At 37.9% G+C, this 57,671-nt stretch carries 53 protein-coding genes and 1 riboswitch (2 of these 54 cut by a window edge); of the genes, 32 read left to right on the forward strand and 21 right to left on the reverse strand.

Translation table 11 applies throughout. The features are described 5' to 3' along the window. Together SOM16_RS02650 and SOM16_RS02655 are read left to right on the forward strand one after the other, a co-directional pair. Positions 1-979 carry the 3' end of a S9 family peptidase gene (locus tag SOM16_RS02650; protein WP_320462433.1) on the forward strand. Its footprint begins 1,163 nt before the window's first position, so only the last 979 of its 2,142 coding nucleotides appear in the window; its start codon lies beyond the left edge, outside the window; the stop codon is at positions 977-979. Between the two features lie 98 nt (positions 980-1,077). Further along, positions 1,078-1,755, forward strand: a complete 678-nt coding sequence (locus SOM16_RS02655) for an epimerase (protein ID WP_320462434.1) — start codon at positions 1,078-1,080, stop codon at positions 1,753-1,755. A gap of 53 nt (positions 1,756-1,808) precedes the next feature. On the opposite strand, the gene SOM16_RS02660 is transcribed toward SOM16_RS02655, so the two are convergent. Then, the gene (locus SOM16_RS02660; RefSeq protein ID WP_320462435.1) at positions 1,809-1,988 is read right to left on the reverse strand and encodes a hypothetical protein; all 180 of its coding nucleotides are present in this window, start codon (positions 1,986-1,988) and stop codon (positions 1,809-1,811) included. Positions 1,989-2,256: 268 nt separating this feature from the next. Between SOM16_RS02660 and SOM16_RS02665 the strand changes: the two genes are divergently transcribed. Both SOM16_RS02665 and SOM16_RS02670 read left to right on the forward strand, forming a co-directional pair. Continuing rightward, positions 2,257-3,921: a glycoside hydrolase family 3 protein gene (locus SOM16_RS02665; protein WP_414692245.1), complete on the forward strand. Its 1,665-nt coding sequence runs from the start codon at positions 2,257-2,259 to the stop codon at positions 3,919-3,921. A gap of 228 nt (positions 3,922-4,149) precedes the next feature. Next, positions 4,150-4,350: a hypothetical protein gene (locus SOM16_RS02670; protein ID WP_320462437.1), complete on the forward strand. Its 201-nt coding sequence runs from the start codon at positions 4,150-4,152 to the stop codon at positions 4,348-4,350. A 72-nt stretch (positions 4,351-4,422) separates the two neighbouring features. Here SOM16_RS02670 and SOM16_RS02675 read toward each other — a convergent pair whose 3' ends face one another. Beyond that, a complete protein-coding gene (locus SOM16_RS02675; RefSeq protein ID WP_320462438.1) occupies positions 4,423-4,956 on the reverse strand; it encodes a thioredoxin family protein in 534 nt (177 codons plus the stop codon). Positions 4,957-5,064: 108 nt separating this feature from the next. Between SOM16_RS02675 and SOM16_RS02680 the strand changes: the two genes are divergently transcribed. The 5 genes from SOM16_RS02680 to SOM16_RS02700 all read left to right on the forward strand — a co-directional run bounded on the left by SOM16_RS02680 (position 5,065) and on the right by SOM16_RS02700 (position 13,513). Further along, positions 5,065-5,721 (forward strand): TatD family hydrolase, encoded by a 657-nt coding sequence (locus tag SOM16_RS02680; RefSeq protein ID WP_320462439.1) that lies wholly within the window; start codon positions 5,065-5,067, stop codon positions 5,719-5,721. Positions 5,722-5,798: 77 nt separating this feature from the next. Then, complete coding sequence (locus SOM16_RS02685) at positions 5,799-6,587, forward strand: tRNA threonylcarbamoyladenosine dehydratase (RefSeq protein WP_320462440.1); 789 nt, start codon at positions 5,799-5,801, stop codon at positions 6,585-6,587. Between the two features lie 73 nt (positions 6,588-6,660). Continuing rightward, positions 6,661-7,170 carry an endonuclease domain-containing protein gene (locus SOM16_RS02690; RefSeq protein WP_320462441.1) on the forward strand — a complete coding sequence of 170 codons (510 nt, stop codon included), beginning with the start codon at positions 6,661-6,663 and terminating at the stop codon, positions 7,168-7,170. Positions 7,171-7,435: 265 nt separating this feature from the next. After that, complete coding sequence (locus SOM16_RS02695) at positions 7,436-10,654, forward strand: UvrD-helicase domain-containing protein (protein WP_320462442.1); 3,219 nt, start codon at positions 7,436-7,438, stop codon at positions 10,652-10,654. Next, complete coding sequence (locus SOM16_RS02700) at positions 10,655-13,513, forward strand: PD-(D/E)XK nuclease family protein (RefSeq protein WP_320462443.1); 2,859 nt, start codon at positions 10,655-10,657, stop codon at positions 13,511-13,513. It begins immediately after the preceding gene. A 68-nt stretch (positions 13,514-13,581) separates the two neighbouring features. Here SOM16_RS02700 and SOM16_RS02705 read toward each other — a convergent pair whose 3' ends face one another. Further along, positions 13,582-14,070 carry a hypothetical protein gene (locus tag SOM16_RS02705; RefSeq protein WP_320462444.1) on the reverse strand — a complete coding sequence of 163 codons (489 nt, stop codon included), beginning with the start codon at positions 14,068-14,070 and terminating at the stop codon, positions 13,582-13,584. 952 nt (positions 14,071-15,022) lie between these two features. On the opposite strand from SOM16_RS02705, the gene tnpA reads away from it, so the two are divergent. From tnpA to SOM16_RS02745, 8 genes are all read left to right on the forward strand, one after another. Further along, positions 15,023-15,457 carry an IS200/IS605 family transposase gene (tnpA, locus tag SOM16_RS02710; protein WP_320462445.1) on the forward strand — a complete coding sequence of 145 codons (435 nt, stop codon included), beginning with the start codon at positions 15,023-15,025 and terminating at the stop codon, positions 15,455-15,457. A 2-nt stretch (positions 15,458-15,459) separates the two neighbouring features. Continuing rightward, complete coding sequence (locus SOM16_RS02715; protein WP_320462446.1) at positions 15,460-16,017, forward strand: GNAT family N-acetyltransferase; 558 nt, start codon at positions 15,460-15,462, stop codon at positions 16,015-16,017. Positions 16,018-16,286: 269 nt separating this feature from the next. Beyond that, positions 16,287-17,273 (forward strand): pyruvate dehydrogenase complex E1 component subunit beta, encoded by a 987-nt coding sequence (locus SOM16_RS02720; RefSeq protein WP_320462447.1) that lies wholly within the window; start codon positions 16,287-16,289, stop codon positions 17,271-17,273. Between the two features lie 381 nt (positions 17,274-17,654). After that, positions 17,655-18,230 carry a pentapeptide repeat-containing protein gene (locus SOM16_RS02725; RefSeq protein ID WP_320462448.1) on the forward strand — a complete coding sequence of 192 codons (576 nt, stop codon included), beginning with the start codon at positions 17,655-17,657 and terminating at the stop codon, positions 18,228-18,230. A 42-nt stretch (positions 18,231-18,272) separates the two neighbouring features. Continuing rightward, the gene (locus tag SOM16_RS02730) at positions 18,273-18,698 is read left to right on the forward strand and encodes an iron chaperone (RefSeq protein WP_320462449.1); all 426 of its coding nucleotides are present in this window, start codon (positions 18,273-18,275) and stop codon (positions 18,696-18,698) included. A gap of 103 nt (positions 18,699-18,801) precedes the next feature. Then, the gene (locus SOM16_RS02735; protein ID WP_320462450.1) at positions 18,802-21,693 is read left to right on the forward strand and encodes a DEAD/DEAH box helicase; all 2,892 of its coding nucleotides are present in this window, start codon (positions 18,802-18,804) and stop codon (positions 21,691-21,693) included. Positions 21,694-21,953: 260 nt separating this feature from the next. Then, positions 21,954-22,268: a YgaP-like transmembrane domain gene (locus SOM16_RS02740; RefSeq protein ID WP_320462451.1), complete on the forward strand. Its 315-nt coding sequence runs from the start codon at positions 21,954-21,956 to the stop codon at positions 22,266-22,268. A 66-nt stretch (positions 22,269-22,334) separates the two neighbouring features. Then, positions 22,335-23,117, forward strand: coding sequence for a DUF1080 domain-containing protein (locus tag SOM16_RS02745; RefSeq protein WP_320462452.1), 783 nt, complete (start codon positions 22,335-22,337; stop codon positions 23,115-23,117). A 39-nt stretch (positions 23,118-23,156) separates the two neighbouring features. On the opposite strand, the gene aat is transcribed toward SOM16_RS02745, so the two are convergent. Beyond that, positions 23,157-23,801, reverse strand: coding sequence for a leucyl/phenylalanyl-tRNA--protein transferase (gene aat, locus SOM16_RS02750; protein WP_320462453.1), 645 nt, complete (start codon positions 23,799-23,801; stop codon positions 23,157-23,159). Between the two features lie 73 nt (positions 23,802-23,874). On the opposite strand from aat, the gene SOM16_RS02755 reads away from it, so the two are divergent. After that, a complete protein-coding gene (locus SOM16_RS02755) occupies positions 23,875-25,317 on the forward strand; it encodes a DUF1800 domain-containing protein (RefSeq protein ID WP_320462454.1) in 1,443 nt (480 codons plus the stop codon). A gap of 20 nt (positions 25,318-25,337) precedes the next feature. After that, on the forward strand, positions 25,338-26,537 hold the full coding sequence (locus SOM16_RS02760; RefSeq protein ID WP_320462455.1) for a DUF1501 domain-containing protein: 1,200 nt from the start codon (positions 25,338-25,340) through the stop codon (positions 26,535-26,537). Between the two features lie 154 nt (positions 26,538-26,691). On the opposite strand, the gene SOM16_RS02765 is transcribed toward SOM16_RS02760, so the two are convergent. Then, on the reverse strand, positions 26,692-27,045 hold the full coding sequence (locus SOM16_RS02765; protein WP_320462456.1) for a hypothetical protein: 354 nt from the start codon (positions 27,043-27,045) through the stop codon (positions 26,692-26,694). 118 nt (positions 27,046-27,163) lie between these two features. Here SOM16_RS02765 and SOM16_RS02770 point away from each other — a divergent pair, with 118 nt between their 5' ends. Beyond that, on the forward strand, positions 27,164-27,532 hold the full coding sequence (locus SOM16_RS02770) for a YccF domain-containing protein (protein ID WP_320462457.1): 369 nt from the start codon (positions 27,164-27,166) through the stop codon (positions 27,530-27,532). 357 nt (positions 27,533-27,889) lie between these two features. Here SOM16_RS02770 and SOM16_RS02775 read toward each other — a convergent pair whose 3' ends face one another. Next, the gene (locus SOM16_RS02775; protein WP_320462458.1) at positions 27,890-28,864 is read right to left on the reverse strand and encodes an App1 family protein; all 975 of its coding nucleotides are present in this window, start codon (positions 28,862-28,864) and stop codon (positions 27,890-27,892) included. A 59-nt stretch (positions 28,865-28,923) separates the two neighbouring features. Between SOM16_RS02775 and SOM16_RS02780 the strand changes: the two genes are divergently transcribed. Next, positions 28,924-29,778 carry a diacylglycerol/lipid kinase family protein gene (locus tag SOM16_RS02780; protein WP_320462459.1) on the forward strand — a complete coding sequence of 285 codons (855 nt, stop codon included), beginning with the start codon at positions 28,924-28,926 and terminating at the stop codon, positions 29,776-29,778. Between the two features lie 162 nt (positions 29,779-29,940). Here SOM16_RS02780 and SOM16_RS02785 read toward each other — a convergent pair whose 3' ends face one another. From SOM16_RS02785 to hflX, 5 genes are all read right to left on the reverse strand, one after another. Continuing rightward, positions 29,941-30,330 carry a hypothetical protein gene (locus tag SOM16_RS02785; protein WP_320462460.1) on the reverse strand — a complete coding sequence of 130 codons (390 nt, stop codon included), beginning with the start codon at positions 30,328-30,330 and terminating at the stop codon, positions 29,941-29,943. Next, positions 30,331-30,984: a TonB family protein gene (locus SOM16_RS02790; protein ID WP_320462461.1), complete on the reverse strand. Its 654-nt coding sequence runs from the start codon at positions 30,982-30,984 to the stop codon at positions 30,331-30,333. A 39-nt stretch (positions 30,985-31,023) separates the two neighbouring features. Then, positions 31,024-31,731 (reverse strand): peptidoglycan DD-metalloendopeptidase family protein, encoded by a 708-nt coding sequence (locus tag SOM16_RS02795; protein WP_320462462.1) that lies wholly within the window; start codon positions 31,729-31,731, stop codon positions 31,024-31,026. 99 nt (positions 31,732-31,830) lie between these two features. Continuing rightward, entirely contained in the window at positions 31,831-32,208 is a 378-nt protein-coding gene (gene rbfA / locus SOM16_RS02800) for a 30S ribosome-binding factor RbfA (protein WP_320462463.1), read from the reverse strand. A gap of 11 nt (positions 32,209-32,219) precedes the next feature. Next, on the reverse strand, positions 32,220-33,407 hold the full coding sequence (gene hflX / locus SOM16_RS02805) for a GTPase HflX (RefSeq protein ID WP_320462464.1): 1,188 nt from the start codon (positions 33,405-33,407) through the stop codon (positions 32,220-32,222). Between the two features lie 260 nt (positions 33,408-33,667). On the opposite strand from hflX, the gene radA reads away from it, so the two are divergent. Beyond that, on the forward strand, positions 33,668-35,044 hold the full coding sequence (radA, locus tag SOM16_RS02810; RefSeq protein ID WP_320462465.1) for a DNA repair protein RadA: 1,377 nt from the start codon (positions 33,668-33,670) through the stop codon (positions 35,042-35,044). A gap of 343 nt (positions 35,045-35,387) precedes the next feature. Next, a complete protein-coding gene (locus SOM16_RS02815; RefSeq protein WP_320462466.1) occupies positions 35,388-35,855 on the forward strand; it encodes a DUF4920 domain-containing protein in 468 nt (155 codons plus the stop codon). A gap of 166 nt (positions 35,856-36,021) precedes the next feature. Here the strand turns inward: SOM16_RS02815 and SOM16_RS02820 are convergent, their stop codons facing one another. Then, positions 36,022-37,086, reverse strand: a complete 1,065-nt coding sequence (locus tag SOM16_RS02820) for a branched-chain amino acid aminotransferase (protein WP_320462467.1) — start codon at positions 37,084-37,086, stop codon at positions 36,022-36,024. A gap of 147 nt (positions 37,087-37,233) precedes the next feature. Beyond that, positions 37,234-38,199: a tryptophan 2,3-dioxygenase family protein gene (locus SOM16_RS02825; RefSeq protein ID WP_320462468.1), complete on the reverse strand. Its 966-nt coding sequence runs from the start codon at positions 38,197-38,199 to the stop codon at positions 37,234-37,236. A 63-nt stretch (positions 38,200-38,262) separates the two neighbouring features. After that, a riboswitch (Fluoride riboswitch) is annotated at positions 38,263-38,325 on the forward strand. Positions 38,326-38,343: 18 nt separating this feature from the next. Between SOM16_RS02825 and SOM16_RS02830 the strand changes: the two genes are divergently transcribed. Next, positions 38,344-39,633 (forward strand): voltage-gated chloride channel family protein, encoded by a 1,290-nt coding sequence (locus tag SOM16_RS02830; RefSeq protein ID WP_320462469.1) that lies wholly within the window; start codon positions 38,344-38,346, stop codon positions 39,631-39,633. A gap of 1,361 nt (positions 39,634-40,994) precedes the next feature. Here SOM16_RS02830 and SOM16_RS02835 read toward each other — a convergent pair. Continuing rightward, positions 40,995-42,296, reverse strand: coding sequence for an HAD-IB family phosphatase (locus SOM16_RS02835; protein ID WP_320462470.1), 1,302 nt, complete (start codon positions 42,294-42,296; stop codon positions 40,995-40,997). Further along, a complete protein-coding gene (locus SOM16_RS02840) occupies positions 42,296-43,258 on the reverse strand; it encodes an NAD-dependent epimerase/dehydratase family protein (protein ID WP_320462471.1) in 963 nt (320 codons plus the stop codon). The genes SOM16_RS02835 and SOM16_RS02840 overlap by 1 nt, the downstream gene beginning before the upstream one ends. Positions 43,259-43,329: 71 nt before the next feature. Between SOM16_RS02840 and SOM16_RS02845 the strand changes: the two genes are divergently transcribed. Together SOM16_RS02845 and SOM16_RS02850 are read left to right on the forward strand one after the other, a co-directional pair. Next, entirely contained in the window at positions 43,330-44,511 is a 1,182-nt protein-coding gene (locus tag SOM16_RS02845; RefSeq protein ID WP_320462472.1) for a formimidoylglutamase, read from the forward strand. An 87-nt stretch (positions 44,512-44,598) separates the two neighbouring features. Next, the gene (locus SOM16_RS02850; RefSeq protein WP_320462473.1) at positions 44,599-45,744 is read left to right on the forward strand and encodes a TlpA disulfide reductase family protein; all 1,146 of its coding nucleotides are present in this window, start codon (positions 44,599-44,601) and stop codon (positions 45,742-45,744) included. Positions 45,745-45,827: 83 nt separating this feature from the next. Here SOM16_RS02850 and purD read toward each other — a convergent pair whose 3' ends face one another. The 5 genes from purD to dcd form a co-directional block, all read right to left on the reverse strand. Then, a complete protein-coding gene (gene purD, locus SOM16_RS02855; protein ID WP_320462474.1) occupies positions 45,828-47,099 on the reverse strand; it encodes a phosphoribosylamine--glycine ligase in 1,272 nt (423 codons plus the stop codon). Positions 47,100-47,509: 410 nt separating this feature from the next. Next, the gene (locus tag SOM16_RS02860) at positions 47,510-48,391 is read right to left on the reverse strand and encodes an SDR family oxidoreductase (protein WP_320462475.1); all 882 of its coding nucleotides are present in this window, start codon (positions 48,389-48,391) and stop codon (positions 47,510-47,512) included. A 137-nt stretch (positions 48,392-48,528) separates the two neighbouring features. Continuing rightward, positions 48,529-49,290 carry an enoyl-CoA hydratase/isomerase family protein gene (locus SOM16_RS02865; protein WP_320462476.1) on the reverse strand — a complete coding sequence of 254 codons (762 nt, stop codon included), beginning with the start codon at positions 49,288-49,290 and terminating at the stop codon, positions 48,529-48,531. A gap of 65 nt (positions 49,291-49,355) precedes the next feature. Beyond that, a complete protein-coding gene (locus SOM16_RS02870) occupies positions 49,356-52,049 on the reverse strand; it encodes a TonB-dependent receptor plug domain-containing protein (RefSeq protein WP_320462477.1) in 2,694 nt (897 codons plus the stop codon). A gap of 81 nt (positions 52,050-52,130) precedes the next feature. Then, positions 52,131-52,667 (reverse strand): dCTP deaminase, encoded by a 537-nt coding sequence (gene dcd, locus SOM16_RS02875; RefSeq protein ID WP_320462478.1) that lies wholly within the window; start codon positions 52,665-52,667, stop codon positions 52,131-52,133. Positions 52,668-52,739: 72 nt separating this feature from the next. Here dcd and SOM16_RS02880 point away from each other — a divergent pair, with 72 nt between their 5' ends. The 4 genes from SOM16_RS02880 (at position 52,740) to SOM16_RS02895 (ending at position 55,680) form a co-directional block, all read left to right on the forward strand. Then, positions 52,740-53,387, forward strand: a complete 648-nt coding sequence (locus SOM16_RS02880; RefSeq protein ID WP_320462479.1) for a 4'-phosphopantetheinyl transferase family protein — start codon at positions 52,740-52,742, stop codon at positions 53,385-53,387. 11 nt (positions 53,388-53,398) lie between these two features. Next, entirely contained in the window at positions 53,399-54,127 is a 729-nt protein-coding gene (gene lipB, locus SOM16_RS02885) for a lipoyl(octanoyl) transferase LipB (protein WP_320462480.1), read from the forward strand. A 79-nt stretch (positions 54,128-54,206) separates the two neighbouring features. Beyond that, complete coding sequence (locus tag SOM16_RS02890; protein WP_320462481.1) at positions 54,207-54,932, forward strand: SGNH/GDSL hydrolase family protein; 726 nt, start codon at positions 54,207-54,209, stop codon at positions 54,930-54,932. A gap of 493 nt (positions 54,933-55,425) precedes the next feature. Continuing rightward, positions 55,426-55,680: a hypothetical protein gene (locus tag SOM16_RS02895; protein WP_320462482.1), complete on the forward strand. Its 255-nt coding sequence runs from the start codon at positions 55,426-55,428 to the stop codon at positions 55,678-55,680. 46 nt (positions 55,681-55,726) lie between these two features. Here SOM16_RS02895 and SOM16_RS02900 read toward each other — a convergent pair whose 3' ends face one another. Beyond that, the gene (locus SOM16_RS02900) at positions 55,727-56,467 is read right to left on the reverse strand and encodes an RDD family protein (protein WP_320462483.1); all 741 of its coding nucleotides are present in this window, start codon (positions 56,465-56,467) and stop codon (positions 55,727-55,729) included. 139 nt (positions 56,468-56,606) lie between these two features. On the opposite strand from SOM16_RS02900, the gene SOM16_RS02905 reads away from it, so the two are divergent. Continuing rightward, positions 56,607-57,560: a stage II sporulation protein M gene (locus SOM16_RS02905; protein WP_320462484.1), complete on the forward strand. Its 954-nt coding sequence runs from the start codon at positions 56,607-56,609 to the stop codon at positions 57,558-57,560. Position 57,561: 1 nt separating this feature from the next. Next, positions 57,562-57,671 carry the start of a hypothetical protein gene (locus SOM16_RS02910; RefSeq protein ID WP_320462485.1) on the forward strand. 766 nt of this gene lie beyond the right edge of the window, so 110 of the gene's 876 nt are visible here — the first part of the coding sequence; it begins with the start codon at positions 57,562-57,564; the stop codon falls past the right edge of the window.

The raw sequence follows: 57,671 nt of genomic DNA on the forward strand, positions 1-57,671 counted from the left end.
AACGCCTGAACCTGGAAACCACACGATAAGTTTATCGCCATCTGGAAAATATTTCGTTGATAACTATTCTCAGCCAGATGTACCAGCAAGTAGTGCTTTCCGAGACCTCAATGGGAAACTGATTACTCCAATAGAGAAAACTGACGTATCCAGATTAGTGGCAACAGGTTGGAAAGCACCCATCCCTGTTTCGGTAAAAGCGGGCGATCATAAAACTGATATCTATGGTTTAGTGTTTACACCTACGAAAATGGATGCAGGTAAAAAATATCCGGTAATTGATTACATTTATCCTGGCCCGCAAGGTGGAAGTGTGGGCAATTGGGGATTTGTCGCATCACGCGGAGACCATCAGGCATTGGCAGAATTAGGTTTTATTGTGGTTTTAATCGAAGGTACCAGCAACCCTGGGCGTTCGAAAAGTTTCCATGACATGAGCTATGGCAACATGTCTACCAATACGCTTGAAGATCAGATTGCAGCCATTAAACAATTGGCTACGAAATACCCGATTGACACCGCTAAAGTTGGCATCTGGGGGCATTCTGGTGGTGGTTTTGCAACCGCAACCGCCATGTTCCGTTATCCAGACTTCTTTAAAGTAGGAATCTCTGAATCAGGGAATCACGACAATAGAAATTACGAGGACGATTGGGGCGAACGTTATAACGGCTTGGCAGAAAATGTTGATTATGAAGCGCAAGCGAATCAAAATTATGCAAAAAATTTAAAAGGGAAATTAATGCTTGTTCATGGAATGATGGATGATAATGTGCCCCCTTACAATACACTATTGGTGGTAGAGGCTTTAGAAAAAGCGAACAAATCATTTGATTTAGTGATCTTCCCGAACAGTGCACATGGTTATGGTCCCTATTCTGCATATATGATGAGACGCAGATGGGATTATTTTGTGCATCATCTTTTAGGTGCAGAACCGCCAAAAGATTATAAAATGCAAGGCACAGAAATAAGATAAAGTAGAAGGCTTCGGGATATCGAAGCCTTTTTTATTACTTAGCTGAAAACCAATTCTCAGGTTATGAGTTTATTTGGTGAACATTAAGGAAAACCAACATGGGAAAAACAAGAAGTGCAAATCATGTAATCATTACAGGAACAACCGGAATGGTTGGTGAAGGCGTATTAATTCGCTGCCTAAATAGTCCTGAAATCGACAGCATTTTAGTGATTAACAGGAAACCTTGTGGTTATGTGCATCAAAAACTCAAAGAAATTATCCACCAGGATTTTTTCAATTTTGCTCCTATCGAAAATCAGCTTAGTGGTTACAATGCCTGCTTCTTTTGTTTAGGGATTACATCTGTTGGTGCAGATAAAGATGTTTATTTTAAGATGACTTACACTTTAACCATGCATGTTGCAGAAACTTTGAGCAGATTAAATAAAAGCATGACTTTTTGTTATGTCTCTGGTGGTGGCACCAACCCAAATGGCAAATTGAGCTGGCAAAAAGTTAAAGGCAGAACCGAAAATGAACTGATGGAGTTACCTTTTGAGCAGGTTTTTAATCTTCGCCCCGATTTTATTAAACCGATTAAAGAACAAAAGTACGCACATAAATTTTATAAATTTATTAACTGGCTATTTCCACTTGGAAGAGCAATTTCTAAAAATGGATTTTGCACCATGCAGGAACTTGGAGATGCCATGATTAATGTGCTTAGCCATAATAACGAAAGAAAAGTTTTGGAGGGAAGTGATATTATTAAGCTAGCCAACGAACCCGCTTAAACAAAAATGGATGATAGCTTTTGTAAACCATCATCCATTTTAAATAAAATCAATTATTTTTTATTGTCAACTTTACGCTGATTATCTTTGTTCGAAGTCTGATCAGAACGCTGACCGCCGCCATTTGTAATACCTTGAATTTTCTTATCGGTTTTAACGTCGTGATTTGCTCTGTCTGCAATGGAACTTCCCTGAACAGTTGAATTGTTTTTTGGTGTGCCCGAATCTTTCATAACTATAAAATTTAGTGAATAATATTTGCTGAGCGTTATTATATTAACCAATAATCAATCATTAGGTTTTTATTTTTTTAGGGATGTTTATTTCCACAGTCTCCATTGCTGAAAAGCTTAATTAAATAAACAGGCCTTTCCTTCAATAAAACTTTAGTGTTAAATCAATTAATGGATTGGTTTTTGTTATTGGGTTTTGATTATTAATTTAGCACATCAACAAAACACATTTGTGAAAAAAAACTTACTATTCCTTGCTATTTGCAGCATGATTACCTTTTCTGTAAATGCACAGAAGCAATCCTATCTAGAAATGTTAGCCAATCAACCTAAGTGGGTAGATTCTGTTTTTAACAAGTTAAATCGTCGGGAGCGCATTGCACAAATGTTTTTCGTACGTGCACATACCAATTTAGGGCAAAAGTACACTGACTCAGTTGGCCAGGTAATTAAAAGAGAACAATTGGGTGGTGTAATCTTTTTTCAGGGCGGCCCGGTGAGACAAGCAATCGCCACCAATGCTTATCAAAAGCTAAGCCATGTGCCATTAATTGTGGCTAACGATGGAGAATGGGGTTTGGGAATGCGCCTGGACAGTACCATATCTTTTCCTTATCAAATGACATTGGGTGCCATTCAAAATAAAGATTTAATTTATAGAATGGGGCAGGAAGTTGCTAAAGATTTTAAACGCATGGGGATGCAAATGAACCTGGCTCCTGATGCTGACATTAACAACAACCCTAAAAACCCGGTCATTAATTATCGTTCTTTTGGGGAAAATAAATACAATGTAGCCACTAAAACTGGTGCTTATATGAAAGGCATGCAGGATGCAGGCTTACTCACTACCCTTAAACACTTTCCAGGCCACGGGGATACCGATGTGGATTCGCATTACGATTTGCCGCAGCTCACTTTCGGACCAACGCGTTTAGATACGCTGGAAATGTATCCATTTAAAGAGCTTATTAAGCAAGGTGCATCAGGCATTATGATCGCGCACATGAATATTCCATCGTTAGATACTACTAAAAACCTACCTTCTACCCTATCTAAGCCAATTGTAACCGGCATTTTAAAACAGAAGCTGGGTTTTAAAGGCTTGATTATTTCTGATGCGATGGACATGAAAGGTGTAGTGAAGTATTTTAAAAATGGCGAGGCAGATTTACTGGGCATCTTAGCAGGAAACGATATCCTGGAGCTTTCAGAAAATAGCGACAGGGCCATTAAACTGGTTCGTAAAGCTGTGCGTCATGGTGGAATTGACATGAAAACCATTGATGAAAGTGTGCGAAAAATCTTAACTGCTAAATATTGGGTAGGTTTGGCAAAACGCGATACTGTGGTTACCAAAGGCCTTATTGCCGGCGTAAATCGGAATACCAGTAATGCCTTAGTGCAAGAACTTGCAAATGCATCTGTTACACTGATTAAGGGTAAAGATTATATTAAAAATATGATTCCAATCAGAAGAACTGCCATTATTAGTATCGGCGTTCCTTCGGTAACTAAATTCCAGAAAGAGATATCTAAAGGATTTTACAATTCTGTTTATTACGTTTTGGATAAGGATGCCAGTGCAACAAAAATTTCTAACATTGCCCGCGAAATTGGTGCTTTTGATCAGGTAATTGTCGGTATTCACGATTCTCGTGCCAGACCTGCAAATAATATTCCCTTAAATGCAGGTGTTAAAAATTTCATTAAAGAATTATCAGGTAAAAATACTGTATTTGCACTCTTTGCCAATCCATATAACCTGGCAGGTTTACCCGGCTTAGAAAAAAGTAAAGGTTTGGTAGTAGCTTATCAAAAAGAAGATTACATGCAAATCTCTGCGGCAGCAGTAATTAATAATAGGCTAGTGCCAACGGGGAAATTGCCGGTAAGCATATTGCCTAATTATAAGTTTGGTGATGGGTTGTAAATTTGTTGTTCGTTCATATTAGATGTTCGGTCACTTTTGCCTTCGGGTTGATTACATAGCTGGATGAATTACAAAGATTTTGAAATTATTGAATAAATCGACGATCGCCTTTCGCTTTTGGCTTTTGGCTTTACACTTTTGCCTTACTGAAGTATTTTTAGTGTTCAGGCAAAAAGCTAAAACAATTTCTTTCTTAAAGTCATTACCTAATTATAAAACATTAAGACTATGATAGACCCAAAAGATAATTATTCGGAAGACCCGAACGATGCATTGCGCAGAGAAGACGATGTGGATAACATCAATGAGATTGCTGGCGATGATGCCAATATAGCATACGATAAAGATAAATTAGAACAGGCTGATGAAGCATCCAGACCATCTTACGAATTAAATGTAGATGATTTGAAAGCTGATGAAGAGAATTAAAATAAAGCCGCAGATTTCCAGATCTAAAATCTGCTAATCTGCGGCTTTTGCTTTAGTCTTTTACCTTTCAGGTTATTTAGCCTTCGGTTTATAAGTTTCGGGATTAACAGCAGCAACTGTCCAGCCTTTTAAAAAAGAATTAATCTTTTTTACATCGTGGCCAACTTTCTTTTTACCATTTGCCCCTAATTCATCCGTTTCCAGATAGGATGAGTTTTCAATGTGCAGCACTTTTCCTTTTCCATCCAGCACTACAAAAACGGGATAACCAAACCGGTTCGGAAAACCTAAATATTTCATAGCCTCATCATTGTGATGATCTTTATCCCAATTCACCAGAACATATTCATAATTTTCAGCGATGGTTTGTTTCAGCAAAGCAGTTGTATCTACCAATTGGTGGAAAGCAATACACCAGGTACACCAATTTCCGCCTACCTGAACCAATACGTGCTTGTTCGCTTTTGCCGCTTTTGCTGTTGCTGTTTTTAAATCGGCCATTGCATTTGCTTCTGGGTTATAGATGTGCACACCCTCGGTTTTTGCCTGGCTAAAAGCAGCTGTAGATATAAATACCGCAGCCAATAAAATGAGTAACCTTTTCATATTCGTTAAATAATAACGCAAAATACTAAAGCCGACTAATTTAATAGATTAATCGCAATTTCTTTACAATAGGAATCTTTTATACAAAGTCTATCTTTGAAACATCAAATGGATTTTTTAGACCTACATACGCACAAGACTGCACAACAAAGTGGTTCAAATAGCATTCAAAGTCTGTCGCTAACCAGCGATCTCTTTCTGGCAATGCCAAAAACGAAGTCTATTTCCGTTGGACTTCACCCCTGGTATGCCACGCTGGATCAACTGGAATTGCAGATGAAATATCTAAGCGTTTTAGCCAGTCAGCCGAATGTTAAACTCATAGGTGAATGTGGCTTGGATAAGTTAAGAGGGGAGAAACTAGAAAATCAAATCATTATTCTGGAAGCCCAAATTAGATTGGCAGAAAAATTAAACAAACCATTGATTTTGCACTGCGTTAAAGCTTTTTCAGAATTGATGGAGATAAAAAACAGGCTAAAAGTAACTGTTCCGATGATTATCCATGGATTTAATAAAAACGAAGTTTTAGGCCAACAGCTTTTAGATAAAGGCTTCTTACTTTCATTTGGCACTGAAATTTTGAAAGAAAATGCTGGTGCGGTAAAGCTCCTTCAGCAGATCGATACTTTCTTCTTAGAAACTGATGATTCGGAAACTCCCATCGAAGAAATTTACAATACTGCTGCAAAATTAAAAAACCGTACAGTTGATGAAATTAAAGCATGTATTTTTACCAACTGGAAAAAATTAAATTTACTATAAAAGTAGCCATGGAAACACAGAAACCACAAAAAAACATTCTGTGACCGCTGTGATTCCGAGGCAAAATATAATTGAATATGTCTGATACTACCTGGCTTTCACGTTCGGCCCTTTTAATTGGGAATGAAGGAATTGATATACTGCAATCGAAACACGTTTTAATAATTGGTTTAGGTGGCGTTGGTTCTTTTGCGGCAGAGTTTATTTGTCGTAGTGGAGTTGGCGAAATGACCATCGTGGATGGAGATGTGGTTGATCCAACCAACCGAAACAGGCAGTTGCCCGCTCTAGCTACCAATCACGGTGTAAGTAAAGCTGAAATTATGCAGGAGCGTTTGCTTGCCATTAATCCAGAATTGAAACTTCATGTGGTAAATACCTTTCTTACGCCAGAGAAGTGCCGTGAAATATTGGAATCGAAATTCGATTACATTATGGATTGTATTGACAGCGTAATGCCAAAGATTACGCTACTTTCTACTGCTTTAGAAAAAAACATTCCAATCATAAGTTCCATGGGTGCCGGCGGAAAAATGGATCCAACCCGATTGAGGATTGCCATGTTACCTGATACTTACCAATGTGTTTTCGCCAGTTATGTTCGGAAGCGATTAAATAAATTAGCTAATGTTGGTAAGATAAAAGCCGTATTTTCTACCGAAGAAATGGACAAAAATTCCATGATTATGACGGATGGCAGCAATTTCAAACGATCGGCTTACGGCACTGTTTCTTATTTGCCTGCAGCTTTTGGGGGTGCCTGCGCATCAGTTGTAATACGCGATTTACTTGGCTTAAAAATAGAAATGGCAGAAAGGCCTGCTAGAATCAGCCATAAAACTTTAGCAAAGAAGAAGAAAGGTTAAAAAAACCACCCCGCCCTGCGGGCACCTTTCCAAAGGAGGAAAATTACAAAGTGCAGAGTCAAAATGATGAAAAATGGATCAATCTAATCTTAGGCCGGCAAATCTGGGCACGCAGCATTCCCCTCTTCCAGAGGGGTGCCCGAAGGGCGGGGTGTTAAAAGTTAGAAATGACAAACCAGATTTTTACCTCATCAATGGAACAAAAATCAATAATCAGCCTATTATAGAACTTCCATATAACGCTAATCTCAGGCAAAGAGCCAAAGCCTTACGTTATGCAGAAAACCTCTCGGAAGTTTTATTTTGGATGCAGGTAACTAAAAAACGTTTCCATAAAATAGATTTCGACAGACAGCGTATTATTGGAAATTATATAGTTGATTTTTACATCAAGAAATTGGGACTGATTATAGAAATTGATGGAGCCAGCCATGATGATAAAGAAATTTACGATAAAATTAGAGAAGAATATTTCATATCCTTAGGCTTAAAGGTTTACAGAATATCTGTTGACGATGTAATGAAAAATATGGATTTTGTATTGATGGGGTTAGAAGAGTATATTATCGAGCAGTATGGATGATTTAAGTTTCAGAAAAAAACCACCCCGCCCTGCGGGCACCCCTCCAAGGGAGGGGAATCACAAAGTGCAGAATCAAAATAATGAAAAATGGATCAATCTAATCTTAGGTAGGCAAATCTGGGCACCCAGCATTCCCCTCTTCCAGAGGGGTGCCCGAAGGGCGGGGTGTTAAAAGTTAGAATCAAAATGATAAAAAAATACACTTATTCCATTTCATTAGAATCAGGGTGTAATAAGCTAAAACATAAAAACAAAGGATAACACGATGCCTAAACCACTTAAAATTCTTCAAGCCTCCGCAGGTTCCGGTAAAACCTTCAGTTTAACAGCACATTATCTTACTTTGCTTTTTTCTGCTGAAAATAAATACCTTGAAATTTTAGCGGTAACCTTTACCAATAAGGCTACCGAAGAAATGAAAACCAGGATTCTGGAGGTGTTACTTGGCTTGGCAAAAGGCAATCCATCTAAAAAAATCGATGATTACCGAAAATTGGTTTTGGCAGCTTACCCTCAATTAAACCCGCAGGAACTTCAATTTAAAGCAGATAAGATTTATCGAAAAATTCTTCACGATTACAGTCGATTTTCTGTTAGTACCATTGATGGTTTCGTACAAAAGGTTATTCGTGGTTTTGCTTTTGAACTAGGGTTAAATGCCGATTATAGTTTAGAGATGAATTATGATAAGGTAAAAGATGATTTAGTAAATAAACTGGATGAAGCCTTAGACACGAATAAACAGCTGCTACAATGGATTATTGATCTGGCTATCGAACGCATTAGTGACAATAAAAGCTGGAATTACAAATTTGAACTTTATAACCTGATCGGCGAAATTTTCTCTGAACGCTTTCAGGTTTTTGAAGATGCAGTTACCGCTTTAGGGTTAGAGAACATCGATGAACTTTTCAAAAAATACATCAGTGTAACCAAAGCAGAAATTAAGAATTTTGAAGAAGAAATTATTCGTTTAGCAACAGAAGCTAATGAGGCATTAAATGTTATTGGAGTAGAAAACGAGCACCTTAAGGGCAAATCAAGAAGTGGTTTAGCGAAGATTATCCTGGTTGCACGTGGCGATTTCTCAAAAGTAGAACCGCTTTTTAACTACATAGATGAGCCTGATGAATGGTTTCAAAAGAATGCAAATTTCCCCGAAGCTTTCGAAGTGGTAAACCCTATTCTTCGCCAGATAAAAAACCATTACTTCGAACATCTCCCAAACTACGGCCTGGCCATTGCTTTCAATAAAAACCTTTACTATTTGAGGTTAATGCAAGAAATAGCTATGCTATTAAAAGAGTATCGCGCAGAAAATGATAATCTTTTAATTAGCGATGCGCAAAAATTAATTTCAGGGATTACAGAAGATGCAGGAGATAATCCATCCTTTATCTGGGAAAAAGTGGGAAACAGATACCGTAATTTTCTTTTCGATGAGTTTCAGGATACCTCGACCAGCCAGTGGGGAAGTTTTAAATCGCTCCTTACCAATGCTATGGCCACGCCTAGCGAAGATTTAATTGATCATTTAATTGTGGGTGATACCAAACAATCTATTTACAGGTGGAGAAACGGCGATTGGAATATTCTGCATAAACATGCGAAACGGGAAGTTGGTATCGACAATGTTTTAGAAGACAGTCTTGCAGAAAATTACCGCAGTACGGAGAACATTATCACATTTAATAACTTTCTTTATCATTCCATTCCCCTTACGCTCCAGAATGAGCTAAACACGAATTTAGCGAGCAAACCAGAAACACTTTCAAACTGGTGGGCTGCTGAAAATTACACCAGCATCATCACCGATATTTATCGGGCATCAACACAGAACTTCGCCACCAATACCCTAAAAGGTGGAACAATAAAAATCAAAAAATTTGGCAAGGAACATGCGCCGGATGAGGCTAGATTCACAGAAACTGTTTTCAGGGATATCGCTTTAAATGATATTATTGAAGAGATCAAAATATTAAAAGACCAGCAAAATTACGCTTTAAAAGACATTGCCATTTTAGTGCGCTCCAATAGTGAAGCCTTACTTACGGTTCGCAAGTTAATGGAGCATAACCTCCCTGTGCTATCGGGCGATGCCTTATTGATTTCGAATAACTCAGCAATACAATTAATCATCAATACCTTAAAGGTTCTCATTGGTTTAGAAGCACAAAGCGCACTTTACAAGGCAAATTGTATTGCATTATATCATTCCTTACAAGAGAAAGCACCAGATGCTAATCACTACATTAACCTGAATAGTAAGCCGCTAAATCAACTTTCTGCGGTTTTACCACCATCGTTATGTGAAAACTGGCAAAGCTGGTTGCAATTGCCACTTCCTGAATTGGTTGAAATTTTAATCGAAAGTTATGGATTAAAAACATTAACGGCACATCTACCCTATCTGCTCGCTTTTAGGGATTTAACAGCCACAGCCGGAAAAACAGGTGAAAAAGGAATTATTGCGTTCTTAACCTGGTGGGAAGAAGATGGAATCAAAAAATCTTTGCCCTCTCCTGAAGGCGCGGATGCCATTCAAATTATCACCATTCACAAATCAAAAGGACTGGCTTTCAGAGCGGTTTTTGTTCCTTTCTGCAACTGGGAAATTAAAGGAAAAGTAAATGGTACTTTCTGGGTATCAGCAGAAGAAACAGCTTACAAAGAACTTAAAGGCATTCCGTTAAAGTACAATGAAGCATTAGGAGATTCGGCGATTGCGAAAGCTTATTATGAAGAACTTCTTTATAATAACATGGATGCTTTGAACATGCTTTATGTAGCTACAACACGTTCCAAAGATTACCTCTACATCGCCACAATGGCTAAAAAAGAATTAAAACTATCCAACATGGGTGATGTGATCAACTTAACTCTTGATAGAGAATTTGATGAAAACGGGGTTTATGAAATTGTAGACTATATTGCTATAGAAGGTAAAAAAGAAGAAACGGATTTTATTAACTTAAGGCATTACCCAACCACTACGCGGTTAGCCGAGTTATATATAGCTTCAGAAGAGAAACATTTAAAGCATTTAGTGAATATTGAAAAATCAGGTAGAAAAGGTTCTTTGTTGCACGATATTTTGGCAAATGCCAGTACGGAGAAAGAAGTTGATAAGTACATTACAACACTCATTCTGGATGGAATTGTACAGGAAGATGAAAAAGACAACCTGAAACAAAAAGTGATGGAAGTACTGGAAAACACAGACTTAAAAGTCGTGCTTAACCAGGCAACAGATAGTATTACAGAAAAGAATATCATTGATGCCGAAGGTAAACTCCATCGCCCGGATCGCATTTTATTTAATGACGAAGAAGTGATTATCCTGGATTATAAATTTACGCTTACCGAAAGCGATAAACATATTGAGCAGGTAGAAAAATATAAAAATCTGTTATTGGATATGGGACACCACAATGTTAAAACCTATTTGTTTTATGCCGTTAGCGGCAAATTAAAATTAGTGTAAATGATTAAACCATTTTTACAAGAAGTTGCCGAAGATTTAATCGAGAAATTTGGTGCAAATCTTCAGCATTGTGCTATTGTTTTCAACAACAAACGCCCCTCTGCCTATATGCAGAAATACCTGGCGAATATTATAAGGAAACCGTTTTTCAGTCCATCGTTTTATACCATACAAGAGTTTTTTGCTACTGCAACGCAATTTAAAATCGCCGATTTCTACCTGCAGTTCTTTACGCTTCATAAAATATATAACCAGTTACTGGCCGAAGAACACCTGGAACCAATTTCAAGCCACAAGTTTTTTCCCTTAGCGAAGATTATTTTAAGTGATTTCACTCAGATAGACAATGATTTAGTTGATGCAGAAAAGTTATATCGCGATTTGGAAGATATCTCCGTCATTAATAAAGATTTCGATTACCTAAGTCCGGAGCAATACCAGTTCTTAGCACAATTCTGGACATCCTATTCTGAAGGAAAACATAAAAAACAGCAGGAACTTTTCATCAAAATGTGGCGCCGGATGCCAAAACTTTATCACAAGTTTCATGCATCATTAAAAGAACAGGAATATTTAACTAATGGCTATGTGTATCGCCATCTGGCTGAAGAAACCGATACCCAAAGAGACCTGCCTGTCAACTTTGAAAAAGGAAAAATTATTTTTGTTGGTTTCAACGCATTAACCAGTGCCGAAGCGAAGATTTTTACGCAATTGCAAGCGGCTGACCAAGCTTTATTTTACTTCGATGCCGATGAATACTATGTAAATGACCCTTTGCAGGAAGCGGGCTTATTTCTGAGAAAAAATCTAAATCAGCTGGGCTTAAAAAACGTTTTCGAAAATAAGCCAAGCTTAATGAAAATAGCCGAACATCAGGTGAATGTTTTCAAGGTTCAGGGGCAATCGGCGCAGGCAAAAATCCTGAATAACATCTTAGAAGATGATTATGCTGAAAGTAGCGAGATTGGTGCTACCGTTGTTGTACTGGCAGATGAAAGCTTGCTGTTGCCCGCCTTGCAGACCATTCCAACGGCCTATCATGGCATAGACATCAACTTGAATGTAACTATGGGTTTTGCCCTATCAACATCAAGTATCTTTGGTTTAGCTGAATTATGGTTCTCTTCTCAATTGGAAATCACACATACCGGAAAGATTTCTTACAAAAATGTTGAGGCTTTTCTAACACACCCGTTAACTGGCCTGAGTCAGAAAATGAGGGATAAAATTTTAACTGCTTTATTGAAAGAAAATGAGGTAGAAATTGCGCATGAAAGGCTATTAAGGCAAAGTGGATTATTCGAGATTTTCTACAAAAAAATCGATAATCCTAAGCATGTCGTACCTTACCTGCTGGATGTTTTAGATTTTATATTAACTCGTTTATCTAATGCGAAAACGCTTAAGAAAATTGATGCAGAGCTATTTGTAAAAACCATTCAGGAATTAAATCGCCTGCACGATACTTTCGGTAAACACATTGGCAACGAAGAAATTCAATTTGTAATTTACCTGGTGCAAAAGTCTTTGCAGGCCATTTCAGTACCACTATCTGGTGATCCGCTCAAAGGGATTCAGTTAATGGGGTTGCTGGAAACGAGAAACCTTAATTTTGACAAGGTTGTTATTTTAGGTTTCAACGAAGGGATTATTCCAAAATCTTCCATCGGCAATAGTTTTATTCCAGATTCTATCCGCCGCGTTTATGGCCTGCCGGTATTAGAAAATCTGGATGCCATTTCATCTTACATGGTTTATCGTTTGATGCAAAGAGCAAAGAACATTAACTTCGTTTATAATAGCTTAACTGATGACAAAGCAACTGGTGAAGCCAGTAGAATTTTGAAACAACTGGAATACGAAAGCGGATTCAGGTTCAATTATAATGAGCTTAACCTGGATGTAAAAACAGAACCATTTAAGGAGGTCCGCATTGAGAAAGCGAATAATGTATTTATTCAGGAAACCCTGCAAAAATACCTCGATAAAAAAAAGGTGCTTTCACCCTCGGCCTTAACTCAATACATTTCCAACCCGATAGATTTTTTCTTCAATTACATTGCCGGTATTAAAGAGCCTAAAGAAGTAAGTGCAGTGGTAGAGGCAAATGAAATTGGCTCTATTTTACACAAAGTGATGGAATACTTTTATCAGGATCTGATGAAAGCCGAAATCACTTCAGAACGGATAAAAGAAAAAAGAAAGCAGGTACCAACACTAATTGAGAAAGCTTTCAATGCCGTAATGTTTAACCATCCTGATAAAGTAATGGAATATAAAGGCATGCAAAAAGTGATTTTATCCATTGTATACGCGTATGTAAATATCATTGTTAATCAGGATGAGTCGCAAACACCTTTCCATATCATCAGTTTAGAACAGAAAGTTGAGGCAGAGATTAGTTTTCCTCTATATGGCAAAGATGCGAGTGTTAAAATTTTCGGTTATATCGATCGGGTTGATGTGAAAGATGGCGTAACTAAAATTATTGATTATAAAACAGGAAGTGATAAACTAGCCTTTAAAGATGTAGCGGAATTATTTAATTCTGATGGAAAGCATATTAATAAGGCATTGGTTCAGACTTTACTTTATACTTACGCTTATGAACAATTCTCTCATAAAACCTGTGTAGAGCCAAACTTATACGTGGTAAAAACGATGGCGGCCGATGGTGTTTGGTTTAAATCAGGAAAACAGACACTCTCAGGCGAATATCTGGAAGAAATTAAACCTGAATTTCTAGCAGAATTGAGAAAGAAACTTACAGAATTATTTGAGGCACCCTATTTTGTAACCAGCGCTATAGAGGATAATTACAAATATTCGATCTATAAAACGCTTTTTGGGAAATAAGGAAAAAGTAATAAAATAGATGCCAATATTTAATACCATCGTTGGCTGAAAACAAATGGCAATGAGCTTTACCATATTGCCCTTGGTTGAAACCAAAGGCGATGAATACAAGCAAATCGCCTCAAACAATAGCGATAGCAACCATCCATTTCATTGCGATCAGCTTCAACTGATTGCATTCTCTTAAGCAATCTTACCAATATTGCCCTTGATTGAAACCAAGGGCGATGAATACAAGCAAATCGCCTCAAGCCATCGCAATAGCCACCATCCATTTCATTGTAATCAGCTTCAGCTGATTGCACTCTAATAAGCAATTTACCAATATCGCCCTTGGCTGAAACCAAAGGCGATGAATATCGGGCAAATCGCCTCAAGCTATCGCTATACCCGCCATCCATTTCACTGCAATCAGCTTCAGCTGATTGCAACCTTATAAACAATTTACCAATATTGCCCTTTATTGAAACCAAAGGCGATGAATATCGGGCAAATCGCCTCAAGCCATCGCTATAACCACCATCCATTTCATTGCAATCAGCTTCAGCTGATTGCATTCTAATAAACAATTTACCAATATTGCCCTTTATTGAAACCAAAGGTGATGAATATCAGGCAAATCGCCTCAAGCCATCGCAATAGCCACCATCCATTTCATTGCAATCAGCTTCAGCTGATTGCATTCTCATAAGCAATTTACCAATATTGCTCTGGTTGAAACCAAAGTCGATGAATATCGGGCAAAGCGCCTCAACCCATCGCTATAGCCACCATCCATTTCATCGCGATCAGCTTCAGCTGATTGCATTCTTATCCGCTATTTACTAATATTGCCCTTGGTTGAAACTAAAGTCGATGAATATCAAGCAAATCGCCTCAAGCATCGCGATAGCCACCATCCATTTCATAGCGATCAGCTTCAGATTGCAACCTCATAAGCAATTTACCAATATCGCCCTTGGTTGAAACCAAGGGCGATGAATACAAGCAAATCGCCTCAAGCCATCGCAATAGCCACCATCCATTTCATTGCAATCAGCTTCAGCTGATTGCATTCTCATAAGCAATTTACCAACATTGCCCTTGGTTGAAACCAAAGGCGATGAATATCGGGCAAACCGCCTAAAGCCATCGCAATAGCCACCATCCATTTCATTGCGATCAGCTTCAGCTGATTGCAACCCTATAAGCAATTTACCAATAGTGCCCTTGGTTGAAACCAAGGGCGATGAATATCGGGCAAACCGCCTCAAGCAATCGCGACAACCACCATCCATTTCATTGCAATAAGCTTCAGATTGCAACCTTAATAATAGATATAACCAATATTGCCCTTGGTTAAAACCAAAGGCGATGAATACAAGCAAATTGCCTCAAGCTACCGCTATAACCACCATCCATTTCATAGCGATCAGCTTAAGCTGATTGCAACCTTAATTAATAAATAATTAAAAATATACAATCAACCTATGTAAAAAAAACTATCTTGGGTTAGTTAAGCTTTAAAATATGTCGTACGTAAGAATTTGGGTTCACTTAGTGTTCTCAACTAAAAATCGGCATCCCTATTTAACCAAGAACATCCGTTATAAACTCCAAAACCATATTATTGAAAACTGTAAACAAAAATCTATTTTCCTACAGGCTGTTAACGGCTATACCGATCATCTGCACTGCCTTATTTCATTACGAGGCGAACAAAGTATAGCAGAAGTAGCAAGGCTTATTAAAGGTGAATCTGCATTTTGGATCAATAACAATCAGCTCATTGACGAAACCTTTAGGTGGCAAAATGAATATTATGCTGTTTCGGTGAGTGAATCAAATGTTGAAATTGTTAAAAACTACATCAAGAATCAGGAGAAACACCACAGGAGAAAATCCTTTGCTGAAGAGGCAAAAGAATTCGCGGATAAGTTTAAATTTGATTTAAAAAATGATTAAGCATGCTCGCCCTAAACTTCACCAAATTCCCTGTTCTTGAAACCGAACGATTGGTTTTAAGAGAACATCATCTATCTGATGCAGAAGCCTTATATGCTATGCGTACCAATGAAGATATCATGCAATACATTGATAGAGAAAGGCCCGAAGATATTTTTGAAATCAAAGATTTTATCTCCCGCTTTAGGAATGGCTTTGAAATAGGCGAAAACCTGGCTTGGGTAATTGCCTTAAAGGAAAATCCGAAACAAATGATCGGTTCGGTAGGATTCTGGCGTACAGATTTTGCCAATCATAGAGCAGAAATAGGCTACATGCTACACCCAGATTATTGGAGAAAAGGAATTATCTCCGAAGCACTCAGCAGATCAATTGCTTTTGGATTCGAAGAAGTTAATTTACACACTATTTGTGCCTATATTAATGTAGCAAACGACGCGTCACGGCAGATGCTGATTAAACATGGTTTTGTAAAAGAAGCACTCTTTAAACAGAACTATTATTTCAGGGGGAAATTTTTAGACAGTGAGATCTATGGATTAATCAATCCAAACCATTAACAAATTAGTAGCATTTTTATACATATTGTCAATCCTTACCAATTTTTAAACACATATTTCGGAAAAGCAGCAAATCTTAATACAAAAACAACATTAATGACATCCTTGCGAAATAAAATTTCAGTTTCTAAAGAATTATATAAAAAATAACGCAATCTATTAAAAAAACGAGCTGATAAATTACCACAATTATTACAAAATACACGCATTATAGCCTTTGGTTTCAAAGCGATTAATAATTATATTTGCCACCGTTATTAAAATTTACAATGAGAGAAATCCAATTTAGAGAAGCACTACGCGAAGCCATGCAAGAAGAAATGCGTAAAGATGACCGCGTTTTTTTATTAGGTGAAGAAGTAGCAGAATATAACGGTGCATACAAAGTAAGTCAGGGAATGCTTGATGAATTTGGCGCTAAACGTATTATTGATACCCCTATTGCCGAATTAGGTTTCGCTGGGATTGCAACTGGTGCCGCAACTGCTGGCCTTATTCCAATTGTAGAGTTTATGACATTCAACTTTTCATTGGTAGCTATTGACCAGATCATTAATGGTGCGGCTAAGATTTTATCAATGAGCGGTGGTCAGTTCTCTTGCCCAATGGTTTTCCGTGGCCCAACAGGTAATGCTGGTCAGCTAGGTGCACAGCACTCACAAAACTTCGAAAACTGGTTTGCAAACACTCCAGGCTTAAAAGTAGTGATTCCATCAACTCCTTACGAAGCTAAAGGTTTATTAAAACAAGCTATTATTGATCCGGATCCGGTTATTTTCATGGAATCTGAAGTAATGTATGGCGATAAAGGCGACGTTCCTGCAGAAGAATATTACATCGAATTCGGTAAAGCGAACATAACTAAAGAAGGTACTGATGTTACTATTGTAACTTTCGGTAAAATGTTAACCCGCGTGGTTAACCCAGCTGTAGAAGAATTAACAAAAGAAGGAATTAATGTTGAAGTAATCGATTTACGTACAGTTCGTCCTATTGATTATGATACCATTATCCAATCTGTTAAGAAAACAAACCGTTTGGTTGTAGTAGAAGAAGCCTGGCCATTGGCATCACTTTCTGGTGAGATTGCTTTTATGGTACAAAAGAAAGCTTTCGATTACTTAGATGCTCCGGTTTTAAGGATTACTTGTGCTGATGTTCCACTTCCATATTCTCCAACTTTAATTGCTGCCAGCTTACCAAACGCTGATAAAGTGGTTAAAGCGGTTAAAGAAGTGATGTACGCTACAAAATAACATTAAACTTTAGCCTCACTTGTTGAAGACTAAAATTCAAAATACAATCCTCCAAAGCAATTTGGGGGATTTTTTTTGCTTTAGACTTTAACCATCTTAGATTATATGCCCCTCCATTTCTTATGTTATTTTTAGAAAACCAATATTCTGTAATTATTCGTTTCCTGTAGTATCCATTATTTATTTCGATCTTTTTTAAACAGCTATCATTTTGAGGGCTAACTTGCGCAGTTTTAAAGGTCAGGAACGCGGCAAAACTTCACAAGTTTACAAACCAGGCAATATTTTTAGACTTACGAAGTTTTCCTTATACACGTCCCATTGAAACTTCGTAAGTCGATTGATAATTTTTATCTTCGCTGCATCATCAATCTGCATTCCATGTCCGAAAATTACATATCCGAAACAACTTTCAACAAACAAGATTATACCTTAAACCCACTTTCAAAAGGCGATTATGAAAATTGCAAATTCAGCTACTGCGACTTCTCTGCTTCAGATCTGAGTGGCATCAAGTTTTTAAGCTGTGAGTTCATTTCCTGCAACCTAAGCTTGGCTACGCTAACCAAAACATCATTTAATGATGTAAATTTCAAAGACTGCAAAATGCTGGGCTTACGTTTCGAAAATTGTAACGATTTCGGTTTAGCCTTTAGCTTTGATAGTTGCAAACTGGATCATTCATCCTTTTATAAGCTAAAAATAAAGAAGACAGTTTTCAAAAATAATCAACTTCATGAAGTGGATTTTACCGAATCCGATTTAAGCAATTCAAACTTCGAATACTGCGATTTCCTCAATGCCACATTTGACAGGACCAATCTTGAAAAAACTGATTTTAGAACTGCTACTCATTATATAATCGATCCCGATAAAAACAGGCTAAAAAAAGCCCTGTTTTCGCAATCAGGATTAGCGGGTTTATTGGCGAAATATGATATTGTGATCAGTCAATAATATATCTGTTTTTTTATAACTTCATATAAAGACGATTACGTTATGGAAAAACAGGAACCAAAATCAATTGATGAATATATTGCGCGGTTCCCGGCACCGATACAAAAAATTTTGCAACAAATCAGGGAAACGATTCAACAGGTTGCTCCTGATGCAAAGGAAGTCATCAGCTATAAAATGCCCGCATTTAAACAGAACGGTATTCTGGTTTACTTCGCCGCCTATAAAAAGCACGTAGGGTTTTATCCAACCGGAATTGGAATTGAAGCTTTTAAGAGCGAGTTTGAAGATTATAAATGGAGTAAAGGTGCCGTTCAATTCCCAATTGATCAGGAAATACCCTTAAATTTAATCGCCAGAATTACTAAATTCAAAGTAAAAGGTGATCTCGAAAAGTTTTCCAAGCCTAAAAAAATATTCAGGCAGAAATCAACTGATAAAAAGCAACCTCCTCCGGGATCAAACTGATTTTTCACTTAAATTGTTACAAATCTTTTGACGTAGTACTAAAAATGTTGTAAGTTTAAAGCTTTTTAAGAGCCGGACTTTTAAGAAACTTCATAACCAATTAATGTTACGTGTAGATAGTTCCAAACCTTGCAAAATTGTATACTCTTTGTGTAAACATGAGTATTTGGGCTATTTAATTGAACCCCACATTGTTCAACTTAATCCGAATGGAGATTTCTCCTTCACTTATCAAAGAATTTTTACGCATACGGCTCAAGAATTTAAAGCCTGTTTAACGGATATTGATTATAAACTGATCAAAATACTTGATGATATTGAACAAGATTCCATCATCAAAAAACATTATAAAAAGTTAATCAGACCCACCGAATTTTTCGCTAAAATATTCGATGATAAATTCTATGAAAGCGTTAGACCTAAAATTGAAAAAAAACTTGCCGAAGCGCTAGAGATATTAAAGGTTCAGGATGAACTTTATTTAATGGATAAAGATGGGTGGCCTGTGGAGCGCAAGTTAGAATTGGCTACCGAGCCGGCATCAATTCTATTCCACTTCCGTAGAAACGAAACCGAAACACGGTACTTCCCTACCATCAAATACCAAAATCTGCGCATTGAATTCATGTTCAAAGAGGCGCAAATTATCAGTAACAAGCCCGCTTGGCTATTGCTGAATGATGTTTTATACTTTTTTGATCAGGATATTGAAGGTAAAAAACTACAACCATTTTTAGCCAAAAGATATATTGCAATCCCGAAATCTACTGAAGCTAACTACTTTGAAAAGTTCGTTGCGCCGTTGATTGAGAAACATCACGTTTATGCAGAGGGCTTCGAAATAAGGACAGAACAGTTTGAAGCGATACCCGTAATCAAAGTACTTTACGTTGATGGAGGAATATCGCAGATTCAATTATATTTTAAATATGGCGAATACAATTTTTCAGTAGAGAACGCACACAAAGTCACCGTTCGCTTAGAAAAAACAGCCGACAATTATATATTCCATCGCATTAAGCGTTCTGCAGAATGGGAGAAAAAGCAATTTAATCTGCTCCTCTCTCTTGGACTAAAAAAGGCCAGCGCACTTTTCAACAATTTGGAAGTAGTAAGCAGTGAAGAAAATCCCAGTTACGCCGCAATTAACTGGGTAAATGAACATATCGAAATGCTGCAGTCGCTTGGTTTTGAAATAGAACAAAGCACCGGGCAGAAACGCTTTGTTTTTGGCACGAGTAAAATTGACCTGGAGGTTAAAGAGGGAAATGACTGGTTCGACATTAATGCAGTAGTTTGGTTTGGAAAATACCAGATTCCGTTTCTTTCCCTAAAGCAACATATCCTTCATAAAAGAAGGGAATTCCTACTTCCCGATGGTGAAGTGGCAATCATTCCAGAAAAGTGGTTTACGCAATACGGCAGTTTATTCAGCCTGGCAGATACAGGTAAAAACCTTCGACTTAAGAAACACCACATCGGCTTATTGAATGATTTAGCAGAAGATAGTTTGGCTAATGTTACTTTAGAACGTAAGCTTCAGCGATTAACAGACTTTGAAGACATTGCCGACACACAAATGCCGGTAAACTTCAAAGGCAGTCTTCGCGATTACCAAAAAGCAGGGTATAATTGGTTTAGCTTTTTACGTGAATATAACTTTGGCGGATGCCTTGCCGATGATATGGGTTTAGGTAAAACTATCCAGACATTGGCCATGCTACAAAAAGTTAAGGAAGATGATCAAGCTGCAGGCAACCCAAGCACATCACTGATTATCATGCCAACTTCACTGATATACAACTGGCTGACAGAGGCAAAAAAATTCACGCCAAAACTTAAAATTTACGCGCATACGGGAAGCAATAGAAATAAGAACGTTGCCATTTTTGCAAATTATGATATCATTGTTACTACTTATGGCGTAACAAGAGTTGATGTAGAGGAATTAAAAGATTTCTATTTTAACTATGTCATTCTGGATGAAAGTCAAAACATTAAAAATCCGTCATCCAAATCTTTTAAGGCAGTAAGAAGCCTCAAATCCAGACACAGACTCATTCTGAGTGGTACGCCTGTAGAGAATTCGGTAGGTGATCTCTGGTCGCAACTTACTTTTCTAAACCCGGGTTTATTAGGTACACAAGCATTCTTTAATGAGGAATATGTACAGGCCATTGAGAAGAAAAAAGATGAAGAGAAAGCGCGCAAACTACAAAGCATTATTAAACCATTTGTACTGCGTAGAACCAAAGAGCAGGTTGCTGCAGAATTACCGCCAAAAACGGAGCAGGTAATCTATTGTGGCATGAGCGAAGATCAGGCGGCTTATTATGAGAAAACAAAATCAGCTTATCGAAATGATTTATTGCAAAGCATGGATGATGGAACTTTCGCTCAGAAACAGGTTCAGCTATTGCAAGGTTTAACCGCATTACGTCAGTTGGCTAACCACCCGATTATGATTGATAGTACCTATCTCTCCGACTCCGGGAAATTTGAAAATGTGATCCATACGTTAGATAACGTACTTAAAGGCGGCCATAAGGTTCTGGTATTCTCACAGTTTGTAAAACATCTGGATATTTTTAAGAAACATTTCGAGGCAGAAAATATTCCTTTCGCCTATCTTGATGGGTCAACCCGCAACCGTGGTGAAATTGTGTCAGAATTTCAGCAAAATACTGACCTAAAAGTTTTCCTGATTTCTATAAAAGCTGGTGGTGTTGGTTTAAACTTAACCCAGGCGGATTATGTATTTATTTTAGATCCATGGTGGAACCCTGCAGTAGAACAACAGGCGATTGATAGAACCCACAGAATTGGCCAGGATAAAAAAGTATTTATCTATAAATTTATTGCGAAAGATACAGTAGAAGAAAAAATTCTTGCCTTGCAAAACCGTAAAAAAACTTTGGCAAATTCACTGATTACCACCGAAGAGAGTTTCTTCAAATCGCTAAGTAAAGACGACATCAGGGATATTCTAAACTAGATATACAAACTTACTAAAATTGCATTTTAGAAAGTTACGAAATCTCAAAAGGCTGAGCCTTAAAGAATCTTCCAAGTTTTAATGACTGTACGATAAAACTTTTGAAAGATTTCTGATAGCAAGGATCACCAAAACTCAGCAAATTAATCTGATTCATGAAATTTAAATGGTTCTTAGATTCAAACGCTATAATTTCTCCTCATCAATTTTAAAACCGTATCATTTTCTAATTGTTAAGTAATTAACATAAATCTACTATCATGGAAAACGAAAATTTAAATAGAGCCATCGACAATGTAAAAGAGGCCTGGAAATACCCTGAATTATTTCAAAACATTTCCAGATCAGAACGCTGGTTATCCGGTGCAGCTGGAACTTATCTGCTTTTTAAAGGGTTAACAAATGTATTTTCGCACCCTGTAATTGCCTTAACAGGTGCAGCTGCAGGAGCAGGATTACTTTATAGAGGCTTAACCGGATATTGCCCCTTAACAGATTTACAAGAGCAACGCGAAGAATTGGCACCTGATGAAATCATAGTAAGAGAAACTTATCTTGCTGATGATTTGGCGTAATAAATTGAATACTAAATTTCCTTTTCCTAATAAACTGGCTATCTTTAAAAAAGATAACCTATAATTATGAGCAAATACGCATTTCTTATTATTCCAACTTTATTCGGTATGTCGGCATTGGCGCAGGATAAAAAAACTGATCCAGCGACAGAAGCTGCTAAAACAGAAGTTTGGGAACCTGTTCCTAAAACTGTTACTCCTGGAGCTTTGCCTCAGGATGCACCATCTGACGCGACAATTTTGTTTAATGGCAGAAATCTGGATGCATGGCATTCGGTTAATGATCCTTCAAAAGCCGCGGCATGGACAATAGACGATGGCTTTTTCACTGTAAAAAAAGGCACTGGAAATATTGAAACCAATAAAAAGTTTACAGATTATCAGCTTCATATGGAGTGGAGAATTCCTGCAAATATCACAGGAACTAGTCAGGCCAGGGGAAATAGCGGCATATTTTTAGCTTCTACAGGACCTGGAGATAACGGTTACGAAATCCAGATTATGGATTCTTATAACAATAAGACTTATGTAAACGGACAAACCGGAAGTGTGTACAAGCAAGGAATTCCGCTAGCCAATGCAAATAAAAAACCGGGAGAATGGCAGTATTACGACATTATCTGGAATGCACCGAGATTTAATGAAGATGGTTCAGTATTAAAACCTGCAACCGTAACGGTAATGCTTAATGGCGTGTTATTACAAAATAACTTCGTTGTAAAAGGAGAAACCAGGTGGATTGGTGCACCAGAATATAAAAAGCATGGTGCAGCTTCAATTAAACTTCAGGACCATGGCGATCCAAGTCCGCCGATTAGTTTTAGAAACATTTGGATTAGAGACCTATAATTATTGAAACCTGCAAATACCCTTTGCAGGTTTTTTGATTTACAGCAATTGCTGTTCAGCCTGAAGTATTTTCATGTAAATATTGCGTTCAATCATTTCTGCACCTAAACTCAATAAATGATCGTTTGGCAGCTGGCAATCAATTAAATCAATATTCAGCTTGCTCAGGTAAATTAATGCTGCTTTTGATGCATTACTTACCTTACTGAACATACTTTCGCCACAAAAAATGCGGTTTACCTTTAGGCCATACAAACCGCCTACCAACTGTTCATTTTGCCAAACCTCCACACTATGGGCATAACCATTTTGATAAAGATTAATATAGGCAGCTTGCATCTCATCAGTAATCCAGGTTCCATCCTGGCCTTTTCTCGGCGTTTTGGCACAATTTAAAATCACATCCTCAAATGCCGTATTCAGTGTGATGGTAAATACCCCATCACGCATTATTTTCTTCATACTTTTGCTCACCAGAATGCGGTTGGGATAAATTACACATCTTTGATGTGGAGAATACCAAAGAATGGGTTCACCTTCACTAAACCAGGGAAAAATCCCACTTGAATAAGCCAGTAACAGCCGTTCCATGCTTAAGTCGCCACCGATAGCGAGTAAACCATCTTCTTCGGCTAACGTTGGATCAGGAAAAACCATTTCATGGTCTGGCAATTGAAAAAACATCCTCAAAAATAAGAAAGAAAATAATGATTAAACCCAGGCGTTTAAATTATGTCATACAGTTAAAATGTTTATTATGAGCGCGAAAGAAAATTTCACCAAGGTAAAGCATCTTTATAACAGAGCAGGATTTGGAATTTCTTACTCCGATTTACAAAAACTTAGCAGAAAAAATATCGATAAGTTAGTGGCTGGTCTTCTCAAAGAACCAAAAGCAGATGATTCGATAACCTTGGTTGATGGGATGGAATCCAGGCGTCAAATGCTGGTTCAATCTGGCCTGTATGCAAAGAAAGACCTCAACGATGAGGAAAAGAAAATGCGGCAGGAAATTGTTCGGATGCAGAATGAAGTAAGCAAAGACCTGAACATTGCCTGGGTAAATAAAATGATCAATACGACGTCCCCACTCCGCGAAAAAATGACCCTCTTTTGGCATGGCCACTTCGCCTGCCGAAGCAACGATCCGCTGTATGCGCAACAACTCAATAATATTCAAAGAACAAATGGATTAGGAAGTTTCAAAACGCTGCTAATGGAAGTTTCGAAATCGCCAGCCATGTTACAATACCTCAATAACCAGCAAAACAGAAAAGGCAAACCCAACGAAAATTTTGCCCGTGAGCTGATGGAACTTTTCACCCTAGGCAGAGGAAATTACACCGAGAATGACATTAAAGAATCAGCAAGATCATTTACCGGTTGGATGTATGACAAAGACGGAACATTTATCTTCCGCCAAAACCTGCACGATGAAGGACCTAAAACTTTTTTCGGCAAAACAGGAAATTTTGATGGAGAAAGCATCATTGATCTTATTTTAGAAAAACCGGAAACGGCAACATTCATCGCCAGAAAAATTTATAAATTCTTTGTAAATGATCAACCCAATGAAGATCATGTTAAGGAACTGGGCAGTCATTTCTATGCGTCTAATTATCAGATTTCAGAACTGATAAAAAAGATGTTTACTGCAGATTGGTTTTACAATGCAGAAAATGTGGGCACCAAAATAAAGTCGCCTATAGAGTTCTTAGTAGGCCTGAGCCGGGAATTTTATGTCACCTATAACAAACCGCAAATACTCATTCAATTACAGAGCAGTTTGGGGCAGTACCTCTTCAATCCACCAAATGTAGCCGGTTGGCCAGGCGGACAAAACTGGATAGACAGTTCCTCTTTAATGCTCCGGATGCGTATTCCATCATTGGTATTAAATGATGGGGAAATAGATTTCAGCGGGAAAGCAGATCCGGAAGATGAAGCCGTAATCGCTTTAAATAAAAACACCACCACAAACGCAAACACCAAAGCGAAACCAAAATCATATGTTAATGCAAATGCAGATTGGCCTAAGTTTATAGATACTTTACCTAAAGGAATTTCGCCACTGGAACTCTCTGAGTTTCTATTGCAGCCTAAACTGAATGATAAAATAGTGAAAATGGTGAGCGATAATAAGGGCCTCAGAAGTACTGCTGTAGAAATTACCAGTATGCCCGAATATCAATTGAGTTAAACCCTTAAAATCCTAAGGAGATGAATAGAAGAAATTTTTTAAGAAATACTGGTTTTGTTGCCGCAGGCTCCCTATTTGTTCCTGCATTTATGAAACCATTAGAAGCCATGGCGCTTGATGAATTGAGCCTTTATAAAAACCTGGTGGTGGTGCAACTTTCAGGTGGTAATGATGGGTTAAATACAGTTATTCCGTTTGGAAACGACATCTATTACCAAAAAAGAAAAAGCATTGCCATTAAGCCTGAAGAAGTAATTAAGCTTAACGATATGCAAGGGTTAAATCCGAATATGGCTGCCCTACAGGAAATTTATGACCAGGGCTGGATGACGATTATTAATGACGTCGGTTATCCAAATCCAGATCGCTCACATTTCCGATCTATGGATATCTGGCAAACCGGTAGCGACAGCAATCAGTTTCTTTCTACAGGTTGGATTGGCCGTTACCTGGATAGTAATTGCCAAACCTGTAAATTTCCATACACGGCTATAGAGGTAGATGATTCCTTGTCTTTGGCTATGAAAGGCCAGACTAAAAAAGGAATTGCTTTGAAAGACCCGGCAGCATTGTTCCGCAACACCAATAATCCATTTTTTAAAGCGGTGCTCCAAAGTGATAAAGAGCACCTGGATGAAGACAATTTAGGTTATCTGTACAAAACAATGATCGAAACCCAGTCGTCGGCAAGCTACATCCAAAATACTTCAAAAATTTATCAGTCTAAATCCACCTACCCAAATACGGGCTTTTCCAACCAGCTTAAAACCGTTTCAAAGTTCATTTCATCAGGGTTAAAAACAAGAGTTTATTATGTTTCGCTCAGTGGTTTTGATACCCATGTGAATCAAACCGCCCAGCAAGGGAATTTATTGAAACAATATAGCGAAGGCATGGCAACCTTTTTAAAAGATTTAAAGGCAAATAACAAACTGGAAGATACCCTGGTGGTTACTTTTTCAGAATTTGGCCGCCGTGTAGCGCAAAATGCCAGCAATGGAACAGATCATGGAACGGCTAATAACATGTTTGTATTTGGTGGGCGCCTGAAAAAGCAAGGCATCTTTAATGCTGCGCCAAACTTAAGCGATTTAGACAGTGGCGACTTAAAATACCAGTTAGATTTTCGTCAGGTTTATGGTACTGTACTAGATAAGTGGCTGGACGTAAATAACGGTGAAATTTTAAATAAAAAGTTTAATACTTTAGATTTTATATAATTTGGAAAGCACAGGGCAGTGGAACATCGGTTACTGCAGCCCCGCTATTCATTACAACGCCAGCAATAGAAAAAATTGCCGGCGTTTTCATTACTATCGGGTTTAGTTTACCCGGGCAGGGATAAGAAAATATGTTTCGTTTCTCCCACAATAACTATTTTCGTTTTAAAACATATATAGCGTTACTGTCACTTTTCCATTTGCGCGCTGAAAAAACCTGGAATAACTCATAGCCGTATGATTTTGCCTTATTAACAAAGTCGAGCGCAGAGTTAAATTCCATTTTCTTACCTAAATCATCTTTAATGAAGGTATTATCTAAGTCGTCTGCAATTTGTCCATATTCAACGGTCACAAAGACTTTCTGCGCAAATGTTCTTTTAACCTCCTTTACCTGAATGTAATTGGAATTAATATCCGTTAACCGAACGCCATTTACGGTTTGTGCTTTCACATCGGCCATTGCAAAGCAAGCCACAGTTGTAGCCAAAATCACTAATTTGTTCATAATTTGTTTCTTTTTGTGTGTGACTGTAAGTTAAGGAAATTCAGTCTTCTAAAAAAAGAAATCATTTTTCAATCTGTAACAATTACAACTGATAGCTATCTTAAATTAAAAAAAGACAATGAACTTTTTGGGCAATATTATCTGGATTATTTTTGGCGGGATCTTTATTTTCTTCGAATATATTATTGGTGGTTTGATTCTCTGTTTAACTATTGTGGGTATCCCTTTCGGCATTCAATGTTTCAAGTTTGCTATAGTTGGTCTTGCACCTTTTGGCGTAAAAATTACCGATACATCATCCAATACGGGGTGTTTATCTACCATCATGAATATGATTTGGCTGATATGCGGCGGTTTTTGGATTGCCCTCACTCATCTATTGTTCGGAATCTTATTTTGCATCACCATCATTGGCATTCCCTTCGGAAGACAACATTTTAAACTGATGAACCTGGCCTTTACCCCTTTCGGAAAATCAATTTCTTAATTGTTATCCTGAGTTCGATAAATGTTTATGCCTTTTATACACCGGTCTGCGATCAACCCGCTGAAAGAGACCATTCCACTCAATTGGTCTATCATGTGGACATAATTAATTTCTAAAGATCTTTTATACGCTCTTTGCCTAAGAGGCATGTAATTGGAACGCACTAATTATCCAAAGCGTTTTCTCAATAGGTTTGTTAGCGCTATATGTACTAATTGTACAATTGTTCTTTTGATTTTCCCGACCCCTTGGGATTAACGGCGTTCTTCGGAATAGCCTGTTCTTTATTAAGGCGAGTTTAGCAAAATCTAAAAAAAGCCATACCAAAGGCCAGATGATTAAAAAAGTATCCCCTGATTACTGAATAAGACCGATTGATTTAGAATGTTGAATTGCTTCATCACTGGTATCAAATAAGCAACTACTTACCTGCTTTGCCTGCACCCTACTTAATAATTCTAAAGTTTGATCGCGGTTTTCAGGGCGGATATTCCGGATATAAACTGCTTCGATGTTTTGAGGATATTTTTCCACAATCTGGGTGTAAATTTGTGGATCCTGCTGAGAATTATCGCCGAAAAACACAAACTTCTGATTTGGAAAAGCATCTAAGATTCTCATCACCCTCAATAGTTTTCCCTCATGCCCCGTTTTACCTGTTTTGAGTAAATCGCTCCACTTCTTTAAAGTATTAAGCAAAAAGGCACCATCCGGAAGTTTATTAAACCGAAAGGTTTCGAGAAGGTAATCATATAGATTCCATTCGCTACTGCTTACATAAAAAAAGGGATTTGGCTGCTTCGGATTGGTATGTGATAACGCAAGTTGCTGGTAATGGCTAGCTGCTTGTGGAAACGTTTTTCGGGTATGTGGATTTTTAATAAACAACTCTCTAAGCCGCCTGCCAATAGTTGCAGAATGCGAAATCATTACAGTATCGTCTACATCAGAGATAAAGGCGTATTGAGTAATGTGTGGCACATAAACTTTCCCTTCTCCGGTATTTAAAATATTTCCATCTTGATCTACGGCCGCTACTTTTACATAATGCCAACCAGCCGAAACATCTTCGTCAGCCTCCCACTCAAATTTAAAAAAGCCATCCTTTTCCGTTTTCTGATAGATGGTTTGTCCAAAAAACTGAAGCTGAACCGCTACCGATGGATAAGGTTTTAAAATGAAAAGCTTTAGCAGATGAATGATGTTAACGAAGATATTATTACTATAAATCTGTTTGGTTTTAGACTTACGCTTAAAGACATGACCATAAACAACCAGATTATGCTTATGCCCATAACCATGATAAACTTTTACACTTACAGATTTATTCATTGATATTAAAACAGTGTTTAACAAAAGTTGTTTGTGTTATACGCCATTAGGTTAAGCACATGAAATTACTGTTTATTATAAATCCGGGTTCAGGAAGCCACGATATCAATTTAAAGGAAGTAATTTCTTCGCACTTTGCAACAAAAGAAGTGTCTATCGAATTATTTGAACTTCCAAAAGATTGCGCTATTGAACAAATTAAAGATAAGATTAAGCAAGAGCATGCCGATCGGGTGGTTGCCGTTGGCGGCGATGGAACATTAAAACTTGTAGCGGAGTGCCTGCTGAATACAGATGTTCCAATAGGAATTATTCCAGCCGGATCAGCGAATGGCATGGCAAAAGAATTGGGAATTCCTACAGATATTGAAGAGGCACTCAACTTAGTATTAACCGGCACGCCTCATAAAATTCATACGGTAAAACTTAATAATGAAATTTGCATTCACCTTTCTGATCTGGGCTTCAATGCCTATTTGGTTAAGAAATTCGACACCCTGCCAGAACGTGGCATGTGGGGATATGCAAAGGCTACCTGGCATGCCTTATGGAATCATAAAAGGATGCAGATTGAGTTGAATATTAAGGGCGAAACAATTAAATCTGCGGCAGCAATGGTAGCTATTGCAAACGCTACCATGTATGGCACTGGCTTAAAAATTAATCCGGATGGAAAACTGGATGATGAGTTATTCGAGATTATTGTGGTTAAAGATTATTCCTACCTGGAGATTTTGAAAATCTGGCTCACCAGACTCCCCTTCAATCCTAAAAAAATTGAGGTTTTTCAAACTTCAAAAGTAAAGATATTCTCGAAACATAAAGCCCACTTCCAAATTGATGGAGAATATGTAGGGAAGGTAAATGAAGTAACTGCAGAAATTTTACCTGCTTCGGTAACTGTGATTTTGTAAGCTAATTTATTAAAAGGAAAATATGGAATAGAACAGCTCAACCTATGCTTATTGGTTTCTAAAAACTATTTTTTTTTAGCATCCAAATACGAAATCTCTGTAATCTGCGGGAAATACTTCTATACTGATACCTCAGAAATCCTGAGTTGATTAATTATGCTTTTAAAAATGTTTTCTGTGAATCTGAATAGTATAATACAACCTAAAAAATTCTGCAATAAAGCAGATACGAAAAAGAATATTAAACCAAACCTCACTAAGATTTAGCAACTCCGGTAAATAAGTGATGAAGCCAATAGAAAAAATCCAGACGATTAGTCGAAAAGTAAACTGCACGTAATAAGTAATAAAACCAAATTTCCTGAACATCAGCAATCCGACTGCAGAAACAAAAAGCAGCACAAACAAAAATACGGTTAACCACACTTTTATCTGCGAAACCAATTGATCTGGAATTTCATGAATATGAGTAACAATTCCCCAAAACTGTTTCGCCAATAAAATAATACTGATCAAATCTAGAATTGCAAAGAACCTTACTATGTTTTTCATTTATTTACAATATTTCGAGAGGTAAGCATCCGCTAAATTACTTCCCATATTCTTAACAAAAGAAAAATCTTCGCAAGCACCCTGCTTGTCGCCTTGCTTAATTTTTTGAAGTCCCGTTTCTATCCTCGAATTGAGGTATTCATCATCAATTCCCAATTGCCTTTTAATATTAATAAATTGAACTTCCTGGCCGGGCTTCGCCTGATCTATGTTTTTGTAAAAATTGATAACCGAGTTGGTTAAGGCTTCTTCTGATTGATATGCCCGTATTGCCGTTTCCATAGCAGCGCTTGATTTCCCTTCACAGTTAAAACCTTCTAATTTAAAATTTACCGGAATAACCACTGCCGTTGTGGTATCGTAGCCAGATGGCACCTGCCATTTCCCACTGCTTAAACGAACCAGCCTCAAGGCTTCATCATCTAAATCTGTCAAAATCCCCTTGATTACTTTTGAAGAATAAATATTCCCATTCCCATCCAACTTAAAGCTGATATTAACAGTACCCTGAATGCAATTGGCTTTAGAAAATGAAGGATAGATGGTGTTTTCTCGTAGAAAATCTGTAAAACTCTTCTTTCCCGATTGAAATTGAACTTGTGCAGATGCAAGCGCACTAAAAAAAATAAAGCATATGGTGAAAAGCACTTTCATAGTTCTAATTTACGTAAAAAATGAGGCCAAAGATTAATACTACCATTTTCCCGGCATTGCATGTTTAAAGTGGAGCTCTAGGATTACATTGGGGTTCGGACAATTTGCCAGATATTTTTCCCGTTCACTAAACCTGCATACCCCAGGGTAGTCTCCTTTAAAATCACCCAAATCGCAGATAACTTGAAAGTGTAAATGAGGTGGCCAGTTCCCGTTTTCCTCCTTTGCTCCTAAAGTTGCGAATTTTGCTCCGGCAGGAATGAAACTTCCTTCCTCTAATCCATTTAAAGACTCGAGACTTAAGTGACCGTACAATGCATGAAATTTCAAACCTCCAATAGTATAAGATAAAATGATGGTCGCACCATAATCTCCAAAATGGTTATTATTTGCAAAACTATGAACGGTAGCATCGTAAAAATTATAAATTGCTGTCCCGGCCGGCCCCCAAATATCTACACCCAAATGTAATCTGCGGGGCTCTTCATCCATATCGAAATGTGCACTTCTGGCATAGATGGTTCGGTGTTCATTGTAGCCTCCAATTCCATATCTGGCATGATGTTTTAAAAGTTTCTCATTTATCCATTTGGAGAACAAATTAGTATCCGTTAAAGTTTCATCCGTCAGTTCCAGATTCCGGGCTGTAAAATCCAAAGGCAAGAGCTGATCGGTATGTTCATCAAAATCTATTACTTTTTTAATTGAAGATGCATTGCTATGAATAACCTGCTCAAATGTTTTCATGATAGATTAATATTGACGTGGTGTGTTAAAAAATAACCCGCAGGTATATTTACCGTGCGGGTGTAAAATCTTTAGCCAGGAAGCAGATTAATTAACAGACTATTCTGCTTCTTCGTCTGGTTGTCTTGGCTCTTTCGCAATTTTTTCAAAAAGATGATCCATACGCTCTACATATTCATTTGTATCATCTACAAAGAAGGTAAGCTCTGGCACTACCCTAACTTGGTGCCTGATTCTGGCACCCAGTTTATAACGGATTTCTCCAGCATGTGCGTTAACAGTATTGATGGATAATGTGGTATTGGTGGTATTAAAAAAGCTTAAATAAACCTTTGCCACGGCTAAATCAGGCGATACCCTTACACGGGTAATGGTTACCAATGTATTTGGCAAAAATGTACCACCCTCACGCTGAAAAACCTGTGCCAATTCTTCCTGTAGTACTCCTGCAAATTTTTGCTGACGTTTACTTTCCATATCTTCTATTATTAATAAAGTAAGTTATCGTACGGATATCTTGCTGTGTGAGCAGCTTTTACTTTATCGTACAACAAAGTTTTAAACTCTTCTATATTTTCTTTTTCAGTAGCTGAAATAAATAAAACAGGCACCTTACCATGACTCATCCAGCTTTTCTTGAAATCTTTTAAGCTAAGTTTACCATCGTCATCATCCCCTTCGGTTTCCGGCGAAACATAAGCATCAATTTTATTAAAGACCAGAATCATGTCCTTATCAATTGCGCCAATATCCTTTAAGGTTTCGTTAACAATGTGAATCTGATCTTCGAAATTCGGATGCGAAACATCCACCACATGAATTAAAATATCAGCTTCTCTTACCTCATCTAGTGTTGATTTAAAGCACTCGACCAAATGGTGAGGCAATTTCCTGATAAATCCAACTGTATCTGACAAAAGAAAGGGTAAGTTTTCGATTACTACTTTTCTCACTGTTGTGTCCAGCGTCGCAAAAAGTTTATTTTCTGCAAATACCTCAGATTTAGACAGCATATTCATGATGGTTGATTTACCCACGTTGGTATAACCCACCAGAGCCACTCGAATAAGCTCGCCGCGGTTTTTTCGCTGAGTTTCGTTTTGCTTATCAATCAGCCTCAACCGTTCTTTAAGTAATGAGATTTTATTTAAAATAATCCTTCTATCACTTTCTATCTGCGTTTCACCTGGCCCACGCATTCCAATTCCACCCTTCTGGCGTTCAAGGTGAGTCCACATTCCCGTTAAACGAGGTAAAACATATTGCAATTGTGCCAGTTCTACCTGCGTTTTAGCTTGGGCAGTTTGCGCTCTGCTTGCAAAAATATCAAGAATCAGGTTACTGCGGTCTAACACCTTAACACCAAGTTCCCGATCAATATTCCGAAGTTGAGACGGCGATAATTCATCATCAAAAATGACGGTATCTATCTCTTCTGATTTTACATATGCTTTAATTTCTTCCAGCTTTCCGGTACCCACAAATGTGGCACGCTCTGGCTTCAACATCTTTTGCGTGAAGTTTTTTTCTACTTTACCACCAGCTGTTTCAACCAAAAAGGCCAATTCATCTAAGTATTCCTTTGTTTGTTCTTCCTTCTCGCCTGGTGTAATCACACCAACCAAAATGGCCCGTTCCTGCTTAATCGCAGTATCATAAAATTTTTGTTTTCCCATGTAATATGTACAAAGATACAAATTTTGCAAACTTGTAATTTCATTTAAAAACCATTAGGTTAAGTGAAATGTTTGCCTTTTAAAATCAAGCATCCAATTAAGTTGTAAATCCTTACCAATAAAACAGAAACCAGCTTACAGCATGGCTTATTTTGGCATTAACAGCATTGTTAGTTAAATCATCATACATCAAATGTTTAAAAAAATAAAAGCACATTCACGCACTAAAAGGTAAATTCGTATTTTAAAACTAAAATCAATTGGCAAAAACAAAAACGGCATATTTCTGTCAAAGCTGTGGCTACGAATCTGCAAAATGGCTGGGTAAATGCCCATCCTGCGGACAATGGAATACTTTCGTTGAAGAAATTATTGAGAAAAGTACAACATCAGTACCTACCTGGAAAACCGAAACAAGTTCAAGGAAATTAAGTAAACCCAGTAAGGTTGATGAAATACAATCGTCTGTTGAACGGAGAATTTTAACTGGCGATAAGGAATTGGATCGCGTTTTAGGTGGAGGACTGGTAGAGGGTTCGCTGGTTTTAATTGGTGGTGAGCCAGGTATTGGAAAATCTACCTTGATGTTACAACTGGCATTAAATATCAAAGGGAAAAAGCTATTATACATTTCGGGTGAAGAAAGTGAGCAACAAATTAAGATGCGTGCCGAAAGGATTAAAGAAAGTCCATCTGCAGACTGTTACATCCTCACCGAAACCTCAACCCAAAATATTTTTAAACAAATTGAGATCCTGGAACCTCAGATTTTAGTGGTCGATTCTATCCAGACTTTACATTCCTCCCATATCGATTCTACTCCGGGAAGTGTTTCTCAGGTGCGGGAATGTACAGCCGAATTACTTCGTTTTGCTAAAGAAACTGGCGTACCTGTTTTTCTGATTGGCCACATCACCAAAGATGGCGCTATTGCGGGGCCTAAGATTCTCGAACACATGGTTGATACCGTTTTGCAGTTCGAGGGAGACCGGCATCATGTTTACCGGATCCTCAGGTCTATTAAAAACCGTTTTGGAGCAGCGGCCGAACTTGGAATTTATGAAATGCAGGGAAGTGGTTTGAGAGAGGTTTCTAATCCGTCTGAAATACTGCTTTCACAACGCGATGAAGAATTAAGTGGCATTGCCATCTCGGCTATGCTTGAAGGCGCAAGACCCATGTTAATTGAAACGCAGGCGCTGGTGAGCGCTGCTGCTTATGGCACTCCGCAACGATCGGCTACAGGCTTTGATACCAAACGAATGAATATGCTTTTAGCGGTATTAGAAAAACGTTGTGGTTTTAGATTGAGCACGCAAGATGTTTTTCTCAATATTGCAGGCGGAATCCGCGTGGAAGATCCCGCTATCGACCTTGCCGTTTTAATCGCAATTATCTCCTCTCATCAGGATATTTCCATTTCATCTAAAAATTGTTTTGCAGCAGAAGTTGGCCTTTCCGGAGAAATCAGGGCTGTAAACCGGATTGAACAACGCATTGCTGAAGCAGATAAACTCGGCTTCGAAACCATTTATATCTCAAAATATAACCTTAAGGGAATTGATATCACTAAGTATAACCTGGAAATTAAAGCAGTAAGCAAAATTGAAGAAGTGTTTGAGATGATCTTTGGCTAGCAATACGACAAAATAGGGGAAATTATTCAACAGTTTTCCCCACTTTGATATTTAAATTCCCCAACGCGCAAATGAACTTACAGTCTGGCACAGACTAAATAAAAACATAAAACACTACATATCAGATTATTGAATACACACATTCAGTCTTCAACACTTTTTGGAGTCACGTTTGCCTAAGGTATTGTATCCTAGATCATGGGATATGATCTACGATAATAGGGATGATTTTCCTCGTTAGTGAGAGCTAGCGAGGATTTTTTTTGTTTGCTAAATTATCTTAATTTTAAATAAATTTGATTTAGATCAGTAACCAAATCCTATCATTCCTAAACCATACCCCATGAAAAAAATTATTTTAAGTCTGAGCTTTTGCCTATTTAGCTTAGCCGGATTTACTCAAACTGCCTATACAGGTCAAAAATTTGGCGAAGAAGTTAAACCCGGGAATGTTAAACCTGCGGCAAAAATGGAAGCTACAATGGGTTCCGAGACAACAACCAACATGAAGATTCAAGGCAAGGTAGTCGATGTTTGTAAAAAGAAGGGGTGCTGGATGACCCTGGAAATGCCAAACGGCGATCCAATGCGGGTTACTTTTAAGGATTATGCTTTCTTTATGCCAATGGATATTGTGGGCAAAAACGTTGTATTAGATGGCTTAGCGAAAAAACAAACCATATCGGTAGAAACGTTACGTCATTATGCAGAAGATGCTAAGAAATCACAAGAAGAAGTTGCTAAAATTACCGACCCGAAAAAAGAGTTAGCTTTTGAGGCTAAAGGCGTGGTGATACTGGATAAAGAATAAAAGCTAAAAGAATAAAGATTAAAGAATAAAGACTAAAAACTAAAGCTTAAAGCCGGATCTCAGCACGAACAACTGTAAACAACTAACGATTTTAAGCGGAAAGACTTAAACTCAAAGTAAACCACAACCCCGATGCATTTTGTACCGGGGTTACGGTTGTATTTTTTTACAAAACCCAGTTCCAGCCAAATTCATCTGGTGCCAAACCATAACGGATGTCGTTAAGTTTCTTCGCAATTCCATTTGAAATATTTCTGGTTGATGGATCTGATAATTGGTAAATCTCACCTTTGTAGCCAATCTGGCCCACATGCGTTACCGTTGCAGCTGTACCAGCGGCAAAAGCTTCGGTTAAGCTTCCATTTTGAATGCCATCAATAACCTCTTTAACTGAAACCCTGCGCTCTTCTACTTCGATGCCAGATTCTTTAGCCAATTTGATAATGGTATCTCTTGTTACCCCATCTAAAACGGTACTTCTTACAGATGGTGTAACTAATTTTCCGTCGATTACAAAGATTAAATTAGCCGTTCCTGCTTCCTCGATATATTCATGAGCAATAGAATCAGTCCAGATCAACTGATCAAAACCTTCTTTTCTGGCTTGCTCGAAAGGGTATAATGAACGGGCATAATTTCCGGCTGTTTTTGCAAATCCAACACCACCTTCATCCGCACGTGTAAATTCAGTTTCAATCTTAACCTTTAGGGCCGAGCTATAATATGGTCCTGTTGGAGTAGTTAAAAGCGCAAATTTATAAGAATCAGATGCACGAACACCCAAGTATGGATCTGTAGCAAACATTACCGGACGAATATAAAGTGCATAATCTGGTTGATTTGGCACCCACTTTTCATCAATAGCAATCAAAGCCGCCAAACCCTGCATAAAAATTTCTTCAGGGATAGTAGCCATAGACATTCTCGCTGCAGACTTGTTAAAACGCTCGAAGTTTTTATCTGCACGGAAGACACTAATTTTTCCGTCGGGTAAGCGATAAGCTTTTAAACCTTCGAAAATTGCCTGGCCATAATGTAATGCAGAAATTGCCGGGCTCATTGGAATTGGTCCATATGGAAGAATCTGCAGATTTTTCCATTCGCCGTCTTCATAATCGGCTGTAAACATGTGATCGGTAAAAACCTTACCGAATGGTAATTCAGAAAAATCAGTAACTGTTAAACGAGTTTCTTCAGCTTTAGTGATTTTTATCTCTAATGTCTCGGTCATTATATTTGAATTTTGAATGATTGATCTTTGAATATATGAATGGTTTGCCATAAGCAAATTCAATCATTCAGGCATTCTCTAATTCAATCATTATTTATTTTGCGCAAAATAGCAAAAAAGCCGCTTTTATAATAGTTTTCTTCGATATTAATCTTTGTTTTTAAGTGTTTTGAGTACACTAAGCACCCAGCCTTTCCCCCATTCATTCATATTTTCTTCAGTCCATAAGAAAGGATAAAAAATTCTTTTCTGAAAACGCGGAGGCAAGTATTTCTGCCAATTGGTTCCACCAGTAGCGGCAATATCAATTGGATCTTTCTCCAGGTAACGGACAGCCGATTTATAGTGAGATAAAGGCCACTCTACATTTACATATAAATCAAGTTTACGCAACTCTTCTGCAAGTAAAGAAACATCATTTCCTTGGGCTTCTAATTGATGATATAGCGCAGAGAAATTAGTTAAAGAACGATCCTTTGCCAATTGCAAAAACTGTGCGGCGTACTTCTTAATAAACTGCTTTAAAGTTAGTGTCTGCTTTCCTGAGGCTAATTCTGTGGCACCAAATTTCCAGTAAATATTTTCAAACTGCTCTTCAATGGAAGCGTTGATTAATTCTTCCCTTTTACTTTTATCAACCAGCCGAATAAAATCAGTTGCGCAGATCTCAATCATTCTATATTGCCCTGATTGAAAACCGCTTGCTGGCAAAAGAGACATTCTGAACTTCAAGAATTGCTCCTTTTCCATGCCATCAACCATCACTTCGAAAGAGGTGGTTAAGGCATTAAAATAAGCATTGATTCTTTTCACACGAGCGGTAAAAAATTCTACTGTTAAACTTTCATGTTCAGCAATTTGCCTGCACTCATGTAAAGAAAGTTTAAAATATAGCTCTGTAATCTGATGATACATGATGAAAATTTCTTCATCCGGAATTGGCGTTTTCGGATTCTGAAGACTTAACAAAGTATCGAGGTGAATATAGTCCCAATAGGTTAGAAAATCAGCATAAAGTAATCCATCCAGGTACGAAGCCATATCCTGTCCCATTGCGGTATACTTTTCTTGAAGTTGATCCAGTTTGTTCTTAATCTCTGGTGTGAAGTCCATTCTTTTGATTTATTAGTGCAAAGGTGATAAAGATTTTTGTAGAATGGCGAAATTTTCTACATTTGACTTGAAGGCGATGGGGTACCGCCAAAACCGCCCAGACAGGCTGATGACTCCTACGATTTTATTAAAAATTGAATTCAAATGCCTGTTAGAAATTTAACGGAAGAACTTCTTACGTCTTTCGATCGCTTTAAAAAGCAAGATTCTAAATCTATTTTACTGAATACCCTGAAGTGGGTATTTTTTTCGTCAATTATTGGCACCACAGTGGGGTCTGCTTCTGCACTATTTTTAGCTTCACTAAACTGGGCGACTGATTTTAGAGAGAGTCATTTATGGATGATTGCTTTTTTGCCGCTGGCAGGATTAGCCATAGGTTTTAGTTATCATTACTGGGGAAAAGACGTTGTAAAGGGGAATAACCTGCTGATTGAGGAATTGCAAAGTCCCAAACAGGTGATTCCGATTGTGATGGCACCTTTAATCTTCGCCGGAACAATTATTACCCATTTATTTGGTGGTTCTGCAGGGAGAGAAGGCACGGCTGTACAGATTGGAGGTGCTTTTGCAGATCAGCTCACTAAATTATTTAAGCTGCAGCCTGCAGACCGAAAAATCATTTTAATCTGCGGCATTAGTGCAGGTTTTGCTTCAGTTTTTGGAACGCCTTTCGCAGGTGCCGTTTTTGGCCTTGAAGTTTTTATATTGGGGAATCTGATGTACTCAGCCATTTTACCATCACTAATTACGGCCTTAATTGCAGATTATACTTGCAAAGCCTGGGGCGTTGGCCATACACATTATTCCATTGTACTGGTACCGCAAATGAATATCATTAACCTGATGTTATCGCTGAGTGTCGGAATCATTTTTGGTTTAGCAGCAAGATGTTTCTCCGCTTTAAACCATACCTTTTCACGTATTTTTGCTATACTTAAATATCCACCCCTCAGACCCTTAGTAGGAGGTTTGTTACTGGTTGGATTTATTTATCTGCTAGGGAACACCCGTTTTATCGGATTGGGTATTCCAGTAATATTAGAATCTTTCACTCATCAACAAGACTATTATACATTTGCAATTAAACTTTTTTTAACTGCATTAACATTGGGTTGTGGTTTTAAGGGTGGCGAGGTAACACCTTTATTCTTTATTGGCGCAACACTTGGAAGTTTTTTAAGTTTCTACGTTCCACTTCCGGTTGGCCTGTTAGCAGGAATGGGGTTCGTGGCCGTTTTCTCTGGCGCCGCGAACACGCCATTGGCTTGCATAATAATGGGTATTGAATTATTTGGAATAGATTCTGCGGTTTATATTGCTCTTGCCTGCATCATTGCATACTTCTTTTCTGGTCATTCCGGGATTTACAAATCACAGGCCATTGGTAGTTTTCAAAAATTTCGCATTAAAAAGCATCAGTTTTTAAGATAGGGAATTACAGGTTAGTTGAATTTAGAGGCTTTCTATGATTCCAGGCTGCTAAAGCAAACTGCGAGGCATTGCAGCATGCAAATAGCAAGTGTCTTATAACTTTGCGTGGTATTCATCGCCATTGGTTTCAACCAATGGTGGGCTAGTTAAAGCTGATATTATTCAAAAGTTTTTTATAGCAATTCATTTGCTATTTATTTCAGCTCAAAGATTTTTTGAATATAGTGGCAGTCTGCTAAGGCAAACTGCGAGGCAGTGCAGGATGCAAATAGCCAGTGTTTTATAACTTTTGCCTGGTATTCATCGCCATTGGTTGAAACCAATGGCGGGCTAGTTTAAGGCGATATTATTCAAAGTATTTTATAGCGATTCATTTGCTGTTTATTTCAACCCAGAGGCTTTTTAAATATAAATGGCAGTCTGCTAAAGCAAACTGCGATGAATTGCAGGATGCAAATAGCAAGTGTTTTATAACTTTTGCCAGGTATTCATCGCCATTGGTTGAAACCAATGGCGGACTATTTTAAGCTGATATTATTTAAAGTGTTTTATAGCAATTCATTAGCTATTTATTTCAGCCCAAAGACTTTTTGAAGTATAAATAGCAGTCTGCTAAAGCAAACTGCGATGAATTGCAGAATGCATATAGCAAGTGTTTTATAACTTTTGCCTGGTATTCATCGCCATTGGTTTCAACCAATGGCGGGATAGTTAAAAGTGATATGTTATTCAAAGTATTTTATAGCGATTCATTAGCTATTTATATCAGCCCAAAGACTTTTTGAAGTATAAATGGCAGTCTGCTAAAGCAAACTGCGATGAATTGCAGAATGCAAATAGCGAGTGTTTTATAACTTTTAGATGGTATTCATCGCCATTGGTTTCAACCAATGGCGGAATAGTTAAAGGCGATATTATTTAAAGTGTTTTATAGCGATTCATTTGCTGTTTATTTCAACCCAGAGCTTTTTAAATATAAGTGGCAGTCTGCTAAAGCAAGCTGCGATGAATTGCAGGATGCAAATAGCCAGTGTTTTATAACTTTTGCCTGGTATTCATCGCCATTGGTTTCAACCAATGGCGGGATAGTTTAAGCCGATATTATTCAAAGTGTTTTATAGCGACTCATTAGCTATTTATTTCAGCTCAAAGACTTTTGAAGTATAAATGGCAGTTTGCTAAAGCAAACTGCGATGAATTGCAGGATGCAAATAGCGAGTGTTTTATAACTTTTGCCTGGTATTCATCGCCATTGGTTTCAACCAATGGCGGGCTAGTAAATAGAGAATGTAATCTATTTTGAAAAAGAGATTGCTTCGTAGCTGAAAAAGCTACCTCGCAAAAACGATTTTCAGGTTTAATTAATACAACACCCTAAATTTAATAGTATGTTCAATTTTCTTAAGTGATTTGAACAATTGTTTATCATACTGTGCATTAATATCGGTAATGGCATAACCAATTTCCGAATTAGTCATTAGAAACTGTCCGACAATGTTGATGTCGTGCTTTGCGAACACAGTATTAATCTTTGCCATAATACCTGGCACGTTTTTATGAATATGAATTAATCGGTGAGATTTATCAATTTTTGGCAATTGTAAATTAGGAAAGTTGCCGCTTAAGTAAGTAGCGCCTGTATTCATAAAATCCGCAACGCGCTTCGGAATAAAATCAATATTGCGGGGGTTATTTTTTGGATCATCAAAGACAACTATTCCCTGCCTGGTACATAAATCGAAATCAAATTTATTTTTGGCACTACCCAAATAACCGATGGTTTTTAATTTAATGGCATTTTTCAATTGCTCATTATCTAATTTCTCGCCATTTGCCAGAACGATAATTCCAACATCCTTCACATACTTTTCTTCAAAAGAAGTTTTTTGTCTGATGGAAAGACCATCATTTTTTAAAATGGCTATTGTTGCCGGATCTACATCACCGATCACCAAACATAGAATCCTGTTTTTCGGATAGGAAATGGCACGTGGTAAATCATTTACATATAAAAACTCATCGAAACTTGGCGTTACGTGATCTGCTTTCGCCACAATACTTTCACGTGCGATATTCTCTGTAAAAGCAAAAAACTTATTAATTAATCCGCTTTCGCGCAATTGAAAGTCAGAATAACCATCCCCGATCCCAAAGAGCATGCCTTCTAACTTTAAATGTTGCAACAACTTTACTTTCCCGCCTTCCTCACTTAGTGGATTGGCATGATCGTAATCAATAATGTTTCCATCACCTGTAGTGACAAAGGTATTGGCGTAAATATTTTCTTTCTTAATGTGATACTGACTTACCACTGGGGTGATGAACTCTTTGAAACCGCCGGAAACAATCAGTACATCATCAGCATGTTTTTTAAAGAACTCCGCATTACGGGAAAATGAGGTAGAAACCTTTTTCTTGAGGTGTTTGATCAGTAATTTAAGATGATCTTCATTCGCTTCCAGCAATTTAACCCGCTGTGCTAAACTCTCAGAAAAGGAAAGTTTCCCTTCCATGGCAAAATTGGTATAATCTTCTATCTTCTGGAAAATAGCCTCTTTATCAGGATGGTTCTTTAAAGAGATTCTGGCAAGTTCATCAAGCGCTTCTACCTGGGTAAAAGTGCTATCGAAATCGATAATGTAATACGCTTTTTGTTTGGGCATTATTTCAAATATTGGGTAATTTCTGTTATGCAATCACGCACTGGTTTAAAAGTTATCCCAGTTTGTTCAATTACTTTATTATTGCTATAGTAACTCAGGGTAATACTGCTTCTGGCGGTATCTTTGGTTATAGATGGATCTTGTTTGGAAAACAATGAGGCTAATTTTAGTGCCCGCCAGGCGAGACCAAGCATCCAGGGTTTAGCCTCTTTGGTTGGTGCCTTCACTCCGAAACCATTTGCAATTTCGGTAAACAAGTCTTTATAGTGAAGGTTACCTGCGGAGATAATGTATCGTTCGCCAGATACTTCAGCATCCATTAACAGGATCATGGATTGAGCTACGTCCTCAACAGCTACAAACCCAGATGCACCATTGGTATAAAATGAAAAACCATCTTTTACCAGTTTGAAGATGGCACCACTGCCTTCAAAACCTGCATTTTTACCAATGATTATGGACGGATTAACAATTACAGCATTTAGACCTTCGTTAATTCCACGCCAAACTTCCATTTCGCCTTCATATTTCGAAAGTCCGTAGGCATGTGCTTTGGAATCATATTCCCAAAAATTTTTTTCTGTAATCTGATTATCTTTTTTGGCAATACCTAAAGCAGCAACAGAGCTGACATGTAACAGGCGGCAATTATGCTCCATACAAAGATTAACCAAATTTGAGGTACCATCTATGTTAACGTGAAATAATTGCTTTTTATGCTTAGAACTCAAGGATACGAAGGCAGCGCAGTGGTATACCTGTGTAACCTTTTCGAAGGCTTCTTCGAGCGTGGCGGGTTCATTAATATCGGCATTGAACCACTCAATCAATGTATTATGCTGAATTAAAGCAGGAATTTTAGATTTCTCGCGCCTCAAAGCACGAACGGCTAAACCTCGATCGGTTAGCTGTTTTAACAATTCAGCACCTAAAAATCCTGTTCCTCCGGTTACCAGTATCATTTTATTTTTTTCGAGCTATATGTGGAAATACGCATTCAAAAATAGATATTTGAGGCGAGAGTTTTAAATATATGTCGTTAACGGATTTCTTTTCCCCGGTAAACCCCGATAGTTTCACCCCCAAACAAGGTTTTTTCACCAGTCAGCTGGGTTTAAAAGCACAAATTCACAGCACATCTTTTCCTGATTTTGAAGAGAACACCTATGATTTAGCCATTATTGGTGTTCTTGATGGAAGAGGTGCAGTAAACAATGAGGGTTGCGCCCTGGCTCCTGATTATTTCAGAGAGAAATTCTATAAATTAAATGAAGGTGCTTTTACCAGCCGGATAGTTGATTTAGGCAATATCAAACATGGGGCAACCATTGCCGATACTTATATTGCCATTAAAATGGTAGTGTCTGAGCTGATTAAAAAAGACATTATTCCAATCATTATTGGCGGCGGACAAGATTTAACTTATGCCCAATATTTAGGTTATGAAGATTTAGAGCAGAAAGTTGATTTGGTGGTCATTGATAATCAATTTGATATTGGTGATGATGAAAGCGACGGCATTGAGACCCGCTCTGACTGTTACCTGAACAAAATTTTCTTACATCAACCTAACTTCTTATTTAACTATAGTAACATAGGGTATCAAACCTATTTTGTAAACCAGGAAAGCCTGAGCGTAATGGACAAACTGTATTTTGATGTCCATCGGTTAGGGGAATTTGCACAGGATATCACCCTGACGGAACCCATTATCCGCAATGCGAACATGATCAGTTTTGATTTAGGTGCCATCCGTTCAGCTGATTCCGCAGCAAATGCAAATACCACCCCTAATGGTTTTGACGGCGAAGAAGCCTGCCGAATTGCCCGTTATGCGGGGATGAACGACAAATTAACATCTATTGGTTTCTATGAGTTTAACCCGGCTTACGATAATAATGGCCAAACCGCTTTTTTATTAGCACAAATGGTTTGGTATTTTATGGATGGTTTTTACGCCCGGAAAAAGGATTTTCCACTAACGCCAAAATCGCAATTTATGATTTACAGAACCAGTTTAAAAGACGGCTCCGGCGAAATGACGTTCGTGAAAAGCAAGAAATCAGATCGCTGGTGGATGCAGGTTCCATACCCTTCAGGTCAATCTAAAAATGAACGCTATCATTTGGTACCTTGCCGCTATGAAGATTACCAAACAGCAGTAAATGGCGAAATGCCAGATTTATGGTGGCGAACTTATCAAAAACTCTCATAATTTTACTTTACAATTTCCGTTATACTCACAATAATTATCTTTAAATCAAACCACTATCCTTCTTAAATTTTTAAGATAAACCAACTTATGAAAAAAATATTATTATCTGCATTTGCCCTACTGCCACTTGCTGCACTAGCTCAAAAACCTTTTGCCTTAAATGGAGAAGTCAAAGGCTTAAAAACCGGAGATAAAATTTACCTGATTTACCAGGGCGATGGAAAAAACGTTACCGATTCTACCACAGTAGCAAATGGTGCTTTCACGTTCAAAGGAACAGTAGCAAGCCCGGCTCAAGGAAGTTTATATCTAAACAAAAACCCTTTTGTTAACCGCCCTGCACAAGGGGAGAAATTAGATGGTTTGCCCATTTATTTAGAACCCGGAAACATCAAACTAACTGCAACAGATTCCCTGAAAAATGCAAACATTACGGGTTCTCCGGTAAATGATGATGCTAAAAAATTAAAAGCGTTGACTAAACCCGTTGAGGATAAGTTAATGGCGATTAACGCTGAATACAATGGCTATACTGCGGAGCAGAAAGAGAATAAGCAAACGATGGATGCGCTAAGGGCTCGTTATGAAAAAGAGGCTGCGGAGATGACTCCGCTTTTGCTGCAATTTGCCGGAGCAAATCCAAAATCATATATCAGTTTAAGTGCAGTTAATCAGTTATCTAGCGACCCAGAACAAGCCGTTGCTGCTGAAAAAGCTTTTGCCGGATTGTCTCCGGAATTAAAATCGACTCCAGCCGGAACCAAGCTTACTCAAGTATTTGAAGCCGGCAGAAAAACGGCCGTTGGCGCAATGGCGATGGATTTTACGCAGACAGATACTGCTGGTAAACCCGTTAAATTATCTGATTTTAAAGGAAAATATGTATTGGTAGATTTCTGGGCATCCTGGTGTGGCCCATGCCGTCAGGAGAACCCGAATGTGGTAGTGGCTTACAACAAGTTTAAAGACAAGGGCTTTACTGTTCTGGGTGTTTCTTTAGATCGTCCTGGTAAAAAAGATGCCTGGTTAAAAGCAATTGCTGATGATAAACTAACCTGGACGCATGTATCAGATTTAAAATTCTGGGACAATGAAGTGGCTAGAATGTATGGCATTCAATCTATCCCTGCAAATTTCCTGATTGATCCGACTGGAAAAATTATTGCTAAAGGCTTAAGAGAAGAGGCATTACAAAGCAAACTTCAGGAGTTATTGGGAAGCAAATCTAAATAAAATTAGTCCTTCAAGATAAAGCCGCAGATTTGCAGATTATTTAATTAAAATCTGCAAATCTGCGGCCTTTTTATTTTGAAGAATTAGACCAAATCAAATCCAATATCTTCTCTGAAGTACTTTCCATCGAAATAAATCCTTCCAGCATCAGCTGTTGCAGATTGTAATGCGGTAAACAGATCTTTTTGTAAGCTTGTGATGGCAATTACCCTGCCTCCATTGGTTTTCACTACGTCGTTATCTAAAAGTGTACCTGCATGGAAAGCATTAGAGTGACGTAAATTTTCAATTCCAGTAATGGCTTTACCTTTTAGATAGTCTCCCGGATATCCGCCTGCAACAATCATTACCGTAGCAGCTGTTTGCTCAGAGATCACCAGATTAACATGATCTAATTGTTTATTGGCAGTTGCCAGGAATAACTCTACCAGGTCATTTTCAATCCTTGGAATTACGCTTTCCGTTTCAGGGTCACCCATACGGGCATTGTATTCAATCACAAATGGATCATCTCCTACTTTAATCAATCCGAAGAAAATAAAGCCTGTGTAATCAATATGATCTTTTTTCAAGCCTTCTACTGTAGGCTTGATAATGCGTTCTTCTACTTTTTGCAAGAAATCTGGCGTAGCAAAGGGAACCGGAGAAACAGAACCCATGCCACCTGTATTTAAACCGGTATCATTTAAGCCAATTCTTTTATAGTCTTTTGCCGATGGGAGGGTTACATAATTTTCGCCATCACTTAAAATGAAAACAGAAAGTTCAATTCCACTTAAAAATTCTTCGATTACAACCGTTGAACCCGCCGCACCAAATTTACCACCAAGCATTAATTTTAATTCTTCCTGTGCTTCTACCGTTTCCGTACAAATTAAAACGCCTTTACCCGCAGCTAACCCATCGGCTTTTAATACCACTGGCAATGCATGCGTTTCAAGATAAGCTAAACCATCAGCTAATGTTTCTGGAGTAAAAGATTTGGAAGCTGCAGTTGGAATGCCATGACGCTCCATGAATTGTTTAGAGAAATCTTTGCTTCCTTCTAAAATGGCACCTTCTTTTTTAGGTCCGATTACCGGGATATGAGCAATGGCTTGATCAGCAAGGAAAAAATCGTGAATACCATTTACCAAAGGTTCTTCCGGACCAACGACTACCAACTCAATATTTTCAGCTAAAACAATCTTTTTGATTGAATCGAAATCATTTACATTGATGTTAATGTTGGTGCCATAAACGCCTGTACCGCCATTTCCTGGTGCAATAATCAATTTATCGCAATGCGAAGACTGGCTCATTTTCCAGGCAAATGCACTTTCTCTGCCGCCCGAACCTAAAAGTAAGATATTCATATGGGCAAAGATAAATAAAAATGGGAGATGGAATATGGGAAAAATTTTAGTAGCAAGACAGGAGTATTAAGTATCAAGTCGTTGTTCGTTTTGAGACTTGGCTTTTAGCTTTGATCTTTCGCTTTGTCTTTTAGCTCCAAATCGTTTACCGTTGTTCGTTTTGAGACTTGGCTTTTAGCTTTGATCTTTCCGCTTTAGTCTTTCTGCTTTAGTCTTTTTGCTTTAGTCTTATAACTCCAAATTTTTGTTCGTTTACCGTGCTCGTCTTGAGACCTGGCTTTTAGCTTTGATCTTCCGCTTTGTCTTTAAGCTCCAAATCATTGTTCCTTTACCGTTGTTCGTTTCAAGACTTGGCTTTTAGCTTTGATCTTTCCGCTTTAGTCTTTCTGCTTTCCGCTTTAGTCTTTCTACTAACTTCCTTTTGCGCTTCTTGTCATTTGTTCCAGCATATCCCACATTTCATTCGGAATTGCTTCTAAACCATTCATTTGACCTGCTCCCTGAAGCCATTCGCCACCATCGATAGTAATTACTTCGCCATTAATATAGCCAGAAAAATCACTTACCAGGAATGCTGCCAGATTTGCCAATTCCTGATGCTCGCCTACCCTTTTAAGTGGTACACGGTTTTTGAAATCAAATTTTTTCGCTAAATCACCAGGCAATAACCTTTCCCAGGCACCTTTTGTAGGGAATGGCCCTGGTGCTATGGCATTGGTTCGGATGCCATATTTACCCCATTCTACGGCCAAAGACCGGGTTAATGCTAAAACGCCCCCCTTGGCACAAGCCGAAGGAACCACATAAGCAGAACCTGTAAAGGCATAAGTAGTAACAATATTTAGTACCGTAGCCGACTGTTTTTCCTTGATCCAATGTTTTCCAAAAGCCAGGGTACAGTTTACGGTTCCTTTTAAAACAATATCAATAACCGAAGAAAAAGCATTTGCAGATAAACGTTCGGTAGGCGAAATAAAATTCCCCGCAGCATTATTCAGCAAAACATCCACAGTGCCAAACCGCTCTAATGTTTTCGCCAGCACATGATCCACTTGTTCTGCATCCCGCACATCACAGGCTACAGCCAATACCTTACCTCCGGTTTTTTCTTCCATCTCATCAGCTGTTTTTTGCAAAACTTCCTGCTTACGGCTCGTAATTACCAAATTTGCCCCTAACTTAAGAAAATATATCCCCATCGCTTTTCCTAAACCTGTACCACCGCCGGTAATTACAATGGTTTTGCCTTTTAAAGCATCTTCTCTGAGCATGGGTGAATTGTAATTTAACATATGATTATTTTAATGAGGTGATAGAAATGGAAATAGGCAAACTGAAAACTGGCAATTGTAAACCGACAATTTGCAAACTGAAAACTGTCAACTGCTAACTGAAAACTGTCAACTGAAAACTGTCAACTGAAAACTGACTACTTCCTTTGCAAATTAGCCAGGATAGTTTCTAGAATATGACGCGTAGTAGGTGACCACCATTGTGCCAGCATTTTTTCCAGCGTAGCAGATTGATCAGCCGTCATGGCTGCAATTAATTCTTCGCGGATATTCAGTTTACTTTGAGACCAGGTATTGCTTTCCTGTTCCATAAACTTTTTAATTTTCCGCTCTGCTGCAGTGAGTAAACTTTCGTTTTTCACCAGTTCATCAACTAAACCAATTTTTAAGGCTTCTTCCGGGCTGAAAAGCTTTCCGGTTAGTAAACTGCGGGCCGCTTCTCCCTTTCCAATCCAGAAAGAATATAACTGGAAAATACTATTCGGAACGATGATACCAACAGGTACTTCATTCAGTCCGATAATATATTGCCCTTCTGCCATTACACGCGCATCGCAAGCCAGCGCAATAACACAGCCGCCCGCCGGACTATGGCCACTAATGGCTGCAACCATCGGTTTTTTAAAGGAAACCAGGTTTGCGGTAAAATTAAAAAACAGTTCAAAAAATGATTTTGCTTCTGCTTCATTATATCCATAGAGTTCTATTAAATCTAATCCGGCAGAAAAAAAAGGTGCTTTTCCTGTTAAGATTACCCCGCCAATATTCGCATCAGCTGCGATATTTTTAAGCATATCATCAAGCTCTGTAATTAACTCACGACCTAAGGCATTTGATTTTCCTTTATCGAGTGTAATGGTTGCCAGGCGATCTTTTACGCTTACTTTAATTGTATTCATGGTAATAGCTGTTAAATATCAATAATCACTATGCTTGCATAATAATCAAATTTATCTATTTTTCTTTATTTAACCTCATAAGTATAAACTTTTCTCGCTAAGTGACCCAAAGCATCTATTCCTTCTATTACCACACGGTATTGCCCTGCCTCATCCGCATTATAGAACTCAAATTTTGCTTTTCCATCTTGCTTAGCCACCACCTGTGGATTCCAGTAAATGGTTGTACGCAAATCTTTACGGGTATTATTCGTTGTTGCATCATCATATAATGGCGAATAAAATGCCCTTGAAACTGAAAATCCCTTCGGACTTAAGCTCACAATTCCCGGTGCATACCGATTGTAATTTGATGTTCCGCCACCGCGTTTTGTCGTAATTACCAATAAACCACCTCCGCCGCGCGAGCCATAAATTGCCGTATTACCAATGCTCTTTAAAAGTTCAATAGTTTCTACATCGTTAGGAACAATGTTATCTAAAAATTCTGCTTCTACTTGCATTCCATCCAAAACGATAGACATTGGCGTATTTTGACTCCGCATGAGGTAAGGAATATTCCCCCTGAAGATTACGCCTGGTAAACGCCCCTGTAAACATTGAGATAATGTGATACAGGTTGATAAATTTTCGCTCGTGAGGATATAATCTGCACGGCCTGCGCCATTCAAATTTGCAGAATTCTTCGCCGGGTTTTTCTTTTCCGTAATGGTTACCTCTTCCAGTTTAATTGTTCTTTCTAATAAGCCTAAACGTGTCATCTCATTAAAGTAGTTATCACTTGCTTTAATGTAATTCATCAGGCTGTTATTTACATTGATTTCTACATCGCCGGTATTTTTACTTTTTGTTACCACTTGCCCGGGAACCACATCTACATTGATATCTACGAATTTACGTTCAGTTTTCGTTCTGGCCTGAACCACAAATTTGGTGCTGTCTCCAAAATTGAGGTTGTCAAAAACAAACTTACCTTCCGCATTGGTTACCGTATCTAAAATAAAAACAGATCCTTTTGTAGCCATTAACATCACTTTTCCACCTACAACTGGTTTATTACCCTTCATTACCGTACCCGTTATGGCTAAAGATTTTTCTGGTTGGTAAGTAATTGATGGTTCAGCACCGCTGATGATGTTTTTCCATAAGAACCGCCTCCAACCCTGGGTTAATAATAAATTATCTAACTCCTTTTCTGTTTTCACGTCATCATTTAAGAAATAGTGATTGGGTTTTTCGATATAACCAGTCAAATCAGAAGTTAATAGTAAGGAGGTTAAGATATTTGTTTCATTATCTTCATCTGGCGTTACCTTCGCTGCGTTTGTAACCGCAACAGAAAAACTACCTAAGGCTGGTTTCTGTTGATTAGTAGCGTCGAAGCTGAAAATTGTTTTACCCTTTCTACTATTTGACACCTGCGAAGTGTTAAGCGTCAGATCTAATTGATCAGCTTTATTTTTAACGAAAATTAACCTTTCTGCTATGGGCTGATTATCACTGGAAAATAATGTAAACTGTACAATTCCCAATGGCAATTTGCTTTTGGAGATGTTAGCCATTAATACCTGTTTCTCCATTTTCGCTTTAGAAACATAGAAAACATTCCCTGCCTGTTGTGCAACAATCTTCAACTCAGCCCCATTAACCAGGTTTTCGCTAGACATAATTTTAAGCGAAACTTTCCCTGTATCCAGGTTATTAATCGTAATGGCATAACCACTTTTTTGTGCCAAAGGCATCTTAATGTCTTTCGAAGAACCATCAGCATATTTCACTTTTGCTGTGTAGGTTTTTCCCGCCTGGGCATTGAATATAAAATTGCCCATGCCCAAATAAGTAGTTTCGAAAGCGGTTACTTCAGCACCGGCCTCATCTACCACTACTCCTTTTACATTTTCGCCATGGCCTGCAGCATTAACTGCCTTAACCGCTACTTTCTGTGGCAGATTTTCGATCAGGTTTCCACCTTCAGGCAAAAACTGAACATCTACATCATTTGAGGTAGATGTGATTGGAATAGACTTGATTACCTTCTGTTTATTTTCTAAAGTGATTGTGGCAACAATCTTCCCGCTTTTACTGGTAAGCCCATTTGTGTTTGCAAAATTGATAATTGCATCGCCATTTGAATTCGTTTTTGCCTTACCTCTTTCAACCGATTTATAATCCAACTGAACATCATAACTGACATCATTATCTTTATAAGCTGCTCCATCTTTATCGGCAAAGTGAATGGTAGCTGTAACCCGGTCAGTGTTATTTTCTTTTTTGAAATCGTACCTGGTTTCGGTAAAAACTTTATTGGCCCAGCTATTTCCTATTTTTATGGCTTTATCGAAGAAAAATGTTGTTCCGAAATTCCGCATGTAATTGGTGTATGCCCTGATGCGATAATTACCTTCAGAAAGAGAATCAGGCAATTTAAAATCGCCCCAGGTAATACCGCTCACCACAGGCAGCTTCAGTTGCTTTTTTATGGAGTCTTTTTCATTGATCAATTCCACGTATAGTATTTCACTCAATGTTGATGGCACAGCGGATTTTGCATCTACTATGTAGGCTTTAAACCAAATATCATCGCCAATGGCATAGTATGGTTTGTCAAGATGAAGGTGAACCTTTTCCTGTGGAAATTTATTGGTATAATCATCAAGCTTTTTCAGGAGCTGTGTAAATGGATCATCATCCATTCTAAAAGCAGAGAAGCCAAAAATGATTAATAGGAAACTGATAATGAGCGTGATTCTGAATTTCATTCTATCGTGACTATAAATAAAAATATGCCTCAAGGTACAAAACCCGAGGCATATTATGATGAAGATCACATGAAATTTATACTAGAACTTATTCTTCCACATCATGCTTTCTACCGGCCGTGTGGTTTTGTTATTGTACTTTGCATTGCCTTTAGAATTGTACATGGTTTCGATATTTCCTTCAACCACAAAATATATTAACTGGCCGATGGGCATACCTGCATAAACCTTAACAGGCTGTGCTACAGATATTTCTAAAGTCCAGGTATTACAGAAACCAACATCGCCTTTTCCGGCAGTGGCGTGGATATCAATACCTAAACGCCCGGTGCTGCTTTTACCTTCCAGAAAGGGCACATGACTATGGGTTTCGGTATACTCTAAAGTTACGCCCAGATATAACGTTCCCGGATGAAGAATATAACCGTCTTTAGGGATTTCGAAATGTTCAATTTCATTGTGTGCCTTTGCATCCAGAATCCGACTTTTATAGGTAGCCAGGTATTTTCCTAAATGTACATCGTAAGAATTTGTTCCCAAACATTCCCGATCAAATGGCTCAATTATAATTGTACCCTTATCAATTTCTTCTAATATCCTTTTGTCAGATAATATCATTTTTATGCGTATTTTTGGCCTAAATTATCAATTAATTAAGATAATTTTGCATGCTAATCTCCAATTTTATAAATGCCAATAGTTTATAATAAAAATATTGATGACCATTCGGTTCTGGCGATCTGGAAAATTGAAGAAACTGAAGAAGAAATGTTGGCTGGCCTACAATTAAAGCAACATGAACTTGATCTGATTTCTTCATTTAATAACGGCAAAAGGCTTTTACACTGGTTAAGCACGCGGCTTTTGTTGCGTACCCTGCTCAACACCACCGAATACATTGATTGCCAGTTCGATGAAGATGGCAAACCTTACCTGGTAAACTCCGAGTATCAAATTTCGTTAAGCCACTCTTACGATTATGCAGCAGTGATGATTAGCAAGGAATTTGCCGTTGGGGTGGATATTGAACTGATTAAGCACAAAATAAAAAGTATTAAACATAAGTTTTTAAGTGATATTGAACTCGCTCAAAAGCAAATAGGCAATAATACGGAAGGTCTTTATGTGGCCTGGTGCGCTAAAGAAGCCATATACAAATGGCATGGCAAAAAGGGACTAGAGTTTAAACGTGATATTCACATTAAACCGTTTAAATTAAAAGCCGAAGGTAGTTTAAGTGCAACTGTAGCATTACCTGGCGGAACAAGGGCTTTAACTGTTAACTATTTTAAAACAAAAGATGGTTACATGTTGGGTTATGTAGCCAACAAGGCATAAAATTTTAGAAAATGACTGAGCGGAAAGAAAAGGCTGTGGAGATAAAACGGGTACCTACACAATTTATTGATTGGGGCTTAACCGATTATCAGGAAGCCTGGAACAATCAGGAAGACCTGCTGAATAAAACTGTTGCCATTAAAACGGAGAACAGGGTAAACGGCACTCACTTACCTACGCCTAATTACCTCATCTTTAATGAACATCCCCATGTTTATACTTTAGGTAAAAGTGGCCATCCCGAAAATTTGCTCCTTGATGAAGAAGGCCTGAAAGAGAAACAGGCTACTTACCATAAGATAAACCGTGGCGGGGACATTACTTACCATGGACCTGGCCAAATTGTAGGCTATCCGATCCTCGATCTTGATAATTTTTTCACTGATATCCATCTATATCTCCGCACTTTGGAAGAAGCCGTGATTCTTACTTTAAAAGATTATGGCATCGAGGCTGGCCGCTATCCTGGCTACACCGGGGTTTGGTTAGATCCGGATAACGATCAGGCAAGAAAAATTTGTGCAATGGGGGTTCGCTGCAGTCGTTGGGTAACCATGCATGGCTTTGCCTTTAACGTAAATGTAAATTTAGATTATTTTAAAAATATTGTACCCTGTGGCATCGACGATAAAGCGGTTACTTCCTTAGAAAAAGAGCTTGGTTACGCGTTGGATATGGAGGAAGTGAAAGAAAGATTGAAAAACCATATTGCTGATCTTTTTAAAATGGAACTTATCTAAGAAGCGGTTTAAAAACTTCAATTAATCAACCTACTCATCAACTTAAAACCTTTATTAATGGTTTTGCGTAAATGTGGTTATGAGATTTTTATTTCCTGCTATTTTATTTTCTTTGTTATCTTCGGCCTGCAGTAAGGAAAAAAATATGCCCGCCACAGAAACAAAACCTCTAGTCACCACACCTGCTCCATCAGGCACGTTCTCCTTCCTTGCTCTGGGCGATTCTTATACCATTGGTGAATCTGTAATGCAGCAGGAATCCTTTCCTTTTCAGCTTCAAGACCTGTTAAAACAAAAAAATGTAAATGTAGCAACTCCTCAAATTATTGCCACAACCGGCTGGACAACTGACGAATTACAGAATGCAATTAAGCAGGCTAATTTAACAACCAAGTACGACTTTGTAACACTATTAATTGGCGTAAACAACCAATATAGAGGTTATCCTTTAGATACCTATAAAAAAGAATTTTCAGCACTATTACAAACCGCTATTAATTTCGCCAATGGCAGGAAAGATCATGTTTTTGTGGTTTCTATTCCAGATTGGGGCGTTACTCCATCTGCGAAGGGTTTCTATAAAAGCCAACAAGTTATTGCTGCGGAGATTGATAGTTTTAACGCTGCAAACCGAGAAATAACAGTGGCTGCAGGAGTGAGTTATACTGATATTACACCGGCATCAAGAAATGCGGCTACAGATTTGGGCCTAGTGGCTAAAGATGGCTTGCATCCAAGCGGAAAAATGTATGCCAGCTGGGCTTCAGCATTATCACCAAAGGTTTTGAATTCGCTAAATCAGTAATACAATTTTTCGTAGTTTAACAAATAATAATGTAAATGATAGAAAGACAATATTAATCCCTATTATTGTTAATCAGCGCTTATTCAGATTCTTTTTTTGATTCGTCCATTGCGCTGTCTTGATGTTTTAATTATTGATCTGTTTTTTATAAGTGAATGAAATTTAATAATTCAGAGACTACTTTTGCATTTAAAACCGTCTGGATTATTATTTCGTTGGTCATGATAATGATCCTATTCAGTAGTAAATTTTTAAATCCCGACTATTTAAAATTCATCCCAAAATGTACCGCAAAAGCCAATCATGAAACATGCAGTTTCTGTGGCATGAGCAGGGCATTTATCCAAATTGGATTATTGAACTTCAAAAATGCATTGATATTAAACCGTGGCAGCATCATATTATTTATGTCCATGTTCATCAATAGCCTCATTTTTATCGCTTTTTCAACATTTAAATTTATAAATCACTTTCAATCAAAAACAAGTTAACTATGAAAACTATAGGATTAATATTTGGAATTTTATCCATTTTCGGCATGATATTAGGCTTCATCCCTTGCCTTGGAGCCTTTAACTGGTTAAATATTCCATTTGCTACAGTAGGTTTAATTTTAAGCATCCTCGGATACAATCAGGAAAAACAGATCAACATGCCTACCGGTGCAGCGGTTACGGGTATTGTTTTGTGCGCTATTGCTATTTTCTTGGGATCATTAAGATTAGTCTTGGGCGCTGGAATAGTATAAGCAAAATCTATCGTGGGCTAAGTTTCTGGCTGTGTAAATCAGAAATTTAACCCATGTTAGAAGTTAACTGCTTATAATCTTTCATTACGGTTTCTAAAAACTGCAACTCATTCATCCCTGCCGGAATTGTGGTTAAAATATGCTCCTTAATTTTAGTCGCCATCGCATAAATTAACTGTGGGTTTCCGGTTTGATAGTAACCTGTTAATACTTCGTAAACCAATTCTATATCTCTGTCATTAAGGTGGAGCACTTCTTTAAATACGGGCTGATATTCATCTGGCAAGGCAAAACTAAAAGCTACATTTTCGATTTGAGTGCGTGGCCTGGTTTTTATCAAAGTTGTTTTTGCGAGAATATCGCCTACCCGCTGATGATTTTTAGTAACGACAACAGATACCAGGGCGACTACGCCCCAACCAAATGGGAAGCCAAAATCAATCATCCTAAACAACCACCTAAAGATATATTGGCCAAATGTAGGCTGAGCGCCATCTAAGCTAATCACTTTAATTTTCAGTGCTTTTTTACCAAACGTTTGCCCGTCCATAAAAAGTTCGCAGATCAGATCATAGAAAACGAATAGTATTGCAAAGCCGATTAACGCAACATAAAAACTTGCCCCAGAAAAACTGACAAGCCCAATTACCCCAATAATCATGGCTAAAAAATAGAGTACCACAAAACCAGCCAGATCGATACATCTTGCGGCAATACGTTCGCCTAACCCTGCTATCTCATATTCAATATCGATATTCTGTGCAGTGCTTATTTTGATGGTATCCATGTCTCAAACATAATTTTTTTTCAGGATAAAGTAGTTAATCACGCCCAATTTTTTCCATTTTAGTTAGCCAGTGTTTACACCTGCCTTTCGTATCTATTAAAATTTAACTATTTTAACCCAGGATTTGGAATACCATTAAATGAGAGAAGCATTATTTGTTAAGCAAAATACAGAAAAGTGGAAGTACTTCGAAGGCACTCAACAGGCTAAGCCTGATGAAATTGCCAACCAATTTATTGAAATTACCAACGATCTTGCTTACGCTAAAACATTTTATCCCAAATCAAAAACTACTGCCTACCTCAACGGATTAGCCTCCAAACTTCATCAATCAGTTTATAAGAATAAGAAAGAAAAATCAAATCGCTTTCTCTATTTCTGGAAAACAGAGCTCCCCCTGATTTTTTTTGAGTACAGGAAGCAGATTTTTTACGCATTGGCTTTTTTTCTTATTTCCTGCGCAATTGGTGCCTTATCTGCAAAATATGATGATACTTTCGTTCGGCTGATTATGGGCGATGGGTATGTAAATATGACCAACGAAAATATTGCTAAAGGTGATCCCTTTGGGGTTTATAAACAACAGAATGAGTTTTTGATGTTTCTGCAAATTGGGGCAAATAACATTTATGTAGCACTATATACCTTTGTTTTGGGGATTATTTTTTCCTTTGGCTCTATTGTTTCCCTATTTCGAAATGGCATCATGCTTGGCTCCTTTCAATATTTCTTTTTTAGCCGGGGTTTGGGTTTACAATCTGTTTTGGTGATCTGGATTCACGGCACGCTGGAAATTTCAGCAATCGTTTTAGCAGGAGCTGCCGGATTGGTTCTTGGAAACAGTTTCCTTTTCCCTAAAACCTATACGCGAATGGAATCTACTTTAAAAGGCGCAAAACAAGGTTTAAAAATAGTGCTTGGTTTGATTCCTATCTTCATCGTAGCCGCATTCTTTGAGAGCTTTGTAACCCGCCATACCGAAATGCCAATGGCCATAAGCTTAAGCATTTTATTATCATCAGCCGTATTTATTATCTGGTACGTATTTATCTATCCAGCCAAAATCAATAAAAAATTAGCTCAAATTAATTAACATGACCGAAACCGTTGAATTTAAGAAAAGAAGAGATTTTGGACAGGTGATTAACGACACCTTCACTTTCATCAGGCAAAATATTAAACCATTGATTAAAACATACTTCAC

Source organism: Pedobacter sp. CFBP9032 (genome assembly GCF_034045265.1).
Taxonomy (GTDB): Bacteria; Bacteroidota; Bacteroidia; order Sphingobacteriales; family Sphingobacteriaceae; genus Pedobacter.

Bases quoted from the DNA above. Each gene is read 5' to 3' on its own strand.
- SOM16_RS02705 (WP_320462444.1), bottom strand. From the start codon at position 14,070: ATGCAATCAGCTGAAGCTGATTGCAATGAAATGGATGGTGGTTATAGC.
- SOM16_RS02760 (WP_320462455.1), top strand. From the start codon at position 25,338: ATGAATAGAAGAAATTTTTTAAGAAATACTGGTTTTGTTGCCGCAGGC.
- hflX (WP_320462464.1), bottom strand. From the start codon at position 33,407: ATGGGAAAACAAAAATTTTATGATACTGCGATTAAGCAGGAACGGGCC.
- SOM16_RS02840 (WP_320462471.1), bottom strand. From the start codon at position 43,258: ATGATACTGGTAACCGGAGGAACAGGATTTTTAGGTGCTGAATTGTTA.
- SOM16_RS02905 (WP_320462484.1), top strand. From the start codon at position 56,607: ATGAGAGAAGCATTATTTGTTAAGCAAAATACAGAAAAGTGGAAGTAC.
- SOM16_RS02665 (WP_414692245.1), top strand. From the start codon at position 2,257: ATGATTACCTTTTCTGTAAATGCACAGAAGCAATCCTATCTAGAAATG.
- SOM16_RS02680 (WP_320462439.1), top strand. From the start codon at position 5,065: ATGGATTTTTTAGACCTACATACGCACAAGACTGCACAACAAAGTGGT.
- SOM16_RS02850 (WP_320462473.1), top strand. From the start codon at position 44,599: ATGAAAAAAATATTATTATCTGCATTTGCCCTACTGCCACTTGCTGCA.
- SOM16_RS02770 (WP_320462457.1), top strand. From the start codon at position 27,164: ATGAACTTTTTGGGCAATATTATCTGGATTATTTTTGGCGGGATCTTT.
- SOM16_RS02795 (WP_320462462.1), bottom strand. From the start codon at position 31,731: ATGAAAACATTTGAGCAGGTTATTCATAGCAATGCATCTTCAATTAAA.
- SOM16_RS02735 (WP_320462450.1), top strand. From the start codon at position 18,802: ATGTTACGTGTAGATAGTTCCAAACCTTGCAAAATTGTATACTCTTTG.
- purD (WP_320462474.1), bottom strand. From the start codon at position 47,099: ATGAATATCTTACTTTTAGGTTCGGGCGGCAGAGAAAGTGCATTTGCC.
- SOM16_RS02865 (WP_320462476.1), bottom strand. From the start codon at position 49,290: ATGAATACAATTAAAGTAAGCGTAAAAGATCGCCTGGCAACCATTACA.
- SOM16_RS02730 (WP_320462449.1), top strand. From the start codon at position 18,273: ATGGAAAAACAGGAACCAAAATCAATTGATGAATATATTGCGCGGTTC.
- SOM16_RS02655 (WP_320462434.1), top strand. From the start codon at position 1,078: ATGGGAAAAACAAGAAGTGCAAATCATGTAATCATTACAGGAACAACC.
- SOM16_RS02790 (WP_320462461.1), bottom strand. From the start codon at position 30,984: ATGAAAGTGCTTTTCACCATATGCTTTATTTTTTTTAGTGCGCTTGCA.
- SOM16_RS02690 (WP_320462441.1), top strand. From the start codon at position 6,661: ATGGATCAATCTAATCTTAGGCCGGCAAATCTGGGCACGCAGCATTCC.
- SOM16_RS02660 (WP_320462435.1), bottom strand. From the start codon at position 1,988: ATGAAAGATTCGGGCACACCAAAAAACAATTCAACTGTTCAGGGAAGT.
- SOM16_RS02835 (WP_320462470.1), bottom strand. From the start codon at position 42,296: ATGCCCAAACAAAAAGCGTATTACATTATCGATTTCGATAGCACTTTT.
- SOM16_RS02870 (WP_320462477.1), bottom strand. From the start codon at position 52,049: ATGAAATTCAGAATCACGCTCATTATCAGTTTCCTATTAATCATTTTT.
- SOM16_RS02765 (WP_320462456.1), bottom strand. From the start codon at position 27,045: ATGAACAAATTAGTGATTTTGGCTACAACTGTGGCTTGCTTTGCAATG.
- SOM16_RS02895 (WP_320462482.1), top strand. From the start codon at position 55,426: ATGAAAACTATAGGATTAATATTTGGAATTTTATCCATTTTCGGCATG.
- tnpA (WP_320462445.1), top strand. From the start codon at position 15,023: ATGTCGTACGTAAGAATTTGGGTTCACTTAGTGTTCTCAACTAAAAAT.
- SOM16_RS02725 (WP_320462448.1), top strand. From the start codon at position 17,655: ATGTCCGAAAATTACATATCCGAAACAACTTTCAACAAACAAGATTAT.
- dcd (WP_320462478.1), bottom strand. From the start codon at position 52,667: ATGATATTATCTGACAAAAGGATATTAGAAGAAATTGATAAGGGTACA.
- aat (WP_320462453.1), bottom strand. From the start codon at position 23,801: ATGTTTTTTCAATTGCCAGACCATGAAATGGTTTTTCCTGATCCAACG.
- SOM16_RS02900 (WP_320462483.1), bottom strand. From the start codon at position 56,467: ATGGATACCATCAAAATAAGCACTGCACAGAATATCGATATTGAATAT.
- SOM16_RS02880 (WP_320462479.1), top strand. From the start codon at position 52,740: ATGCCAATAGTTTATAATAAAAATATTGATGACCATTCGGTTCTGGCG.
- SOM16_RS02860 (WP_320462475.1), bottom strand. From the start codon at position 48,391: ATGTTAAATTACAATTCACCCATGCTCAGAGAAGATGCTTTAAAAGGC.
- SOM16_RS02700 (WP_320462443.1), top strand. From the start codon at position 10,655: ATGATTAAACCATTTTTACAAGAAGTTGCCGAAGATTTAATCGAGAAA.
- SOM16_RS02715 (WP_320462446.1), top strand. From the start codon at position 15,460: ATGCTCGCCCTAAACTTCACCAAATTCCCTGTTCTTGAAACCGAACGA.
- SOM16_RS02675 (WP_320462438.1), bottom strand. From the start codon at position 4,956: ATGAAAAGGTTACTCATTTTATTGGCTGCGGTATTTATATCTACAGCT.
- lipB (WP_320462480.1), top strand. From the start codon at position 53,399: ATGACTGAGCGGAAAGAAAAGGCTGTGGAGATAAAACGGGTACCTACA.
- SOM16_RS02890 (WP_320462481.1), top strand. From the start codon at position 54,207: ATGAGATTTTTATTTCCTGCTATTTTATTTTCTTTGTTATCTTCGGCC.
- SOM16_RS02755 (WP_320462454.1), top strand. From the start codon at position 23,875: ATGAGCGCGAAAGAAAATTTCACCAAGGTAAAGCATCTTTATAACAGA.
- SOM16_RS02785 (WP_320462460.1), bottom strand. From the start codon at position 30,330: ATGAAAAACATAGTAAGGTTCTTTGCAATTCTAGATTTGATCAGTATT.
- SOM16_RS02720 (WP_320462447.1), top strand. From the start codon at position 16,287: ATGAGAGAAATCCAATTTAGAGAAGCACTACGCGAAGCCATGCAAGAA.
- SOM16_RS02670 (WP_320462437.1), top strand. From the start codon at position 4,150: ATGATAGACCCAAAAGATAATTATTCGGAAGACCCGAACGATGCATTG.
- SOM16_RS02820 (WP_320462467.1), bottom strand. From the start codon at position 37,086: ATGACCGAGACATTAGAGATAAAAATCACTAAAGCTGAAGAAACTCGT.
- SOM16_RS02780 (WP_320462459.1), top strand. From the start codon at position 28,924: ATGAAATTACTGTTTATTATAAATCCGGGTTCAGGAAGCCACGATATC.
- SOM16_RS02685 (WP_320462440.1), top strand. From the start codon at position 5,799: ATGTCTGATACTACCTGGCTTTCACGTTCGGCCCTTTTAATTGGGAAT.
- SOM16_RS02830 (WP_320462469.1), top strand. From the start codon at position 38,344: ATGCCTGTTAGAAATTTAACGGAAGAACTTCTTACGTCTTTCGATCGC.
- SOM16_RS02815 (WP_320462466.1), top strand. From the start codon at position 35,388: ATGAAAAAAATTATTTTAAGTCTGAGCTTTTGCCTATTTAGCTTAGCC.
- SOM16_RS02695 (WP_320462442.1), top strand. From the start codon at position 7,436: ATGCCTAAACCACTTAAAATTCTTCAAGCCTCCGCAGGTTCCGGTAAA.
- SOM16_RS02745 (WP_320462452.1), top strand. From the start codon at position 22,335: ATGAGCAAATACGCATTTCTTATTATTCCAACTTTATTCGGTATGTCG.
- SOM16_RS02825 (WP_320462468.1), bottom strand. From the start codon at position 38,199: ATGGACTTCACACCAGAGATTAAGAACAAACTGGATCAACTTCAAGAA.
- SOM16_RS02845 (WP_320462472.1), top strand. From the start codon at position 43,330: ATGTCGTTAACGGATTTCTTTTCCCCGGTAAACCCCGATAGTTTCACC.
- SOM16_RS02740 (WP_320462451.1), top strand. From the start codon at position 21,954: ATGGAAAACGAAAATTTAAATAGAGCCATCGACAATGTAAAAGAGGCC.
- rbfA (WP_320462463.1), bottom strand. From the start codon at position 32,208: ATGGAAAGTAAACGTCAGCAAAAATTTGCAGGAGTACTACAGGAAGAA.
- SOM16_RS02775 (WP_320462458.1), bottom strand. From the start codon at position 28,864: ATGAATAAATCTGTAAGTGTAAAAGTTTATCATGGTTATGGGCATAAG.